The organism is Bacillus nitratireducens (assembly GCF_036320425.1).
GTDB classification, from domain to species: domain Bacteria; phylum Bacillota; class Bacilli; order Bacillales; family Bacillaceae_G; genus Bacillus_A; species Bacillus_A nitratireducens.
The window spans coordinates 1-48732 of record NZ_JAUMJO010000014.1; the positions used below are offsets into that span (position 1 = coordinate 1).

Genomic DNA, 48732 nt, shown 5'->3' on the forward strand with positions numbered 1-48732 from the left:
AATTGAAGCCCGTCAGGGTTTATTTGATATGCCTACTTTTATAAAATCTATAAAAGATAATAAAAAACTATATGGAAAGACCGCATTTTGTATAAAAATATACCTTAAGTTGATGGATGTGTGGTGCTACCCCATTAAGTAGAAACTTGCTATATAGAATAATTTTTTTATATGATAAAGTGGGCTTATGCTTAAATGAAAAAAGGAGAGTGACCCAGATGGCAAACCAAAATGAAGCGAACGCTTTACCGCCAAAAACATGTACGATTGAACGTCTCATCACGATTCAGGAAGACATTGAAAAAGTGCTTGCAGGACAGAAAACGGCTACTCGCCGCAACGGGAGATATGCGGATGTCGGGGAAGTGATGGAACTTCAAGGTCACCGGTATGTTGTGGAGAATGTCTATTCGCAGTCACTTGGCGAATTGACTGATGAGCATGCCCGTCAAGAAGGCTATGTGAATGTGGAGGAATATAAGCAATCTATCCTTTCTCTTCACCCTGGCATGCCGTGGCTGCCAAATATGAGAGTTTGGGTTCATGAGTTCCGTCCCATCAAAGGTTAATGTGATATAAGGATGGACATGTTGTATCGACTGCTTCTGTATGTACATATTTTCAGTGTAATCTTATCCATCGGCCCGTTTTTTGTATTGCTCCCGCTCATCAAAAAATTGCGGGCTTCAGAGGTCCGAACACAGCAGGCTTATCTGGATGTATTTCGATTTTCGGTCAGGCTGGCCAAGCATGCCGGGCATGTGCTGGTTGCATCCGGGGTTCTGCTTGTACTGGCGGGTCCTTGGACTTGGAAGACCCCTTGGATAGTGATGACCCTTATTCTCATGGCGAGTTCATTATTTTTCCTGGCCCGCGCTTTTTCGCCGACCATTCGGAAATTCAGCGAAACGGGCCAAGACAAGGACACCTTGATTCAATTGTTACGGCGTTCTGTTTGGATTTACATTGTTCTTTTAATGGCGATGTTATGGTTCATGGTGACAAAGCCTGCGTTGTGGCAGGGGTGATAGATCTAGGGTGAATAGCGGCTTTGTGTGATTGCCGTTTGAATTCGCCAGGCGGCATGGAACAAGGTGTAGGTGTTAAAAAAATTTGATCAAAACCTTGTGTGAAGTATTGTTTTTTCAGCAAAAAACAAGAGCTAAATTTTGAAAAAAGTCTAATCAAAATTTAGCTTTTTGGCATTTTACCCACATTCATTTTTTTTAAAAGGTTTGATCAATTTATTTAATATATCTTTTTTGTCCCGTAGATAAATCAGTTATACTGAAGTATCCATTTCTTATATCTACTTTGCCTTCTAGGTCTAATTAATCTTTTATAAAAAGAATCGTTTCCGTACCCCTACCAAGGTACAGAGAGCTTAATGCCATAACATTGCTATACAATTGTAAGTCAATGTAGTTGCTAGAGTATTATACAGTGGAAATTCACATGGAAATGATAGAGCTACAATCACAGACTAAATAAGAAAAAAAGCTTCCTTATGAAGACTGTTTCATAATACCCCTTCTTATTAAATATGGGTGATATTTTTTTAATTATATATGCTTTTGTTTTCTCGGCTTTGTTTGTATTAATATACAAAGTTCCAACGTTTATCACATATAAATATCTATTTTTTTTAATAAGGTTCGATTAGAAATAGAGGATAAACCCTTGTTAATTAAGGGTTTATAAAAAACTTCAAACTTTTTATCAAACTTCATTAAAAGCTACACTTATTTCAGCTTTTCAGCTCTTCTTCAATATAGTGGCCCAGTACATAACGATAACGATCGATCACAATGCTTGCTACAGAATTGCGCCCTTTAATTGAATAACTAAAATATGATCTCAATCCTAAAATCACTTAATTCTTCTTCAACTAACGCTACCCGTTACTTTAAGTACAATATTTTACAATCTGGATTGATTGAGCTATGATGGCTCAATATTATTTTTCTAAGTTTACTATTTTACTTCCTTCTCAATGGTCTGCTTTATTACTTGAGATGCTCGATCAATGCGAATTCTCATTTCAGGTTCTGTATGATTTGGTAGAAAATCAGTGATCCAGACGAGAATACTTTCGTTCTCATCCTTTGCAAAAACTTGAAAAGAAGCATGATGATGAATTAAGGGTGGATTACTTCCTTCGACGACTGCATAAGAGAACCGATATGTTTCGGCATCAATCGAAACAATCCGTTCACGTACTACTCCTCCATGTGGAAAATATAGAATTCTATCATTACCGTCTAACTGGGTATCCAAAGTATACCCTGGTACAAACCGTTGATGTACAGCACCGATATCACTCACTGCGTCCCATACTTGATCAGCATTTGCTTCAATTACGATTTCTTTACGAATAGTAGCCATTTCTTTCTCCTCCTTCCTCATTATTATATTTTTGATTAATATGTAAGTGTTTTTTATTTAAGTTATTGTTTTGTAATAAAGTTTGATCAAAATGCTTGGGTTATTTGTTGCTAGTGAATAATTTTTTATAAAAAAGTTTAATCATTTTTCTACCTGTGTTTGCTCAACAATCGCGCCCGATTGCGGAATAATGATTTAACCTAGTTTTCATCATATTAATTCCTGAAAATCCACTGTTTATTGAATGATCAAAATCTCTTATTGCGATATTAGATATTTTTCTTTGAAGATGGGACTTAATTCACTCCAAACATCAAATTTATTACCATCTAAATCACAAAAAACAAAGTTCTTTCCAGTGTGTCCTCTGTTCTCGATTTCTCCAACTTTTATTTCTTTTTTAATAAAATCACTATGGATTGATTCAAGTGCATTTAAACCATTAACTTCAAATGTTAAAGAGAAGCGCTCTTCATCACAAAAATCGTAAAAATTTAAGCTTTGATTTGCTTGGGATTTAACCAGAAAAAAACTTTGGTTTGCAAAGTTAAGAATAGCCTTGTCTTCATCTTTATAGCTTAACTCTGCACCTAATTTGTTTACATACCATTTTGAAGAAAGTTCTACATTGGTAACAGGAATATAAATAGTTCCAATCCTCAATAATTTATCTTTCATCCTACTCTCTCCTTTCAGTAATTCAAATAGCATTAATAAATATGTTCTCTTTTTATGTACCTAGTGCCTTTGAAAATTCCACAATTTTCTTTATGATGTTTCTTTAGTTTCACAAACTCGCTCCATTAAATGGCCCTTTAACAGAATAACTTTATTTCACTCAATAGTTCCTTAATCCACCTTTTATTCAGATGTTCTTTTTCTTTTCGTCATAAAAATTGAAGTTTTACACCGATACTTTGTCCACTATCCCCTCGACCTTGGTATGTAGACGCAAATTTATCCGGAATCTGAAAATGTTTAGAATCCAATAAAAGAATGCACTGAAAATAGTTTGTATACAAAGTTTGAGTCTTGCTAGAAGAATAAAATTGCTGCTGCAGTAAATAGTGGAATAAATCCTTTTAAAATATACACAATAAAAATATTGAAAAGTCTTTTCGAGAGGAGTCCATGTTGTGTTTCCTATTTTTAAATTTTTAAAACAAGGACGTTATTCTATAAATGATCAAGGCAATAGAACTCCAAATATACAGAAAGAAAAAGTAGTAAATCAAAACATCAACTGTGACTTATTCCAAAACATTAATAATCTTCAAATACTTTTTCAACAAGCTCCTGATCTGGTAATTCGTCAATTTCAACTAGTAAATGAATCAGAAGCTGCTTTAATATACTTATCAGGATTAACAGATAAGCAATCTATTCATAATAATATACTCCCCCCTTTGATGCATAAACCGTTTGATGTTAGTAATGGTCTACCTGTAACAATAGGAGAAATTGAAGTGATTAATACTTGGAATCAAGTCGAAAATGCTATTTTTCAAGGAGATAGTATTTTATTAATTCACGGTCAAAGCATGGGGTATCAACTAAATACAAAAGGATGGCCACAAAGAGATATAACAGAACCGAGAAATGAAATATCTCTAAAAGGGACTCATCAAGGGTTTGTAGAAACATCTAGTCAGAATATAGCTTTAATACGAAGATATATTCCTAATAGAGAATTAGTATTAAAAGAGGTTTTAATTGGAAGTAGAGGGAAAACCAAAGTATCTATTTTATATTTAAGAGATGTAGCTTCTCAAGATGTACTTAAGGAATTGGAAACTAGAATTCAAACTATTAAGGTGGACTCGATTATTAATACTGGTGAAATAATTGAATTTATTGAAGATAATCCATATTCACCCTTTCCACAGTTTATCTTGACCGAAAGGCCAGATTCAACTGTATCTCACATCCTTCAGGGAAGATTCGCCATTGTTGTGGATCGAAGTCCCAGTGTTTTAATTGCCCCTATAAATTTTATTTCCTTCTTTCAAGGGGTAGATGACTACAATACCCGTTGGTTAGTATCTTCCTCTGTTCGATTATTACGTTTTATGAGTTTTTTTATTGCCTTATTGCTACCAGCAACTTATGTGGCGTTTATTTCATTTAATTTTGAAGTTATCCCTGTACAGCTCTACTTATCAATCGCAGAATCAAGAGAACGTGTTCCGTTTCTTCCGGTGATAGAAGCTTTACTTATGGAGATTACCTTAGAAATGATGAGAGAGGCTGCTCTTCGTTTACCCACTCCCATTAGCCAGACCGTAGGGATTGTTGGAGGGATTGTGATTGGACAAGCTGCTGTTCAAGCTGGGATTGTGAGTAATATCATGATTATTATTGTTGCTGTTACAACTATAGCTTCTTCTATTATTCCTAATTTTGAAATGGGTTTGGCAATAAGATTATTGCGTTTTCCTATGATGTTATTAGCTGCTTTATTTGGAATTGTAGGAATTATTATTGGCTGGATGACTATAATTGCACATCTTATAAGTTTAGAGTCTTTAGGTACTCCTTATGGTAGTCCTTTGTCACCTTTTCGAATATCAGGTATGAAGGATACGTTAGTTCGCTTTCCTTTATGGTCAATGAAGAAAAAATCTAAAAATATTACGAAGAATCAAAAAGAAAATAATCCTGATTAAGGGTGAAAATATGAAGAAATATGCATTTAATGACATCACTGTCATGCAATATATTTTTATAATTAATGCCTCACAAATAGAAACTGGAATTTTATCCCTTCCTAGGGTACTTGCAGAAAAAGCTGGAACGGATAGCTGGATAGCACTATTTATTGGTTGGTTTTTCTCCATGACCGCCAGTATTTTTCTTATTCAAACAGCCAAACACTATCCAAATGATACCTTATATGAAATTCTTATTCGATTATTTGGGAAAATTATTGGTTCCATGTTAATTATTCTTTACATGATTTATTTTGCTTTTTACGCATGGGCAGTTTTAATTAATGGCATGCTTTATATTAAGGGCTGGCTTCTTCCCAAAACACCAGATTATATTATTTTGTTTCTGTTCTCTATTCCAACCTTTTTAGTTGCACGTAATGGTGTTCGTATAATAGGTCGATACTGCGAATTATGTTTTTATATGACAATGTGGATTCCAATTTTTTTCTTGATCCCCTTAAAAGAGAGCAATTGGTTACACTTTCTTCCAATACTTAAAGCGGGTTGGAAACCTATTTTTTCGGCTGTTCCAACTACTATCTTTTCCTTTATAGGATTTGAAATTGCATTTTTTCTTTATCCATTTTTGCAAAAAAAACAATATGCAACGCAAGGCATTATTATAGCAAACACCTTAACATTTGTATTTTATTTATTCACTGTAGTTGTTTGCTTTTTATACTTCAGTCCAGATGCAATTTTAGAGTTTAATCAACCCGTACTAAACCTGCTTAAAGTTATTGAATTTCGTTTTTTGGAACGGTTTGATATGATTTTATTGGCTATTTACTTAATTGTCGTTTCTACTGCATGGATTCCTTGTGTATACGGTGCTGCATTTTGTTCTAGTCAACTAATGGGGAAACAAGATCATACTTTTCATGTAGCTATTTTTTTATTGGCAGTAATTATAGTAACGTTTTGGATCCATCCCTCATGGAATGAATCTGAACTATTTCAAAACCTTACATCGAAAGCTGGACTTGTATTAGCTTTCTTATTCCCTGTATTTTTATGGATATATAACTTAATCCACAATAAATACTTTCGGAGGGAAGCACATTGAAGCAGAAAATATTATGCAGTGTTTTAATTCCGCTACTATTGCTCACTGGGTGTTTAGACCAAATGAATGTAGAAGATGTTACACTCACGCTTATACTGGGTTTAGATTTGGACGATAATGATAATTTGAAAGTATACTTATCTAGTCCTGTTTTCAATAAAGAAGCCAAGATTAAAGAGGAACAATATGGTGTGAAATCTGTTACAGTACGAGACTCTCGTGAAAAATTTGATACTATGGTTATGGCTTTGACATCGGGAAGTAAGACACAACTTATTTTGATTGGTAAGCGACTTTTAAAAGAAAAGAAGTGGGTGGACTATTTAGATCCTTTTTATCGAGATCCCAAAAACACGGTTACTACAAGAATTGTTGCTGTGGATGGACCTGTTTCAGACATAATTTATTATGCTCCCAAGAATAAACCACGTCTCCCTATATATTTGACAAAATTAATTGAGACTGGACATAGAAGAAATATTACTGTAAAAACGACTCTTCAAGATTTTCATAACCAAACAAAAGAAAAAGGAATGACAGCGAGTGTAAGCGCACTTAAAAAGAATAACAATATTAAGTTGACAGGTTCAGCATTACTTGATGAAAAAAATAGATATAAGTTAACTATTACACCAAAAGAAAATTTATTATTAAGCATCTTACAGAATAACATAAAGGGAGAATATCCATTTACTATTGCCGTTCCGCTACAATCTGAAAGCAAAGAAAAAAATTGGCTAAGCTTTAGTGCTCAAGGTACCAAAGTAAAAACAAGTGTACAATACAAAAATCATTTTATTTTTAATACAAATGTACATATGAGAATTTTAATTTCAGAACGACTGTTTCCTTTTAATGTTAGAAAGAATGGGGAAAGATTAGAAAAAAGCATTGAAAAGCAGTTGAAAAGTGATTTAGAACGTTTAATAAAGAAAATACAAAAAGCAGAAATTGACCCTATAGGATTGGGTGTGTATGCACGAGCTTATACATATCAGGATTGGAAAAGAGTACAAAATCAATGGGGGAAATCATTAGCAAAGGCCGATGTTAACGTTAAAGTACATGTTAAAATTGGTGGAATGGGAACAATCAAGTAGCAAGGGCCCCGAGTAATAATTTTTTTGAGACATTTCCTATAAGGAGAGCATCACATCGCTATTAAGTTAAGAAATACATTCTTCCACAAGATAAAAAAGTCGATTCCTTAACGTAATTTTGTTGAAGGTGGTTTAGCGTATAAGCTCATCGTCGCTGGGTATAAGAAACGCAAACGTTCTATGTTGGGTTTCAAATGGTATAAAAAAGAGCGTCAGACTGAACAAACAAAAAGTGAACTCATCTCAAATGTATCGCATGACTTACGAATACCATTAACATCTATAGTGGCTATGTTGATCTTATTCATCATGATAAGGTAAACAAATACCTAAAAACGCGAAAATTGATATCTTCAAATTGAAAATATATAAAATTCTTGTTTTGGAGTTTTATATATTTTTTAAGTTGATGGGCATTTGTTGTGACCCCTATTATACGGTTATAGTACTACCCGTAAAAATTTATTTAGCGCTAACCCTAGTTGACAAATAACTCAAAAAAGAACCCCTATGTATTAAATATATATAAGAACAATTAATTACCTAAATATAAAACCTGTATCAATGATTACCGAGTAATCATTGATACAGGTTTTTTTTACTCCTTTTTTTAACTAACGCACCCTTTAGTTGAAGTTTCAATTCACTGTTAAGATCATAAACAACTAAAAACCCACAGTCTCTTTGATGGCTGACCATTGTATTTCAGATTTAGATTCATTGTTAGTCATCATCGCTCCAACAAAAATGTCATCACTATTTTTATTATTCAAATAGTGTTCAATAGTTAAATTGATAATTTTTGAGGTATACAAATCTAATATTTCATTCTTAGGAACCCAAAATAATTCTCCTTCGTCAGATGGAATAAAGTTCATATGCTTAGTTTCTCCGATGTAAACATATTGTTGACGTATTTCTCCACTATTTTTTTCAAGCAGAATATATTTAAGCCTAAAGTTTTTGATTTCGTCTTTTTTAAATCCCGTCTCTTCTTCAATCTCCCTGTAACTAGCCACCATTGGTGAATTAATTTCATTGGATTCCATATGACCTCCAATTCCACCCCAAAATTCAAAATTAAAGATTTTACTTTTTTCCTTTTTCATCATTAATACACTTCCTTGATGAATTAGGAATGCAGTTGCCATTTGTCGGACTTCCAATAATACCATCCTCTCTATTACACAATGAAATACCATAAGCTGTAGCAATATATTCTTATCATATTAGGAGATAATTCTCGTTCGCCTCTAACTTGTATCGTATCGAGATATTCTTTTACCAATGGTATAAAATACAAGTTTTCATCCATAAGATAATATATTGTCCCATTATCTGTTTGTCATTCTCTAATGGATACAACCTAACGTCATTTGTCCTTTATTACTTTTTCCTTATGGGATATTGTCATTTAGGTACTAACTCCTTTAAATACACTTAAAGTCAAGGTCCTCGTACTGAGGCTACATCCTCCTCCAACATCATAAAGAATATACATTTTAAAAATATCGTAAATTATCCATTATCACCATATACTTTAAATTTATACTTGAAGATAAAAAAAGATAGTAGGAACTTTCTATCCTTACTATCTTTACTCCTAATATTTAAATATCTTTAAAATTAATAGGTTCTTTTTTATAATTTATAAAATATAAGAGATGTTTTATACTTGATGCTTCCGCCTAATTATGTAAGTACAAACTATACAATATGTAACTTCTAACCATTCTTACTTAATCTTCTTCTCTCTTTTTCTAACCGTCTAAAAATCACACATATAACACCGCCCGCCACTGTAAACAGAATGCCAGGCACCAATAATAAAAGTCCCCCTCCACTCATCCAAATTAACGCTATTCCTAAAATCAAACATATAATTCCAATTATCATCTGACCTCTTTACCACCCTTTACATAAAATTTCACCATGTTTATAAAAACATTCCAATAAATTTATACCTCTTTACTTATAGCAAGCTCAATACTACTAAACTATCTGCTTCTCTCCCTTACCTTCAAGGAATAAAACCCTACGATTCCATTTTTCTCCATCATACTATATATTATTATAATAACATATAGTATGATGGAGAAAAAACGAGAGGAGATTATTATGGTAACGATTGGAATTGACCTAGGAACAACGAATAGTTTAGTAGCCTATTGGACGGATCATGGTGCAGCCCTTATCCCAAATGCATTTGGCGAATATCTTACACCATCTGTCATCAGCGTTGATGAGAGCGGTGAAGTTTTAGTCGGACGCATCGCCAAAGAACGGATGATTACCCATCCGCACGTTACAGCATCAACGTTTAAGCGATTTATAGGAACAGAGAAAAAATACGAGTTAGGCATGTATACATTTTCTTCAGAAGAACTTTCATCTTTTATCATTCAATCTTTAAAACAAGATGCAGAAGCTTATTTAAACGAAGCGGTTACTGGTGCTGTCATTAGCGTACCTGCTTATTTCAACGATGCTCAGCGCAAAGCGACAAAACGAGCTGCTGAAATTGCTGGATTAAAAGTTGAACGTCTCATTAGTGAGCCAACGGCAGCTGCTATCGCTTACGGACTGTATCAGGAAGCGGCAGAGACAAAATTTCTTGTATTTGATTTAGGCGGCGGAACATTTGACGTGTCCATTTTGGAATTATTTGAAGGAGTGATGGATGTTAAATCGATCGCCGGCGATAATTATCTTGGAGGCGAAGACTTCACAAACAGTCTCATGGCCTTTTTCTTAGAGTCACACCAACTCGATTCCGATTCCCTTGACTCAAAAACACTATCTTTAATTTATGCACAAGCAGAACGTTGCAAACTTACATTATGTAATGAGCCTGCCGCGATTATGAAAGTCGTTATTCATAATGAGACGTATGAAACTCGTATTAACAGAAGTGAATTTGAAAAATTAGTAACCCCGCTCCTCTTACGGCTTCGCTATCCAATTGAACGCGCGCTTCGTGATGCGTCGTTAAACCCTAAGGATTTAGATGCTGTCATTCTAATTGGCGGGGCGACAAGGATGCCGCTTATCAAATCCGTCATTTCTAAAATGTTTGGACGCATGCCTCATGCGAATATTAATCCTGATGAAACGGTTGCTTTAGGTGCTGCGATTCAAGTTGCTTTAAAAGAACGAAACAAAGCACTAGAAGAAGTTATCTTAACCGATGTTTGTCCATATACGTTAGGAACTAGTGTTGTTCAAGCGTTAGGAAACGGACAACAAGAATCCGGATACTTCTTCCCGATTATTGAACGAAATACACCGATTCCCGTAAGTCGAGTGGAACGACTTTATACTGTCAATAATAGACAACACTCCATACTTGTCGATGTTTATCAAGGAGAAAACCGCTTGGTTAAAAATAACTTAAAACTTGGCGAACTTAAAATTAAAGTCCCTCCTGCTCCTGCTGGACAAGAGGCGATTGACATTCGTTATACATATGACATAAATGGCATTCTCGAAGTCGAGGTAATAAGTACAACGACTGGAGAGAAAAAAAGAGCAATTATCCAACAAAATGCCGGAAATCTTACAGAAAAAGAAATTGAAGCTAGACTACTAGAATTGAAGGAAATTAAAATTCATCCACGAGACCGGTCCGAAAACCGATTGCTGCTCGCAAAAGGCGAACGGCTCTATGAAGAATTACTCGGTGACGAACGCCAGAAAGTTGCTATCTTGTTACAGCAATTTGAAAATGCGCTCACAACGCAAAACGATAAAAAAGTGAAAGAAGCTGCTCATATATTAAAAGAGCATTTAGAGAATATTGAAAGGTGGGTCAGTCATTCATGAGCATTTGGGAAACGTTAGAAATTGAGCCTACCGATAATATTGCAGCTATTAAAAAGGCTTATGCAAAACTTCTAAAGATCTATCATCCCGAAGACGATCCTGAAGGATATCAGAGGCTGAGAGAAGCATTTGATAAAGCGATAAAAAGCGCAAAACAAATGAAGACCGTACCTCCCTCTCAACTAGAAAAAACAGATGAAAACGAAGGATATTCCTATATCTATCCTGTATCTCCTACATGGATGGACCGTGATGCTGAACTTACCGCTACTCTCGTTTCAGAACATCCCGTTCACGCATTTACGGAAAAAATCGAGACGCTGTATAACGATTTCTTTGCACGAATCGAACCGAAAAATTGGGAAGACTTATTAAGTTCCGATGTGATATGGGACGTAGAACATGCAGCAGTGATTCAAGATAGATTAATAGAATTTTTACAATATCATTACCATTTCCCCCGCTCGATTTGGGAACTTCTCGACAAAGTATTTCGCTTTAGTGAGCAAAAAAAGGAGTTAGAGTTTGAATACGGTGAAGAAACGGTACAATTTTTGCTAGAGAGAATGAGTGGCGAGAAGGAAATGCGTTATGATATTTTCAAGAAAAGTGATGATTTAGATTTTGAAGCGTATTTTCATTTACGTGAAGAAGTCCAGCTCACACTTATGAATAATAACTTAGAAGCGGCAAAAAGTGCACTCGATTTTGCATACGAGCTTTATCAAGAAGATCCGGAACTTTTACGCATGCAGGGCATTTATTATTTGCGCATAGAAAGTAAAGAACGTGCGTTACAATCATTCAATGACATACTTGTCATTTGCCCGGATGACCCAGACGGTTTACTTTATCGGGCCCAGGTTTACTATGACCGCGGGCAATTTGCAGATGCTATCAAGGACTGTGAGCATCTACTTTCGATTGAGCCGGAGCATATGGACGCACAGTTCTTAATAGTGAAGTATTCGTTCGAATCAGGTGATATAGAAACTGCAACCACTAGGGTGTTGGATGTGGTAAAACCTTATCCAGAGCGTGCAGAATTTTTTTCATACAGTGTTCGAATTCACACTGAAACTCCAGAGAAGAGACATAAACAAGAAATAAATACGAAGTTTATTATTGGCTATGCGCTATACCTTTTATTTCTATTTATTAGCCGCACCTGGGTTTATTTGATCTTTATGATTCTTATTGTTTTGACCCCACTACCATCTAAATATGCATTACTTCTCCTACTCCCACTTATTTGGGAAGCATGGAAATTCGTTAGGCTTAAAACATTAGCATAAGGAGGAGACAGAATGCCTGTTTTATATAAAAGAAAACGAGAGAAACAGCTCGAACTATATTTCCGCTGTCTGTCTTCCGTTTCTTTGAATTGTTTTTATCTTACAAACTACTTTACCCGATATGAATTCACCCTTATCAGAGACCGCTTTATTGGGAAACGTTTTTTGAAGAACGTGTTATGGACATGGAAGATTGAAAATTCAAAGGAGTTAAAAGAGAAAATCATTTGGTTTTTAGAAGAAGGAACACGGCAGGAATTTAATCGTATACGCCATCAATTGACCCCTCTTTCCGAGGCAGCACGAAAGCAATTATCGAAAGACCATCCTGACTATGAAAAACTTTATATTGCTAATTACGGATTACATATTTTGACGGATTCCGGAATTGCAGCGTTTGATTATGCATGGTGTATCTGTTTATGTCGGGTCGGTAGAAGACTCGGTTATTTATCAAAACAGGAAGCAAAGAACTTTATGATACAGGCTGCACGACTTTCACAACATTCTTATTCAGATTGGCACGAGTATTTTAACGCCTTTCGTATCGGCAGCCACTTTAACGCAAATGATATAGAATTCATAAATAAAGATAAGTATAATATTAATTACGTATCGCACTTGTTTGATTATAAAAAAACTCTATTGAGTGTTGTTCCATGGGAAAATAATCTACTTAAAGATTTAAGTTAAATCATGCTATGCTTCTTAACCAAATTGATAACAAATCCTAGGAACTATGATTTCCTGGGATTTTATTTACATATAAGGTATTTGTTGAACTACCCCCACTTTCACTTCGTTTAGAAGAGGGGGATTCCTAAGTAAAGGGTTCTATCGAACTCTAATTTATTAGGCTAACCCCGCAGTCCTTGCGGTTAGAGGCCTTATCGCTTCATTCTTTAGAGTGATACTTGCGTTAATATCCCTATCATGGTGTGTACGACAAGAAGGACAGTCCCATTTACGTAGGTTTAGATTTTTAACGTCTTTGTTTTGATATCCACAACAAGAACATAATTGGCTTGAAGCAAATGTTTTCGATACGACAATGACTTGTTTGCCGTACCATTTTGCCTTATATTCCAACATATTTCGAAACTGTGACCATGATACCTCACTAATTGCTTTTGCTAACTTATGATTCTGTAACATATTAGATACTTGCAAATCCTCTATACCAATAACATCGTGGTTTTTGATGATTTCAGTTGAGACTTTGTCCAAGTAATCTTTTCTAGCATTCGTCATGTATTCATGAATTCTAGCTACTTTTACTCGTTGTTTATTCCAGCGAGAAGATCCTTTCATTCTTCTAGAAAGAACACGTTGTACTTTTGCCAACTTCTCTTCTAATGATCGAAAAAACTTCGGATTTTTATAGGTTGTTCCATCTGACAAAATGGCGAAATCTTTTAGCCCCACATCCATTCCAATGTAAGAATTTGTTTTCGGAAGTTCTTGCACTTCTGTTTCAACTAACAATGACACAAAGTATCTGCCAGAAGGGTTCCGTCTAACTGTAGCATTTAAAATACGTCCCTTTACTTCACGACTTTTGGCAAATCGAACAAGACCTAGTTTAGGCAATTTCATTTTATTTCCTATAACGGCAATGTTTTCATTTGTTTGTTTTGTGGTATAAGATTGTACGTTGTTCTTCTTAGATTTGAAACGCGGGGCATTGTTTTGTTTTTTGAAAAGGCGTGTATAAGCATCCGCAAGGTTGCGAACAGACGACTGAATCGCAATACTATCCACTTCTTTTAGCCAAACAAACTCTTTCTTCATGGCAGGAAGTTTGGCAGAGCATGTACCATATGTCAAACCTTTTCCTGTTTCTTTGTATGCATGATCCCATAGAGATAGGAATTGATTGAATACAAAACGAGAACAGCCAATCGTTTTATTGATTAGGATCGCTTGTGCTTTATTTGGATAGATACGAAATTTATATGCTTTATTGATCATCATTCGTTTCACCTCCATTTCGATATGTGTCTATTATACAACAAACATACATTCGATAGGTAGTGAAGTAACAGTTTATGTATGTCGAACAATTAAGATGGCTTCCTGCCATCCCTTGTCCGAAGCCAATTCATCTCCCACCTACTCACTTCGCGTTCCTTGAGGAAGGAGTCTTCTTGGCTAAAATGATAAAAAACTGATTCTTGCAGGAAGAAGAGATTACATTGATTAAAAGAACAAGGGGTTCTGTTGCAAAGTTTCCTACATGAAGCTACACTCTAGAAAATAGGATATAGGAGAATCAGACATGAGGTACTTTAAAGGAAAACAATTCAAGAGAGATATCATTTTAGTAGCTGTCGGCTACTACTGCCGTTTTTCTTTAAGTTATCGCGATGTATCTGAAATCCTGAAAGAACGTGGTATTTCAGTTCATCCAACAACCATCATGCGATGGGCTCATGAATATGGAAATCTCATCTATCAAATTTGGAAAGTAAAAAATAAATCTGCACGCTTATCTTGGCATTTGGATGAGACGTATATCAAAGTTAAGGGAGAATGGCATTATCTCTATCGTGCAATTGATAAAGATGGAAACACGTTAGATATTCAACTTCTTAAAAAACGGGATCATCAGGCTGCCTATGCCTTTATGAAAAGATTAGTAAAACATTTTGGAGAACCAACAGTTCTCACTACAGACAAAGCTCCGGCCTTGCTTTATGCGTTTAAAAAACTGAAGAAGAACAGCTTTTATGTACGTACAAAACATTGTACCTTTAAATATCTCAATAACCTGATTGAACAGGATCATAGGCATGTAAAGAGACGTTTTGCCAAATCCGCAGGATTTCGAAATCTTCGTCATGCTTCACGAACCATAAAAGGGATTGAAACGATTCAAGCCATATATAAACAAAGACGAAGTCTTGAATCAGACTCCGTCTTTTCAGTGTACAAAGAGCTACAGCAATTAGTAGCGATTGCTTAAAGTCTATTTCCAATCTGTAGACCTCTCTATATTTTTTCTAACTTTACAACAGAACCAATTTATCTTAGGTTAATAGAGATGTGTTTGAACAACCTACTCCTGACAAAAACATGACTGGAACAGCTAAAGCTAACAGTTTACGTTTCAGACTCACCTACCCCTTTGTTTGTTTATCTGTTACTTAATCTTTTTCATTTCCTTATGCCCTTCATCTATTAACTTAGAAGCGGTTTTTAGTTCATCAACTGCTATTTCTACGCTTACTTTGTCTCCCATAGATAAAGCAGTTTGCATATGGTCTACCCCTGCTTTTACGTATGTCATTGCTTCATCTACCTTATTGCGTACAGGAAAATATTTTTGGTCGTACTCTAATTTTTTTACCTTGTCTACTGTATCTAGGAAAGGTTCAGAAAGCTCTCTAAACTCAGTTGCTTTCTTATACTGTGATTTCTTGCTATTGATAAGGTTATCAATATCTCTAGCTTGGTCTGTAAAATCTTTCATTAGATATTCTAGGTTTTTAGGGTAGTCTTCTGGTTTATTTTGCTCTATTGAAACTTTAATTTCTTCTTTTTCTTTCTGATTGTTTACACAACCTACCGCTGATAATAACATGACTGGAACTATTAAAGCTAAAATTTTACGTTTCATTATGTATACTCCTTCTTAACAGTGTTGTAATTGACTAACATATGGAACTGTAACATAAAATAAATAAACAAATATAAGCTCATTTTTTGTCCTTAAAGGAAATTCCTCCTTTTTTTTCGTATTTTCATTTAATGAAAAGTAATTCTCCAAATAAAATAAAAGAACTTGTAGCAGGCCCCGCTACAAGTTCTTTTAGCTAAATATTTTAGCTCATCAAAACAAAATATACATTTTACACAATCGGGGTAATTCCTAAAATATGGTTTGTTAACATCATTATATAACATAATTATGAATTTTTGTTAAAAATTCATAATTCTTAGATAAAACGCACTCCACTTTCTTACTTGTTTTTATTTACATGTAGTTTAACCATTTGAAAGTAATAAAGTGGTAGATGGATTTATTCATGTTGAACATATAATCGTTGTCAATATTGATACACAAAAAGCAACCGTTTATTATACGGATGCTTTTTGATTGCAAATATTATTAAAATTAAATGAATTCCTTAATTTATATCCTTTTCAGATTCAGCCCAGCTAAACGCTATTTTATCGAAAGTAAACTTTTACATATTAGTTTACTTTCAGTGATAGAAGTAGAACCAAATGCCCATCAACCCAATATTTTGAAGTACCTCCAAAAAAATTCATCTCAGATACAACAAAAGAGCCTTACCTCTGCAGGCAAGACTCCACTAGTCTAGTTATCTAGTATTTACATAGCAAATAAGAAACATAAAACATATAATACCATGTAGCAGAACCCTAAGATTCCGCCTATAGCTAGTACCTGTTTAACCCAGCTCTTGAATTTCTGATTACTTTTAATAATCGCTTGCACTCTTTCCATATCCGTTTCCTCCTATTAAGGAGAACCCTTAAAGACTCTCACCTCGCTATGATACCATTAAGGAATGACTAATAGAGGTCTAATTTTTGTCTAAACATATAAATATGCAATATTGCATATAGAAATGTATCGTTATAAAAGTAAGCGTTTACTATAATGAAAGCATAAAGATAAATTACATCTTAACATCAACAAAAGAGGAGGAAATAATATGACAATCGCAATGGCAGTTTTAAAATTTGTAGGTGCAGCACTTCCATTAGTTCAAGAACTTTTAAAAGCATTTATGTAAGTTCATTATTTAGCAATTATTTATAAAAATTATCATACAAATGATCTGTATATCAAAGATGAATTGATGTGCAGATCATTTGTGTGAGAAAAGTCCCTTTAAGCATTATGAAGGGACCTTTTTAAATTTCTACATACTTAAGGTTCCGTCACATCAACATCAAGTTAAAGCACTTTTAAAACATTAAAAGGTGCTTTTTTTTTATAAATTCGAAAGTGAACTTTTAAATATTAGTTTATATTCATTTTCCCATAATTATTAACCTTATCTCGAATCCCTTAATATTCTAAAAATCAGCAACAAAAGTATACATTCAGGATGTTGATTTATCTCTTTTCTTTAAAGACGATAATACAAAGAAATATAAAACAGCTGGTATTATTCCAAAAAGAGCATTCCATACTAAGCCAGGTACCATAAAAACAAATGAAAACAATATACCTAATGAAATTACGCCAAATATCGCATAAATAAATAGTTGAACTAAATGAATTTTTTTAGGAGAATTCAGTTTACTTAAGACCTTTTTTGTAAACCAATCAATCAATAATGAAACTGGAATTCCAAATAATATAAATATAGGACTAATGTAGATTATGGCTATCATAAATATATCTAGAAATGAAAATTGATACGGATTAGCGAAAACAAAATCAAGTATTTCGAATGACGTAGACATAATTAATGCTGACAATATAGCTGCTATCAACCTTCTTAATAAATACACTGTTTTATCTCCTTTCATAAAAATTCAAAGTAAATACACTTGTAATATTTAGTTACCATAACTTCCGTTATTGGTAGCAAGATTAAGGGGGAACTCTACACTCACAAGGGAACCTCCTTTTTTTCGCTCTATGGACCTATGCATTTTTAAATGACTGATTAACTGAAAAAGCCAATTCCAATGGAATCAGCTTTTTTCTCGCTTTGTTGCTATTTTATTATTTCGATTTTCCCATTATTTGAATTTAGTTTAACTAAATTTTCACCTTTACCAATAACAACATTTCCTTTATATTTATTGAGAATATCGATTCCCCCATTATTACTATGAACATCAAAGGTTGTATTGGTTGGCTCCTTATCTGTTTTAATCATAATCTTCCCATTGCGACTTTTCAATTGAATATTCCGATCCAAGTCTTTTGTGACAAGGGAGATTTTTCCGTTGTTCGAGTCCCCTATCAGATTTCCCTCTACATTATTAAGTTCTACTCTTCCATTAGCAGAATTCACTTCAACCTTTTCAGATATGATATCTTTTAAGTCAATTTGGCCATTTTGTGATTCCACGTTCAGACTCTTTATGTCCAATTCAGCCATTTCTACTTTTCCATTAGCACTTTTAACGACAAACGACTTATAAGATTTCTTGGGCACATACACTTTTAAATGTAACGATTGATTATGAAAAAAAATGTTAAAGGAGCGTTGTTCTTTTAATGTAACCGTAAGTTTCTTTTCTTCCACATTTGCAGAAAGATTCAGCTTAGAAGCTTTCACTTCTTTTGATTCTAACTCTATATTAGTATCCGTACCTGTCGTTGGGATGATTTCAACAGTTGCATTTTGAGCGATGACATCTACATCCGTTACCTCATCTGAAATCGATTTTTTCTCTATATTCGTTTCCTTATTCATCACTTGAGAAAATGTAAACAGGCCCCCTACTATACCGATTAATAACAGGGATAGTGCAATAATAGATAATTTTTTAATATTAATCATTTTTCAAACCACCTTTCACAAGAGAAATGTTAAAATTCAAATAATGAATAAACCCCTTAGTTAAAGCACTTGTAGCGATATACATCCCCATTGCAATAAAAAATCCAATTCCGCAAAGACCTAATGCGACGAACAAATCAAATAATAGAAAGTTGCCCAAAACCAGATAAATAAGTACGACAAACGGGGAAAGAATGAAGGCTATCGCTGATGCCCATCCTGCAATAACAACCCCTACCAACGCAATAAAAGGTCCTAATACAATTACTAAGTTAAAAAATCCTAAACCAATAACTGCCCAAGTAGCTCGCATTACATTTACAGCAGAAGTTGTTTGCTCGACTTGATCAAGACGGTAAGATGCCGTTAGTTCCTTGGAAATTTGTTTCGGATTTCCAAGGGATGCTGAAATTTCCTGCTCCGTTTTTCCTTTTTCCATCCCAATCGCGAAATACTCTTCGTAATCTTGTAAAATATCCTGCCGTTCCTCTTGCGAAAGCTTTACTAATGAGGTATTTAATTGTTTCAAAAATTGTTCTTTATTCATTTGCCCGCTCCTTCCTTGATTAAGTGATTGACTCCATTAGAAAACTCGTTCCATTCTGTCAGCAATTCGTGAAGGTATTCCCTACCTTTCTCAGTTAACTTATAATACTTACGCGGCGGCCCTTCTGTTGATTCTTGCAAATATGTCGTAAAATACTCTTCCTTGGTTAATCGTCGTAACAGTGGATAAATCGAACCTTCCGATATCTCGATTTGATCTGAAATCTCCTGAACAAGTTCATAACCATAACGGTCTTGCTTATCCAACAACACAAGAACACACAGTTCCAAGACACCTTTTTTAAATTGTACATTCAATAAACAATCACTCCTTTCTTGAGTGTTTAGGTACTATTCATTGAACAGTACCTAGCAGTAAATAATACATCTTTTGTAATAATTTACCACACCCTATTATTTATTGCAAGGTACCATAAAATTTATTTAAACACACCCTTTTTCGGGAGATGGGCAAAAACACCCTAACAAGAATGTGTTCATTTTTGGAAAGCGAGTTTTACATAACTTTATTTGCTTTTATTTAGGTATAGACCGCAAAATGGCTCAAACCTGCTAAAGATGTTTGAGCCATTTTAACGCTAATTTAAATTGTGTTGTATCAAAATGTTCTTAACAGGACAAAACTCAAGGAATTTTATGTTGAAATTTGCTTAACGTGGTTTACTTCCAAAATGCTGGCGGTACCCCATGTCCATCAAGCTAACCAAGTAACTTACTAGATATGAAACGATCCTTGGTTCAAAATTAGTAAGTGATAGAAAAGTAGGCATGCTAAAGAAGCCTATTAAAACGTGATTTTTTCGCTAGGCATCTTGTCTATGCTTCACCGTCGTTTTATACACAATCCCTAGAATATCAAAGACGGTCATCTTCTTATACCGATGACATTTACGACCGTTCTTTTTGAGTAGCAGATAAAGACGATGCAGAATTTTTAAAAGTTCTTCTGTGCCAACGGCTATCGCTTGAAACAGTAACGGAAAGTAATCTTTAATCATATAAATCGCTTTGTATTCACTCAGCTCATGCTTTGTCTTTTCAAGCAGAAACCGTCGCATTTGAAACATTGTAGAAGAACAGAGGAGAATGCCAATGAGTTGTCCATATAAATGGCACTCTAGGCGTTCTCTTTTAATATTTTTACATTCATCAATTTCAAAAAATGACTTCCACGTTTTAAACAAAATTTCAATCTGCCAACGAAGTGAATACAATGAGTGCACGTTATTCGTTGGTACTCCTTCTAGAGACGTGTTCGTGATGTATACATTCATACCCATTAAACGTTTACTTTTATCCTTCATGACAATGCCTTTTTTCTTTTCACGTATCGCTTGATTTTTCAGGCGTGTTTGCGTTTGATCATCGGTTAAACGATGGATAATGACACGTGCTGGAAGCTTCTGATTTTGGCCAATGTATACCTCGGGGATTTCTATCGTTTCACCTGGGATTAGACCCGACATCATTTTTGTCATATCAAGCTGGATGTATTCTGTTTGCTTTTTTAACGTGCCGTTGTTGAAGTATTCTGGCTCAGGGTTCTTGATATAAATGCGTGTATTCAGCTTCAACCGCGAGATATAGTAAGCCTCTTTATCATGAATAGTTTGTAAGTCTCCTAAATCGAAGTAACCAAGATCACGTAAACACAAATCGCCCGCCTCTACGGTTTCAAGGCAGATGGTACCGTATGTTTTATCATTATTCTTTCCTGGTCCAAGCTGCACGTTAAGAAATTGACCACTAAGTAAATCATATTCCAATTGGATTTTCACGCCTGCCGTATTACTACTCCCGCCTGAACCTTGATAGTTAGTGGCGAAAGGATCAGGCAGTTGAAACACTGTCGCATCTAAAATACGGATACGATTGAAAGTAGAGATCATTTGTGCAGAAAGCGAGTGATTTGAACAGAGTTTTTGTGTGAGAAGAGAAGTAAAGACTTCCCGAAGAAATGCGACAGCTGCTGGGTTAAAGCGTTGATTCAATCCTTCTGAGCTCATCAGTACCCCAGTTGAAGCTTCTAACTGACTGCACAATTGTGTAAGTGATGTGCTAGCGATTTCTTGACTGAGCCATACGCAAAGGGCAATGAGTTCGTTTGCTTGATACTTACTAGATCGCTGTACAAAACCAACTTGTTTGGCGATATCTTGTAGGACTATTGGAGATAAAAAGTATTGTAGCTCTTGTGCGAAAAGATTCAGTTCATTTGAAATGATAGGATTCATCAAAAACGCCATCCTTTCTGGATATTTCTACAAAAAGAATAGCGTTTTCTTCTAAGATAAAAAAGTAAAAATATAGTATATTTAATTTATATTTGGTAGATAGTTATTGACAGCCTAATAAATACAAAGGGGTAAGTATATGAAATATGTACTAGAAACAGCTGATTTAATAAAAATTTACGAATCAAAAACCGTAGTCGATTCCATATCATTGCATATAAAAATAGGTGAAGTTTATGGTTTATTAGGTGAGAATGGTGCTGGAAAAACAACAACAATTAGAATGATTATGGGTCTATTAAAACCAACAAGTGGAGACATATATATATTTGGAAATAAGCTAGATATTAATAATCGTTCCTTTTTGGGGAATATCGGATCGATTATAGAATATCCAGGTTTTTATGGGAATTTAAGTGCTAATGATAATTTGAAAATCAGTAGTAATTACATGGGAGTTAAAGATTCTAAGGCCATCGACCGTGTTTTAAATATAGTTAATTTGCAAAACGTCCAGCATCAAAAAGTAAAGAATTTCTCTTTAGGAATGAAACAGCGATTAGGGATTGCTCGTTCGTTATTACATAATCCTGATTTATTATTATTAGATGAACCAACTAATGGCCTAGATCCAGCTGGAATTAAAGAAATAAGAGAACTACTCATTGAATTAGCTAAAGAGCATCAAAAAACAATTTTAGTATCTAGTCATATACTTAGTGAAGTACAACAATTAGCAGATAAAATTGGGATTATACACGAGGGGAAACTCTTAGAAGAAAGTTCTATGGATAAATTGGAGGATAAATTTGAAAAATATATAAGGATTAAGGTTAACAATATTAATAAATGTATTGGAATTTTAAAAGAAAATATAAAAGATTTAGATTATCGATTTTCTAATACAGATATTCTGATAAATCATTTTGAAGGAAATACTGCAGAATTAAATAAATTATTAAATTTTGCAGAAATCGATGTTTATGAAATTGTAACCGTAAAACAAACATTAGAGGATTATTTCATGCAAATAACAGGAGGGATTAATCAGTGCAATCGATAATAAAATCTGAACTTATTAAATTCAAAGGTTCTAAATTAATATATATTACTACCGCGTTGCAATTGATTCCTATATTACTTGTATTTTTTATTTACGCCGTTAATCCTAAATATTCTATTACTGAAACAGGTTGGGGCGAATATTATAAGACAATTTATATGTTTTTTAACATTATGACAGGTACTGCTATTTTTTATATTTTTGCAGGATATATATTTGCTAGAGAATATCAAGAAGGGACAAATATTATTTTATTTACAAGTCCTATTCCTAAATTAAAATTTTATTGTGGTAAATTGCTAATTGTATTTAGCTTTATTGTTTTTACAATGGTTATACTGCTCTTTCTTCCTTTCTTTTTAGGTATGTTAATTACTGATCTTCCTTTTACATATGGTTTATTTATTCAACAGCTTAAAATAGTTTCATTAATGGCGATTATGCATTTCTGTTTAATACCTATAGCGTCATTTTTTGCGATTAAGTGGAAAAGCTTTCTCTCAGTAGTCTTGTTGATGTGTATAGTTTTATTTTTGAATTTAATTTTAGTTAATGTACCTGGGAATGTATTGTATCCTTGGGTAGTACCATTAATATTCAGTCCTCATGAAGGAATCGGAAGAACTTTTATTAATTATCCTATTGGTATTTGTAGTATTTCCTTTATTTTTGTAGTAGGTTTAATATTATCAATTTATGAATATAGAAAAGTCAGATAAAGCATCCGAACAAATGGGGGGCCCGCTACATCGCCATTAACTTAAGAAATGAATTGTTCCCGAAAACGAAAAAAACGAGTTGAATTCACATAAATAACTGTAGAAAAATTAAAAATTTTGTTTAGGGGGTACTTCAAGACCTTAGCTTGATGGGCATGTGGCGGTACCCCTACATGTGAAATTAACATAACACAACTTATCGGTGGTATCCAAAAAAGCTTAGAGTTCTCATATGACTCTAAGCTTTACCTTTGTAAAAGATTATTTCCAAAACTCGTACCATTTCTTATCTTTACTTGCGGCAATCATCTTCTTAACTTCCTGGACTTCTCTTATTGTTTGCATAAGCATTTCATCACGCCCTTGGTTCTTCGCCACACCCTCGCTAGAATTTGTCGCTATAAGTCTGGGATTCCTGTATCGTTTGTATAGCGCTCAATAATTCTGATTCTCTTTGTGCAAATCGCTGGTCTTGTTCAATTAAACGTTTGCTTAATTCTTGTAATAATTCATTTTGCTTTTCAATGACCTCGTTTTGATCTTGAAGCATCGTCTGTAGCGTTGTAGCGTTGAAATCCGGTTCTTCATAGCGCTCAACTTCATGCCGCTCTAATGGCAACACTTCAACACCTTGATGCCATGATACTATTTGCTTTGTGGCGTTTTCTAATGTCATGTCTGTGTCGTTTTTCAGGTTTATGACCTTACGGAATACCATTACATCGCTTTCTCTATATTTCCTATGCCCACGTTCATTTTTAATGAAGGTATAACCCTCCTTTTCGAGTACATCAGCATACTTACGTAATGTGCTAGATTGGATATTTAATTGCTCTGCCACTTCGCCAGGACTATATAGCGTCTCACCTCAAAAATATATTCGCTATAGCAATGATATACCCTTTTTCCTAATAATTCACGTATCACTTGTTTCAAATTCTTTTTTCTATATGCAAGATTTTATGCAAAAAAAGAATAGCAAGGATCCTCTAGATCCCCGCTATATCAACGATGTATAAAATCTTGTATAAGAGATAGGCATAGAGACAAAAACCCTAGTAAAAACAAGGATTCTATGAAACGATTTGCTACCGATAATGAGACGTTATGTTAATTTTCTATGAATATCATATTTAACCAAAATTACCCTTATTGATGGTACAATTAAAGTCTTGGAGGGATATTATGGGATTTATTATGGATATTATGGGAATTATTTTATATTTTGCATTTTATTTTGGAATACTGTTTCTTATAATTGGTACTGCATTAGTTTTATTTATTATGGCTGCATTACCAAAAATCTGGAGTAAAAATCTATCATTCGTAATGATCGGTTTAGGGATAAATATACTTGCTATTCCATTGTCTTATTTTATAGGTGGGATGGCAACAGATTCTCCTGATAGTACTAGGTTAGATTTTTGGAAAGGATTTTTCTTTATTCAAAAAATACCGCTCTTTTTACTGATTTTTTTATTATTTTTAACTGTAGTGTTGTGGTTTATTCGTAAGAACAAGAAAAAAGTAAACATGTAGAATTTTAAAACGACTTCTGATAACGAAAATTATGTAAATACGAAACCCCTTCAGCAAATAAACTGAAGGGGTTTTTTCTAGATACATTGAATACAGATAAGTGGGGTTATGTAAACTTTTAATATGGTTTTTAATCTTTGGACAAGATTAAAATTGTTAAATAAAAATTATTTATACAAACTAATCCCTTATCTATAATAGATAAGGGATTAGTTTAATTTTGTTGTATGGTATAAACAAAACTGAGTGTCATGATATATGGTAACATGAATATTTATGTTTTTTTAAATTTTATTTATTCTAAATAAACAAAAAGAACTATAATAATACTAGTTCTTTTTGTTTGTAGATCCATATTTAAGTAGTAGGGTACTACATATAAATCAATACAATATTAGAAGTAAAAGGATACCAACCTTTGTACAAATTAATTATAGCATAAATTTTCAGAAAAAATATATTTATTAGTTGGTTATTTATTCCTTGTTTTATCGTTTTTTGAATGTATACTTTTGTCAGTGGTTTTGGGGAAAATGAGTAAGTTGTAATGAAGTTAATAAAACCAAAGATTTGAATGTAAACTAATATTGAAAAGTTTACATTAGAAAATAGATAAAAAAAATTTTATTCATATCATTCGCAAACATAAATATCCAATAAATACACTTAATTGCAATTATAATTATTTGAATTATAATTATATTTAGATAATAGAATAGAAAGGTCTTGATAACATGTTGGGTATTGATGTTATAAAAACAACAGAGGAACTAATTATTAAATGGCAATTAGCAAAAGTTAATATTCCATTAAATGAAATTATTGAGGTTACTGAAGATGATACTTATGCTGGTGTTGAAAAAGCTGATGCAATTCGAATTGGGACACCTTATGGTACAACTGATCGCATCTTAATTAAAACTAGAAAACAAGATTATGTACTATTTACTACTAATAAGATTTCAATTTTAAATAAAATAAATGCTTAATTATTTTATTGATTTTGTATAGATTTTTTAGATTAAAAGACGACTAATGTAAAGTCGTTTTTTGTTTTCCTCATAATAAAATGAAAGTAAACTAATATCTAAAAGTTTACTTTCGATAATAACAAAAAAGTCCCTTAATAATGCTAAAGGGACTTCGCTCACACAAATGATCTGCACATCAATTCACTTTTGATATACAGATCATTTGTATGATAATTTTTATAAATAATTGCGGAATAATGAACTTACATTACTGCTTTTAAAAGTTCTTGTACAAATGGAATGATTCCACCTACAAATTTTAAAATTGCCATTGCGATTGTCATATTATTTCCTCCTCTTTTGTTGTATTAAGGTATGATAATTTTATAAATAATTGCTAAATAATGAACTTACATTACTGCTTTTAAAAGTTCTTGTACAAATGGAATGATTCCACCTACAAATTTTAAAACTGCCATTGCGATTGTCATATTATTTCCTCCTCTTTTGTTGTATTAAGGTATGATAATTTTATAAATAATTGCTAAATAATGAACTTACATAAATGCTTTTAAAAGTTCTTGTACAAATGGAATGATTCCACCTACAAATTTTAAAACTGCCATTGCGATTGTCATATTATTCCCTCCTCTTTTGTTGTATTAAGGTATGATAATTTTATAAATAATTGCTAAATAATGAACTTACATAAATGCTTTTAAAAGTTCTTGAACTAATGGAAGTGCTGCACCTACAAATTTTAAAACTGCCATTGCGATTGCCATATTATTTCCTCCTCTTTTGTTGATGCTAAGATGTGATTTATCTTTATGTTTTCATTATAGTAAGCGCTTACATTTATAGCAATACATTTCTATATGCAATATTACATATTTATGCGTTTAGACAAAAATTAGACCTCTATTAGTCATTCCTTAATGGTATCATAGCGAGGTGAGAGTCTTTAAGGGTTCTCCTTAATAGGAGGAAACGGATATGGAAAGAGTGCAAGCGATTATTGACAGTAATCTGAAATTCAAGAGCTGGGTTAAACAGGTACTAGCTATAGGCGGAATATTAGGGTTCTGCTACTTGGTATTATATGTTTTATGTTTCTTATTTGTTATGTAAATACTATATAACTACACTAGTGGAGTCTTGCCTACAGAGGTAAGGCTCTTTTGTTTGTGGATTTGAAATAAAGTTTAATCGTTTTGAAAAAAGATTAACTGTTTATAAGTTACTATTCTCCTTTTTTTATACGTTTTATTAATCAGAGAATCACATAGTAAGGTTAACATGTGTAATTTTAATCAAACATTTTTATAAAAACCAATCTTAAATCTACTGGAAAAGAATCTATTTTGATTAATCTTTTTTCAAAATAGATTCTTCTCATTTATCGTAAAATAAGGGTTTGTAAGGTATTTTTACTCAAACTTTATTTCAAAGCTACATTAGTTTATATGGTTCTGGTGCAAAGTTTTCATTTATTCGAAAGAGGTATATAGATTCCTAATGGAATCTATTCTTATGCAGCCATTCCGAATAGTTGATGAATAAACTTTATTTCATTTTGGACAGACTTGTCCCGTAAAATAAGTGAGCCTTTTTTAATGATATGCATCGCTTCTATTCCTGAAAGAATGGATGTAGCTGTACGAAAAGACTTCAATCCTAACATTGAACGAACTCTCTTTTTAATAAAGCGATGATCTTGCTCTACAATGTTATTCAGGTATTTTACCTGCCTTATTTGGATGTCTACAGGCATTTTTTTCTCTTTCTTCAACTCTTCAATCGCTATAGGATAGGCCGATTTTTTGTCTACTGTTATCACACGGGGCTTTGAAACATGAAAAGACTGCAAAGCTTTCTTGAAAAAATGCTTTGCAGCCCTATGATCTCTTGTTTTGCTTAAATAAATATCAATTGTATTTCCTTTTGAATCAACAGCACGATATAGGTACATCCATTGACCTTTGACTTTCACATACGTCTCATCGGCTTGCCAAGAATCATTGGTTGATTTAAGATGATGTCGTACGCGCTTATCTAATTCGGGACCATTTTGATGAACCCATCGCATGATAGTTGTATGAGCAAGGGATAGCCCACGTTCTTCCATCATTTCGACTAAATCACGAAAACTGAGGTTGTACCGTAGGTACCATCTCACGGTTAATAAAATAATATCCGGTTAATAATGTTTCCACTTGAATAGATTTTGCTTTTCCATACCAATCACATCCTTTTTTAGAGTACTAGTATCAATATATCCAAGTTTAGGAGGTTACTTACAAGCGTTTTGGAGTGTTTGCACCAGAACCCATTTGTTTGACAAAATAAAAAGGAAAAACTAATTGAATAGTTTCCCCTTTTATTTTGTATTGCAGAGAATGTTATACCCTCATGCCCATCAAACTAAGCTCATGTAACGTCAATGATAAGCAAGATTGTTTCTTTTTTTCGAAAGTCTATATGTAGATGCTTTAAAGATTTTAGTTTTTTATCATCTGTTATAGTTGATATAACTAGAGTCATAATAAACCCACTGACCTGTTCCAATTCTTAACCAACCGTTCTTTTCTTCATATACTGTAACTTTTTCGCCTTTACTTGCCTTTCTAACAATAGAGTAGTTTGAACCTGCTCCGCTTCGAATATTTACTCCAATACCATTGATTTGAGCCGTTCCAATTACATTTTGAACACTACCAGTTTCAATTACTAGAAGCATGTTTAAAATGAACGATGCTGTTTCACCACGGATTGTTGTTCCTTTAGGATCGTATTGATTGCCTTCTTTACCTTTTACAATACCTAAGCCATACAATCTTTGTACGTCTTCTTTATAGTTAATTTGGTCCTTATCTAAGAATGGTAAGTTTGCAACTGGCCCCCATAGACCTTTATACTGTAAAGCCTTGTTTACAATGATTGCTGATTCTTCTCTTGTAATAGGTTTGTTTGGGTCAAAAGAACCGTCCCCTCTACCTGCAATGATACCTGCACTTGCAGTTCGTTTAATACCATCTCGTAGAGTTGGGTTTGCATCGTTTAAGTCTTTAAATGAAGCATCTCCGGCTGGCAAGTTTAGAGACTTAGAGATTAATTGAGCAAATTCGGCTCTTGTTACTGCTCTGTTAGGTGCGAAAATTCCGTTTCCTTCCCCTACCATAATACCCCTTCTATTTAATTCTCGAATAGCTGACTCATACCACCCCCCTGTAATATCGTCTGTTGGTTGAGAAAGGTTATTATAATTCCCCTTCACACCATTTACGAATGAATCCCATTGTCCATTGTTAATCATGTTAGCAGGACAGTTTTTACCACTCCATCTTTGGTGTTTTACGATATTATTTAACGGTACACCAGTTTCTTTCATTAAATAAGCTACAAGTTTCTTAGCATTATCTACTGCTTTACTATAGTTACCGTCTCTGTTAACTGCGATTTCAATTGCAATAGATTGTCTATTACCTGGACCATCACCGTCTCCTGCGTGCCACCCGTTTTCGTTTAATGGTAAGTGTTGATAAATCTCTTTATCGTCTACTGTAAAATGCCATGATGCAACTCGGTTTGTGTTCCCTACTGCTTGGTTATATAGGTATTGAGCATGGTTTTTAGCACCTGCTCCTACACTTGTATTATCAGTCTCATGAATTGTAATGTACTTTGGACTCATGTAGTTTTGAGGACGAATATTATCGTTACCTGCTGGAACAATCCATTCAGTGAATGGAACACCGTTTATTGTACTAGAGATGCTAGGTGATGCAGAAGATAGACTACGTTTTGTTCTGTTTGAATTGCTTGGAACAGTTAATGTACCCGTTTCTTCATGAATACCTTCTGAACGTTGAAGACTGTCTGCTTTCTTATTATCGATAGTACCTCCACCACGTCCGTCTACCCCTTCAAAACTAGCTTCAATACTTTTTAAAGCCTGTTCATCTGATGCTTGAAGTTGGCCTGTTTTATCTTGTTCCTGAACGCTTGTAGGTTGCTTATTGTTTACTAATTGTTGTTCCTCTGCAAACGATACCAATGGTGAAGATAATACCGTTAATCCTGCCGTGAATGCTACTAATTTTTTGTTAAATTTAATATTCATTTATAATTTGGTATATCTCACTATTTTAATAGATATACCTTCCTCCTTGTACTTCTTTTAGTGTGAATAATAGTTTAAATAATGGTAGTTTGAATCCCAAAAATAACGACTTGGTTTTTCATTTCATATAATTAACTGAAATCTATAGGTCCGCCTAGATATGTCAATATTTCAGGGTTATAACACAACACTAGGGTTCCCACATAACTAAGACCAATGAAAAGAGAATCCAACACAGGTCTCTCTTCATAATTGTTTAAATTGATATTGGGGAGTGTTTCAAACAAATATCGAAGAGAATGATAAGGACTTTAATTGTTCTCTTTTGCAGTTTCAACCACACTATACATGATGACACTCCCTCTAGTACCTTCGTAAAAATATAGTTTAAATAACATAAATAACCTTTAATATACAAAACTATAACATTTACTTTATATCCCGTTTGATTTCTATGAAATTCACAAATCTTTCAAAAGTCCTGATTACAAATAAAAAGGGACTTCAAAACACAGAAGCCATTTTTTGTGTTGGTTTGGAATAAAGCTTGATCAAAACTCAGGAGTTTTACCGTGACAGCTTTATCTAATGACGCAAAACGGTGCAACTTTTTTTGCAAACAGTTAAATTTTATTCAAAATAGTACGACCTTATTTCACAGCAACAACCATGTCATGTATCTTAGTACTTTGGAACTTCTAATATACTCTTTTTCTTCCCATCATATACTATAGCTGTTTTTGCTTTTATATTCTCATTGCCATATATGAAATCTTGGTTTGAGAAATTCACAATCACTTTCATGTCATTTCCAAATGTCGTACTTTGAACTTGCCGATCTTCAGACAATACTTCAAAATTAGTCATTGGTTTTGTTACGGCTTTCTCATGAAATGGAGACCATACTTTCAAATAAGAGGTAATGATGGATTTACTTTTCCCCCATTCATTTTTATCAATATGATATAAAGGTGGTACATTATACAACATTTCAGATAACATTCTATTTCCTATCTCATCCTTAATTCTAAAACTTCCCCATGCCCATTGGTGAGTCGTAATAATTGAATCATTATATACAAGTTTATATAACGGAATTGAATATACAGGATTATTATAAATATTTTTATAAATAGGTTTGATTGGTATGGTTTTAGCATTCGTTTCTGGAATAGCACCATCTGGTGAAGTGGATTTATATCCGCCTACATAATATGGGCTCTGTTTATCTTTCATATCAGAGTCGGGCCAAATCCCAGGCGTTTCTATTCCATGTGCAAAGGCAATTATATTACTAGCAAAGTCATTTCCACCTTCTGATCCAACTACCATATGTTTTTCTTCGCTAATATATTTCATTCTTTGTAGTCTTGCTTTTAGATCTTGTTCCTGAGTTGTAATGTGATTTGGAGAATAATCATCATAAATTTCGCCTGTAGCATCACAATCGACAAACCAAGAATTAAACGGTATATTATTTTGTAAAATATCACCTACACGCTCTTGCACACTAGGTAAGGATAAAGTTGGATTTAACTTTCTTCCTTTTCCTAAGAATCCTCCTACTTTTTCTCCTTTTTCATTCGATATTGTAGCATTTTCATATAAAGTTTTATCTTTAAAAGAAGCTGTATTCCACTCTCTACTTCCCACTTCATGAATCGAGTGGTATGAATCATAAGGAGCGATTAAATACCCCATTCTATTTGCTTCTTCTACCATTTTGGGATTCATTAATCCATTAGCCCAATTAGGTAAACCTATCCATGCTTTTTTAACATTCGATTTCTTCATATCAACTAAAACATCTGTTGTTTCTTTCTGTTCCCATCTACTTACTTCATCCAATGCCTCTGTTAACTTACTCTTAATTAATCCTTTGTTCAGTGTATAGAGTTCTTGTTCACTTAAGTTTCGGATACCTTTTTTTAACAATTTGTTTATTCCGATATCTAGATTATAAAAAATACCTTTATTATAAAGTTGTTCTAATTTTAATACCTGATTTATCGCATTAACTATTACTTTTTGCTGGCTTTTATCGATAGCTTTTTGATTCTTTATATCTTGCATAACAGTTTCAAAATCTTTTGAGCCATCTTCCGTATTTTCTTGTAACAACTGTGCAATCCAATTTGTAAATGTCTCATCCATTTTTTGTGAAAATTTATCCCACTTGATATTTTCTACTGCAATCCCACTGTGGTCCCAAAAATAAATATGAGGAGCACCATATAATTTTTTAATGTTCGGATTTGTTTTTGCTTTTTCTTCTAGTGTCTTAAATTCTCCCTGTTCTTTTATATAATTTTTATAAATATTGGCCATCGAGACAGGGTTTTTATCAGTTAGATACAATCTGAATCCATATTCTTTATTCTTATTAATAGAAGGATATTGATGTGTAAAACTAAACTTTATATCGGAATCAGCAGTGAAATGAATATTATCGTTATACATTTTTTCAGCTATATACATAATGGAATAATTAGATTTATTCAATGCAAAGAATCTCATAGAAAAACTTTCTATGAATGACATCTCTTGATCTTTTAAATATTCTTTCCAGTTTGGATCATTGCTAGGTATATTTTTTCCTTCCCATAATGGTAACGTATAGCTGTCCGCACTTACTTTAGGCCATGTAAATTCATTAGCTCCTTCAGACTTAGTAGATTTTAACTTAATATTTAAATAAGACTCTTTCTTTTCAATCTTCACATCTATTTGGTCATCTGGATAACTCCATGATATACAATCATCTTTTTTTATTAGATTTGTTATTTTTTTCTTCGATAGTGGTAAGGAAGCACTTTCTCTTACACCATCTTTTTCCACAAAAATTTCACCAGTTTCAGGATTCACATCAAAGGTGAAATTTTTGTATTGAGAAACCACGTTTTGTCCCTTTGTTGTAAAATCCTTTTGTTGCGCATAACTCAGGGATGGTAATGTAAGACACATTGAACTCATCAAAATTGGAATGACCAGCTTGTTCATTTTTTTATTCATACTTATAAACCTCCTTTTTTGTAATTCTATCCTACAAATACATTGTGACAGGAATGTGACAAAATGGTGAGTGGCCAAAAAAAAACGAATTCTTGCCGTGCCTCTATTTGAAATTGTCACATTTCTGTAACAACAGTGATTTATTTTATAATAGGAAACTATCATGGAAAGAAGGGGAATTTATGAAAAAAATGGTTCTGGTGCAAAAACTTCGGGAAAATTGCAATAAATCTATAAATCTTGGACATACTGATACTATTACTCTAGAAAAGGTGCGTGATCAGTATGGAAAAGGAGAATTTGTTTAAATGGAAGCATTATCAGCCCGAACTAATCTTATTAACAGTAAGGTGGTACCTGCGGTACAATTTGAGCTTCCGTAACCTGATGGAAATGATGGAGGAAAGAGGATTATCAATTGCTCACACAACGATTATGCGCTGCGTTCATCAATATGGACCCCAATTAGAAGAGAAAGTACGACATCATCTTAAATCAACAAATGACTCGTGGAGAGTCGATGAAACCTATATTAAAGTAAAAGGTCAATGGATGTACTTATATCGTGCGGTTGATTCAGAGGGCAATACAATTGATTTTTATCTAAGTAAATCAAGAGATAAACAAGCAGCCAAGCGCTTTTTCAAGAAAGCCTTGGCTTTTTCGTATGTTTCTAAGCCTCGCGTGATAACAGTAGATAAGAACCCTGCCTATCCTGTAGCGATTCAAGAGTTGAAAGAAGAGAAACATATGCCTGAAGGCATACAACTAAGGCAAGCTAAATATCTCAATAATATAGTGGAACAAGATCATCGTTTTATTAAGAAACGTGTGCGTTCTATGTTGGGATTCAAATCATTTAAAACAGCAACCTCTATATTGAGTGGTGTTGAAGCCATACATATGATAAAAAAGGGACAGATTAATTTACCGAATCAGTCTGTCCAAAATCAAAAAGAGTTCATTCATCAAGTGTTTGGACTTATAGCATAAAATACGATTCCGTTAGGAATCTACTATTATTCGTGTCCTTCTTCAAATATTTGCACCAGAACCCATCCAGTATGTATTACATAGCAATTGTAGAAATGGCTTGTTTATAGACTAGTTGTTACTTACTATAAATTGTGTCTAAACGTACAATTTTCTTTTTTGATATGGTGCCCCTATATAATTTCAAAAGGATTATTTTGTTAAAAAAATTCATTTTAATTTATAACCACTGTCTTTTTCTTATATTTTCCATTAAAATTTAATAGAAATATTTCGATAACAAAGGAGCAACCTATGAAGCATAATATAAATCTATGGTCCTTTATTTTTTCATTCGTTTGCATTGCTTTTTTTTTATATCTTGAAGTATGCACACCTGAAATGAATGCATCTTTTATAAACGTCGTTTATTTTCACCCTTTATTTTTTGTACTCATTTTTTCAATAGGAACTTTTTTTGCTGGTATGAAAGGATTCTCTAAAGTAGATAATTGGATTTCAATGCTTAGAAGCATAGTAACAGTTCTACTAACACTTTTATTATCAGTGTTTTTAACACTAACTTTGATTGTGGGCTATGCATTAAGTTAAACGTATTTCTTCACGATTGAACTACCCCCACTTTCACTTCGTTTAGAAGAGGGGGATTCCTAAGTAAAGAGTTCTATTGAACTCTAATTTATTAGGCTATCTCCACAGTCCTTGCGGTTAGAAGCCTTATTGCTTCATTCTTTAGATTGATACTTGCGTTAATATCCCTATCATGGTGTGTACGACAAGAAGGGCAGTCCCATTTACGTAGGTTTAGATTTTTAACGTCTTTGTTTTGATATCCACAACAAGAACATAATTGGCTTGAAGCAAATGTTTTCGATACGACAATGATTTGTTTGCCGTACCATTTCGCTTTATATTCCAACATGGTTCGAAACTGTGACCATGATACCTCACTAATTGCTTTTGCTAACTTATGATTCTTTAACATATTAGATACTTGCAAATCTTCTATACCAATAACATCGTGGTTTTTGATGATTTCAGTTGAGATTTTGTCCAAGTAATCTTTTCTAGCATTTGCCATGTATTCATGAATTCTAGCTACCTTTATTCGTTGTTTATTCCAGCGAGAAGATCCTTTCATTCTTCTAGAAAGAACACGCTGTGCTTTTACCAACTTCTCTTCTAACGATCGAAAAAACTTCGGATTTTTATAGATTGTTCCATCTGACAAAATGGCGAAATCTTTTAGTCCCACATCCATTCCAATGTAAGAATTTGTTTTCGGAAGTTCTTGCACTTCTGTTTCAACTAACAATGACACAAAGTATCTGCCAGAAGTGTTTCGTCTAACTGTAGCATTTAAAATACGTCCCTTTACTTCACGACTTTTGGCAAATCGAACAAGACCTAGTTTAGGCAATTTCATTTTATTTCCTATAACGGCAATGTTTTCATTTGTTTGTTTTGTGGTATAAGATTGTACGTTGTTCTTCTTAGATTTGAAACGCGGGGCATTGTTTTGTTTTTTGAAAAGGCGTGTATAAGCATCCGCAAGGTTGCGAACAGACGACTGAATCGCAATACTATCCACTTCTTTTAGCCAAACAAACCCTTTCTTCATGGCAGGAAGTTTGGCAGAGCATGTACCATATGTCAAACCTTTTCCTGTTTCTTTGTATGCATGATCCCATAGAGATAGGAATTGATTGAATACAAAACGAGAACAGCCAATCGTTTTATTGATTAGGATCGCTTGTGCTTTATTTGGATAGATACGAAATTTATATGCTTTATTGATCATCATTCGTTTCACCTCTATTTCGATATGTGTCTATTATATAACAAACATACATTCGATAGGTAGTGAAGTAACAGTTTATGTATGTCGAACAATTAAGATGGCTTCCTGCCATCCCTTGTCCGAAGACAATTCATCTCCCACCTACCCACTTCGCGTTCCTTGAGGAAGGAGTCTTCTTGGCTAACATGATAAAACTCGATATTCCGTCAATACTGTAGATAGCCTAGTTGGAACAAGACCTCCATTAGGTGAGCAGTTAGTTTTTGCTAGCTGCTCTTGTTTTCTGCAATTGGTTACATTTACCTGATGTTTTTAACTTAATATTACGTTACAATATAAAAGAATAAAATATATTGAGCTGTTATACCATTCATTACCCTAGGAAACTAGGGTTTTTTTTTCTACCAAATGAAATTTTTATTAAAACGATAATTCTTTATTTCTCAATATAAAGACTCTATAATTTCCACTAACAATCATGTAATATATAAGCAAAGAGTAAGGTAAGAGTTACTCTTTGCCATTTTAGGAGAGGATTTGCTATACATAGCAGGTCCTCTTTTGTATAAAATGATAATAAAATTATTTAATTTTAAAAACTCAAACAAGCATAACCCCGTTCTAAAGTTAGGACGGGATTGGGGTACAGCCGAGATACGTGTAATTTTGAGTCATATGCTTACTTTTATTTCTAAATATAATCAAAACAGGGGTTTTTCTATGATTTTTAAACCTATTATCATACACCCTAATCACGCAATTAAAACGAAGTATTTTCAATAGCTAACTAATGGATGATTAGGGTTAATCCATAATAGACAAATTACTTAATAAAAATAGACGAAACAATATTTATAAGCTCTACAAGTATTATCTAGGGGTATCGTCACATTGCTATCAAGCTAAAAATTTATAGTACCCCCAGAACGAAATTTTGTGCTAACTTATAACAAAAAAGCTCATTTTTTCGTATTGGTGGTGCTTCAAAATAATAGTTTAGTGACAATGCATTAGAAAAGGTGTTTTAAAGATATAAATCTTCAAAACACCTTTTTATTATTTCAACATTGAAAGCATTATATTTTCCAGTTCCGCTTTGTTTACATTCCTATCAAACACTGCTTTTCCTGGATTGTCTAAACTCTGATTAATAATAACAATTTGGTACGCACTATTTTTCCCTTTTGCAGGAACAATCATCTTCATACCTTGTAAATTACTATCCGAATGATGAGTAGAGTAAAATATTTGATTCCCTTCTAATTCGTACTGTTCTATATTTTCAGGCAAAATAAATTGGTGGCTAAATGGGTCTTTGCTTTCCCCAAAAACTTGCGATTGATAAATTGTATAATTTCCTTTTCCGTTCGTATATTCTAATTCAATATCTAATTCTGGCTTTATCTTAAGATAATAACTCACCTTTTCGTCTTTTTGGGTATATCCTTTAATTGTATAAGTTGGCCTCTTAATTTGGAAATCAACATGTTGCTGCGCTTCTTCAACTGTATATGTTAAATACTTCCCTACCTTATCCTCATAAGGAGTAGATTTATTATGAATTTCTTTTAATTTTTCACGATCTTCTGTACTTAAGCGCTCTTCTTTCACTTCTTTTATATCCCCTTGAAAATTTTCGGGTAAGTTTAATTTTAGGGGTATTTTGTTTTGTTAGCTTGATAGCGATGGGGTAGCGCCACACATCCATCAACTTAAGGATTTAGACTATTTTTGAAGTTAAAAGCACGTTACTATTTTCTTATGTTAATGAGAAAGAGTGACGTGCTTTTTATGAATATGCACCAAAAACAAGAGTTATCTTTATTTGCCGAAGAGCTATATCGATATATGTCTCCCGCTACACTTAATCAAGTAGCTATAGAAGCAGGCGGAATGAAACGAAAACGCAAGTGCCACGGGCACCATTTCTTATCTTTGTGTGTATGGTTAAATCAACAAATCGCTACTACCTCTCTTACTCAACTTTGTAGTCAATTAGAAACTTCAACAGGAATTTTATTAAGTCCGGAGGGACTTAATCGACGATTTAATTCGGATTCTGTAGCCTTCTTTCGCACTGTATTTACTACACTTCTACAAGCTAAAATTGGAGGAGTATCTAAGAGGTTCTGTTGCAAAGTTTTCTAAATGAAGCTACACTCTAGAAAAAAAGAATGAGGAGAATCACAAGTGCGATATTTTAAAGGGAAACAGTTCAAGAAAGATATTATTTTAGTAGCCGTTGGCTATTACTGTCGTTTTTCTTTAAGCTATCGCGGTGTATCTGAGATCCTACAAGAACGAGGGGTTTCCGTTCACCCTACAACAATCATGCGTTGGGTGCATGAATATGGCAATCTAATTTATCAAATTTGGAAAAAGAAAAACAAAACTGCACACCATGCTTGGCATTTAGATGAAACGTACATCAAAGTTAAAGGGGCTTGGTGCTATCTTTATCGTGCAATTGATGGAGATGGGTATACCTTGGATCTCCAACTTCGTAGAACACGCGATCATCAAGCGGCTTGCATATTTATGAAGCGATTAGTCAAAACTTTTGGAGAACCAACGGTTCTCACAACAGACAAGAATCCGACCTTGCTTTGTGCATTCAAAAAATTGAAAAAGAACGGCTTTTATGTGCGTACAAAACATTGTACCGTCAAGCATCTCAATAACTTAATTGAACAGGATCATCGACATGTCAAGCGGCGCTTTGCCAAATCTTTTGGATTCCAAAAGATTCGTCATGCTTCACGTACCATAAAAGGCATCGAAACTATTCATGCCCCATATAAACAAAAACTTTGCAACAGAGCTGCCCGCAATATTCTCCATCTTTTTATGTCTTCGGAAACTTTGCAAAAGAACCGATAAGAGTATAAGCAACCTCAATGTTCTTTATGTAAAAAAATAAAAAACAGATAGAATTCAATATGTTCTTTGAATTCTATCTGTTTTTTGAATGGCCCCAAAAAGAAATAATCGTTGCCGTGCCCCTTTTACCTAATGACTAATATTAGCACTTGGGTATAATGTCGTTCCTCCAATTGAAACTTTTATTTCATTTGTCAATGGAACATTTTGTTCATTAATAATTGTTCTCCACCATTCCCATGCAAGACCTGTACATTCTCTCGCTACGACTTTTACATTTTTTGAATTCGGTGGAAGGGGTATAACTGTAGAGTAATGAGCCGTTTTGTCTTGGCCGTTCCCTTCCCAAGTTTTATGGGTTAGTACTTCTTTTCCATTTTGATCATATGAGAATTCATCCCAAGATACATCAAATTGAGCAACATATGCACCGTAATGATCAAGCGTCATTTTAGCACTTGAATATTCTGTAGTTGTAGTCTCAATATAGTCTGTATTGTTATGAACAGCAGCCGTTGCGTTATCTTTTAAGAAAGTGCTTGTATATGAAATTGGGTATGCCGGATTTTTAGAACTTAATTCTGCATTATCTTTAATGACATTTCGGATTTCATTAAAATCTTTTGAAACAACCTTGTTATGCTCTTTTGCATCTCCGCCTAATACTACAGCGGTAAAGGTACTGTCTTCAAAAATATCTTTGTACTGTCCACTCGCTTCAACGCCTTGCCCCTTAATTAAGGCTTTAAAGGCAGCTTGTACATCTTTGCTCTTAGATGATGTTTCTAATTTCACATAAACTGTTCTACCATAAGCTACATTTGACACCATAACAGGCGGAGCCGCATTACTTACCCCTTTACGAGTTAGCTCATCAAAAGTAACGCTATTATCAAAAAGATCTGATGGATTGTTAGGTAGTTCTGCACTTACGGTATAAAAGATTTGCTTATATGCCGCAACCATCACTTTTTTCTCTCCATCTGCAATCGCTTTAAAATCAATGTTCAGTGAATTGTCAAGATATTTAGCGTTAACATTAAGAGCACTTGCTATTTGAGATTTACTATACACCATAGATTCTGTATACTGCATTCTTGCAGGTAACGTATGTGTTTTTGAATATTTTTCATTCCAAGTAGATACTAATTCATCTACTGCTCCAGACACATTACCATATGTAGGATTTTGAACAGTAATTGTATTGTCTTTTCTCATGCCAGGTAAGTCTATACTAATATTCAAAGGTTTTCTCTTAGCTACTAACAAACTAGGTTGATTATCTGCAAAAGCTTTATTTGCAAGTTGTATTGCTCCTGGATAAGTACGATTAGCCACAGAATCAATAATTGAAATATCCACCGGCGAAGTTGTAAGTGATTTTTTCTCGCGTTCCACTACTACAAATTTACCATTTGAATTTGTACTTTCTTTCGGAACAAAACTCTCTACTTTATCACCATTTACTGCTAAAACCTCTTGATTATTATACTTAAGATTTCCTATGCCAGTATCAATGCCACTAGCATTTTTTGTTGCATCAGCTGAATTACTTGTTTTTGTTTCAGCGAAGGAAATAGATGAATAATTAATAGTGCATAAGCCAATTGATAAACATGCTAATAATTTGATTCCTTTAACACTTTTTATAATTTTCAAAAAATTCAACCCCTTCCTTTTTTCGTATTAAGGTATGATAATTATTTATACATAATTGCTAAATAGGGAACTTATATAAACGCTTTTAAAAGTTCTTGAACTAATGGAAGTGCTCCACCTATAAATTTTAAAATTGCCATTGCGATTGTCATATTATTTCCTCCTCTTTTGTCGTTGCTAAGATGTGATTTATCTTTATGCTTTCATTATAGTAAGTATTTATATATGTATCAATACATTCTGATATGCAATATTACATCTTAAAACCATGTTTTATGCTGTTATAATAGAATAGGTAAATTCTACAGCATTTTTCGATGAACTAAACAGCTAATGAACATGAAATTTCTCGTAAATAAAAAAGGAAGAGAATTATAAAAATTCTCTTCCTTTTTTATGTTTTGTGATGTGTTCATAAACATAATGCATCTATATTTATAGAAAATACATAACAGCTATAGAAAAATTCAAATTCTATCTATTTACACACGTACTGCTGTACCGCTTACCGCAACCATTAACATTCCGTCACGAACCACTTCGTAGTCTACATCGATACCAACAATTGCATTTGCTCCTTTTTGCGTTGCAAGTTGTTTCATTTCTTCCATCGCAATGTCACGAGCTTCTTTTAATTTACTTTCATAAGCACCAGAACGGCCACCTACAACGTCACGAACAGAAGCGAAGATGTCGCGTACGATATTTGCACCCATAATTGCTTCACCGTTTACGATGTCCGCATACTCAATAATTTCTTTACCCTGAATAGTATTAGTTGTTGTTACGATCATTGCTGACACACTCCTATAATCTCTAAAAATTTATTTTCGTTTTTTATAATCTTATTATTCATTTATACTTGAATCGTCTTTTTTGTATGTGAAATTTTCCCTTAACGTACAATATTTTTTTGTCGTTTCGAGCTAAATATAGCATACATACAACAAGGGAATGCAGTACATATCAGCATACAAGCATTCCCTTTTTATTTTTATGTTTTTACTTTACATTTTATGTCCCCACTGGTCAAAGTGATAATCTTTACCGTCGATTTTAAACCAACCGTCTGAATAAAGTGAACCATCTTCTCTAGCACAATACCAAAGGTATCCGTATGCAAGAGGCCAAGGTCTATATCCCCCACCAACTTGGAACCATCCTGTTTTAGCTGCCCCATTCTCATCGAAGTAATAATATTTATTATCGATAGTTTGCCAGCCCGTTTGTGCTACACCGTTATTGTCAAAGTGGTATAGCTTACCATCGATTTTTTCAAACCCTGCTCGGTTAACTGATCCGTCTTCATGGAAATAATATCTTTTTCCGTCAATGTTTTCATGAGCATTGAACGTATAATTGCGACCATTTGTGAAGTAGTATCTTTTACCATCTATCATTTTCCAACCGGTATAGAAAGGTCCATCTTCTAAACTATAATATTCCACTATTTTCTCTCTTTTGTTGATACCTGTTTTAAAAATTGAACCGTCGTTATTAAATGTTAATGTTTTGTTGTCAAACGGAACATTAACAACGCTGTTTATAACTTCTCCCTTTAGATTAGAAACTCTCTCAAGCACACCTTTATCGGAAAAGTGAAGGATGACATCTCGATCTTCTATACGTATTTCCTGTTTATTTATATTGTAATTTTGAAAATAATAAATTTTACCATCTATATCTTTCAAGCCTTCTTTAACGAATACTCCATCAGCATCGGAATAGTTCTCTCCTCTCCAGGTTGATCGTTGTAAAACACCGTCATCATTAAAGTGGTAGTACTTATCCTCAATCTGTGAATCACTTCCACTTCCAGTAACCATGTAGCCATAAGGCGATGAGAAATAATAAGTCTTCCCCTTAATTTCTTGCCAACCTGTCATGAGAACTCCATCAGCATCTGCAAAAGAATACGCATTATCTCGATTTACCCAACTGTTCTTTATCACGTTTCCAGAGGAATCCTTTGCACGATATTTAGTAGGGTCCTTTTCATCAGTTATAATCTCTATTGTGTCATACTTCTGTCTCTCATTTTCTTTACCCGGATACCACTCTATTAACCAATTGTTAATTTCATTGTTACTTTTTGCAAAACGAAGTTCAGAACTGAAACTCCAATCAGAACCGAATTGTTGGATGTAAGAATTCCCAGACAAACGTACGCCATTTTTATTTATTAAATGGAACTGGAATTGACCTTGGTGATTATTTCCTGTCTGAACGAGTTCAAATACTTCATCGTCACCAAGTGAATCGGAATATCGAAGATCTTTTTCTTCTTTTCCTGAAAGGTATTTTGAACCTGTTTTTACGATTACTTTATTCGTTCCTTTTTTATAAGGGATAATTTGATAGGGTTTACCATGATTTAGGTTAGTGAATTCTATATCAATAGATGTTTCTAGGACGTTAGTACGCTCCGCCAATACATCAGATAATCGATCATAAAAATCTACACGAGCTTTAGGCTCATTATTAACATAGTTGTCAAGGACATCTTTAGATACTGGCTTTGAAGTCAATGTTATCAATCGTTTTTGCTCATCTGATAATTTATTTGCTATCTGATCAAATAGGTAATCTGAATTTCTAGCAATCACCGTCCAATCGCCAAAGGAGTCACCGGAATATTTTTTGTAAAGTGGACCAAGAAATCTTGGGTTTTTACCAGATGCTTTTTCTACAAATGCATGTTGGCCTTGATTTATCACAACTCCGGTCTTTCCTTCGTCTAATTGTGCTTGTGTAATGTAAAGAAGATCGTGTTCTGAGACATTTGCTCCATTAGGGTTTAAATCTATAATTGCACCTGCTTCAGTAATTTTAAGCTGCTGCCCAGATCTTAGTTGATGAATTTCAATTCTTCCATTTGGATAGCGTACTTTAACTGGTTTAAGAAAATTCAAATCACCTTTTGTATGATACATGGAAATATTAAATTCCCCAGATGTAAAACTAGGAGCCTGGTAAGTTTCGTTTTCTGCATATACATCAATGTGAGTGCCTGGGTCTGGACTCTCTGGGGTTATTCCAAGTGCTTCATAAGTGTTTGCTACAGCACCTAATACAGTAATAGTTATATCTACTACCGCACCTATCCCTGCGCTAGCCTTATTTTCTGCAATAGGAGCGACAGAAAAAAGAATACCTAATGCCGCTGCAGTAGGAATTACTTTCTTTCCAATTCCAATTGTTTTAAATTTTTTCTTCATTTTTGTTGTCCTCTCTTAGTAAGATTTAGCCTAGATTGCTTACATTTAATACTGTTAAAAACAAACATATAAATACCGTCGTATATTGATTTAAAATATAAAATCAATATTTATAAATTCATCTTAGTTTAAAAACCTTTCAAATTTCTTTCAAAAATGTTACAAAAGTCTTTCATTAATATCGTATAAAATTCTGAACTTTTCACGATAGTCTGTATGGTTCTGTTGCAAAGTTTGAAAAAAGCATAAACAGGTTGGTAAATGAGGAACAAGGTTTAGGAAGTAGCTAGTAATTGTTGAAGTTCATTGTACGTTGAAAAGGCAGAGTCTCTTTGCAGACTTCGCCTTTGTTTATATAGGGCATGAATGGTCTCGATACCTTTTATAGTACGTGAAGCATGACGAAGGTTTTGGAATCCAGAAGATTTGACAAAGTGCAGTTTTACATGTCGATGATCCTGTTCAATCAGGTTATTGAGATGCTTGATGGTACAATATTTTGTACTCGCATAAAAGCCGTTCTTTTTCAGTTTTTTGAACGCACAAAGCAAGGCTCGAGCCTTGTCTGTAGTAAGAACCGTTGGTTCACCAAAAGCTTTGACAAGTCGCTTCATGAACATATAGGCTGCTTGATGATCACGTGTTTTTCGAAGTTGGAAATCAAGCGTATGTCCATCGCTATCAATGGCACGATATAGATAGCACCACTCACCTTTCACCTTGATGTATGTCTCATCTAAATGCCAAGCATGGTGGGGAGTTGTGTTTTTCTCTTTCCAGACTTGATAGATCAGACTTCCATATTCATGAACCCAATGCATGATTGTCGTAGGGTGAACGGAAATTCCTCGTTCTTGTAGAATCTCAGATATATCGCGATAGCTTAAAGAAAAACGACAGTTGTAGCCCACAGCTACCAAAATAATATCTTTCTTAAACTTTTTCCCTTTAAAATATCGTATTTGTGATTCCCCTTACTCTTTTTTTCTAGACTTTAGTCTCATTTAGAAAACTTTGCAACAGAACCGTTTACACACTTTTGGAATGCGATAATAGTTAGAAAACATTGATAATATTGAGTTTTATCCTCTGTTCATAAATATATTTTTTATGAAAAAATGTCTCTTAACGTACAAAAGATGATCAAAATGTATCCGAATTATGTCTAAACGTACAATTTTCTTTTTTGATATGGTGAGGCCTACTAGTATCAGTACAGTACGTCCAAGTTTTGGAGTGTTTGCACTAGAACCCTATTCTTCTTCTAAAATAGCGTAATAATACTCATCCCACCATTCATTTCCATGTGGTATACACTTCCTGAAATAGCCTTCTCTTCTCATTCCAATCTTCTCCATCACTCGATATGATGGGGTATTTTGTGGCTGACATGTAGCTATAATTCTATGTAATTTCATTTCCTTAAACCCATATTTCAATATAGCTTGTGCTGCTTCAGAAGCATATCCTTTATTGAAATATTTAGGATTGAACACCCAACCAATCTCATAAGTATGTTCACCAAAATATTCATGAAAAACAATATGACCAATCAGGATATTTTCATCTATTAATACCACAGGAAAGTTCTTAGCATTTTTACCAATGTTTTCATTCACAAAGTTCCTTGTATCTTCTTCAGTAAAAACCCCTTCGGGTATGTATTTCATGACATTGATATCTGATGTATACTCATGGACAGATTGCCAATCTTTGAACTCAAATTTTCGTATTAATAATCTTTCTGCTTTTACAAACATTTACTTTTCCCCCTCAAAAAATCGTAACTTTATTTCAAATCAACATTTAACCGGAAAAACAAAAAGAACTTGTAGGATGTAGGCATCTCTACAGGTTCTTTTTAGATTAAGGTGAAAAGACATATATTTATAAACAATAGTAATTTATATAAAAAAATTGAATGTCTAGTTATGTTCACCTATAAACTATAAAAACAGGTATTTGTTAATTATTTCTATTTTTGTTTATTTTGTTACCCTTTATAATAAATAAGACGCTAAACCAATCACAACAGCGACTAATACAGTAATTCCTATATACATGTTATAACCTTATCAAATGTCCTTTTTGTCAATTAATGTGTAATTTCTATATAATAAAGAAAAACCACCCGTTTTGGATGCTTTTAAATCTTTTCTATAATATAAACTAATGTCTTTTTTGATGGTGCATGATAAGAGTAACTTTGATTATTATGAACATATATTTCGTATTTACCCATCACTTTAAATCTTTCAGTTTCAGATTCACCGAACTTTGTTACAGAGTCGCATAAAATAGTTAAATCTTTTCTATTATTGCATAACAAATTAGAAATTTGTTTTTCGGTATATATTCCCCCTACCGCTAATTCTTTCAACATCTCTTCATATTGCATAATTTCTCCACCTTCCCAATCTATTCATTCAACAGAAAACATAATTACCCTTTTATTCAAATGAACAAAAAGCCATCGCCGAAGTGACGGCTCTAAAGAGGATGGGAGAAACAAAGAATCTTCCTAGTCCCTTTTCTAATCGTTCTAACGCATCAACACACTCATTAGCTACGGTAGCTAATTCCTTAATGTTTTCGTTAGCTTCTTTTTTATTTATATCAACTTTCACTGAAACTACATTCCATTTCTTTTTAATACATATGCGAGTAGCAATTTCCTAGCGAAGTCATTTGATTGGCGGGACCCCAAATTGACTAAAGTTCTTTTTTATTTTGTAATTAAATCCCAGAGTGGCCCCTCATACCCAGAATTGTTTCCGTACCCCCATTAGAAAAAAGGAGCATATGCTAAAACATGCTCTTACACTCTTATACAAATGATTTATTTTATTAACTTATATCATGCTTTCACACCAAACAACAAACGTAAAAAGTGCTTTAGATTTATTCTTTAGGAGATTGTTATTTTATAAGTTCTTCGATGTTATTACTTTTTTTGATTGTTTCTGATGATAGCCAGAGTGAATAACTTGTTCCATCCTTGTTCCTTAAAAATATGTTAAATTCCTTATTATATAGTTCTTCTTTAAGAATAGTGACTACCTTTCTCAAATCCTCTATTACATATGAATCATTTCTATATTTTATCTCACTGTCATTGAAAACTAAAGTCAATTTATACTCTAGACAATTGCCGTCTTTCGGGTGTGAACAAGTAATATCTTCAATTCCAAAACGATCATTTTGAATTTCATTTAACCTTTCGCCTACTTTTGTTTCAGTTTGAATCAAATATGTCCAATAACCCCATACGGTGTTTTTCATTGTTAAGAGCAGTTCTTCTTTCGTTATAACTTTTTGCACATTATTGAAAGGTAAACCTATAGATTCTCCATTATGATCATTAATATCAAGTTCTGTTATCTTTCTATTACTCTTCTGAATGAGTTGAAATAGAGCATATAAACGATCTAATTCTGTTGATTCAAATTGACTATAATCAATCTTGTTACTCGATTTTAAAGTTAATAACAACTTATCAGTGGGTTTTCCTCCTGTATTATCATCATCCAAAATATATTGAAGAACATTTTCATTTTCAGATTCCTCGTAACCTAACTTTTTAATTTCTTCTAGAATTGGTTTGAATTTCTTATATTCCTCATATGTGTTTTTTCCATATTGGTATTCGTCACCTTTTATTTTTGAATATAAGAAACCATCTACCTCTACTCTAAATTGAATATTTTTGTTGTTTTTTACTTGAACAGTATGGTATGTATGTCCCATATTCCCTTCATGCATAGCGCCCCAATCTGTTACAACAACATCCATTCCATGTTTTTCTTTTATATATTTTTTAACCTGATCTTCATTAGTATTAACACAGCCACTCAAAAATAAGAAACACAACACTAACAACATTACATTTTTCATTCTTTTCATATAGCCCTTTATACCCCTTCCTTACGTAAGAAACGTTCCCTGGTTGAATACTGTATAAAAAATTTAAAGATAAAGCAATCTTTTGAATAGTGTGCTTCATTAGTATGGTATTCTTATTTCGTTATATCTTTGTAAAACCATTTTGAAAAAAGATTAATCAAAATGGTTTCTTTTTGTTTGGTTGAACACTTCATTTTGTAAAAAAAGTTTGATTAAAAATTATATAGAAGTCTCATTTTTATATACACAAAATATTTTATACTTTACGCTCTTTAAAAAAGTTAGACGCAATGAAACAAGCTATTCCAGCAATAAGAACACTATATGATAATACTTTATTTGTATTTTCAAACTGTATAATATCTGTAATCACATTAAGCATAATTAGTCCCCAAACAAATAAGACCGGACCGAAAAAAAGTAATACTTTTCCTAATAATGAACGTTTTCTCATAATCTCCCACCTTTCCCATATATATAAATTCTATCATAATTTTAATTGTTAATTCCTAGTTTTGGGGATAATTTTCCAAGTGATGATTAGATTATTTCAGTTCATCTTTTTTATAAACGGTTAAACTTTCTTCAAAACGGTATGACTTTTTTATAAACATTACAACTTTGTTTTAAATTGATAGTCACAACTGATGCTTTGTAATAAAGCTTGATTAAAAGCATCTTAAAACACGTATTTTATAGCAAATTAAAATGATTCATCTTGAATAAAGTTTAATCAAAATGAATCATTTTCTTTTTTGATAAATTTTCAGTTTTATAAAGAAGTTTGATCAAAACGCATTTAGAATTCTTTAATTGAAGAGATAAAGCATCGCATCTTTCTTAGAAACGTCGCAACTTTATTCAAAACTTCGCGTCTTTCTTACAAACATCGTAACTTTATTTCAAATCTACAATAAGAACGAATTTTTTTATAGCGACCGTGTTTATAAAAGAAGATCTTTTTAAACTACTATTATATAGATTAGTATATTGGGTTCTGGTGCAAAAATAAAACAAAAGAGAATAAAGCATATATATTCCTAACGGAATCGCATCTTATGTTGCAAGTCCAAACAATTGATGGATGAATTCTTTTTGATTTTGGACAGACTGGTTCCGTAAAGCAATCTGTTCTTTTTTAATCATATGCATGGCTTCTACTCCAGAAAGAATG

General features: G+C 33.4%; 42 protein-coding genes and 6 pseudogenes. 20 read left to right on the forward strand and 28 right to left on the reverse strand.

Annotated features, from left to right (window positions below):
• Positions 1 to 218: 218 nt before the first annotated feature.
• Both Q3V31_RS28510 and Q3V31_RS28515 read left to right on the forward strand, forming a co-directional pair.
• Positions 219 to 569, forward strand: coding sequence for an ASCH domain-containing protein (locus Q3V31_RS28510; RefSeq protein WP_000013333.1), 351 nt, complete (start codon positions 219 to 221; stop codon positions 567 to 569).
• 18 nt (positions 570 to 587) lie between these two features.
• Positions 588 to 1028, forward strand: coding sequence for a DUF2269 family protein (locus Q3V31_RS28515; RefSeq protein ID WP_002094774.1), 441 nt, complete (start codon positions 588 to 590; stop codon positions 1026 to 1028).
• Positions 1029 to 1974: 946 nt separating this feature from the next.
• Here Q3V31_RS28515 and Q3V31_RS28520 read toward each other — a convergent pair.
• From Q3V31_RS28520 to Q3V31_RS28530, 3 genes and pseudogenes are all read right to left on the reverse strand, one after another.
• Positions 1975 to 2385, reverse strand: coding sequence for an SRPBCC family protein (locus Q3V31_RS28520; protein ID WP_000201380.1), 411 nt, complete (start codon positions 2383 to 2385; stop codon positions 1975 to 1977).
• 258 nt (positions 2386 to 2643) lie between these two features.
• Positions 2644 to 3063 carry a VOC family protein gene (locus Q3V31_RS28525; RefSeq protein WP_097872453.1) on the reverse strand — a complete coding sequence of 140 codons (420 nt, stop codon included), beginning with the start codon at positions 3061 to 3063 and terminating at the stop codon, positions 2644 to 2646.
• A 218-nt stretch (positions 3064 to 3281) separates the two neighbouring features.
• Positions 3282 to 3455, reverse strand: a pseudogene (locus Q3V31_RS28530) (IS4 family transposase); the annotation flags it as partial.
• Positions 3456 to 3521: 66 nt separating this feature from the next.
• On the opposite strand from Q3V31_RS28530, the gene Q3V31_RS28535 reads away from it, so the two are divergent.
• From Q3V31_RS28535 to Q3V31_RS28550, 4 genes and pseudogenes are all read left to right on the forward strand, one after another.
• Positions 3522 to 5051, forward strand: coding sequence for a spore germination protein (locus Q3V31_RS28535; protein ID WP_000483929.1), 1530 nt, complete (start codon positions 3522 to 3524; stop codon positions 5049 to 5051).
• 10 nt (positions 5052 to 5061) lie between these two features.
• A complete protein-coding gene (locus Q3V31_RS28540; RefSeq protein ID WP_329767567.1) occupies positions 5062 to 6162 on the forward strand; it encodes a GerAB/ArcD/ProY family transporter in 1101 nt (366 codons plus the stop codon).
• On the forward strand, positions 6159 to 7262 hold the full coding sequence (locus Q3V31_RS28545; RefSeq protein WP_329767568.1) for a Ger(x)C family spore germination protein: 1104 nt from the start codon (positions 6159 to 6161) through the stop codon (positions 7260 to 7262). The genes Q3V31_RS28540 and Q3V31_RS28545 overlap by 4 nt, the downstream gene beginning before the upstream one ends.
• Before the next feature lie 204 nt (positions 7263 to 7466).
• A pseudogene (locus Q3V31_RS28550) lies at positions 7467 to 7565 on the forward strand (histidine kinase dimerization/phospho-acceptor domain-containing protein); the annotation flags it as partial.
• A gap of 362 nt (positions 7566 to 7927) precedes the next feature.
• On the opposite strand, the gene Q3V31_RS28555 reads toward Q3V31_RS28550, so the two are convergent.
• A complete protein-coding gene (locus Q3V31_RS28555; protein WP_000179441.1) occupies positions 7928 to 8413 on the reverse strand; it encodes an NUDIX domain-containing protein in 486 nt (161 codons plus the stop codon).
• Positions 8414 to 9380: 967 nt separating this feature from the next.
• Here Q3V31_RS28555 and Q3V31_RS28560 point away from each other — a divergent pair.
• The 3 genes from Q3V31_RS28560 to Q3V31_RS28570 are packed head-to-tail and all read left to right on the forward strand — an operon-like array spanning position 9381 to position 13072.
• Complete coding sequence (locus Q3V31_RS28560) at positions 9381 to 11084, forward strand: molecular chaperone HscC (protein WP_097872454.1); 1704 nt, start codon at positions 9381 to 9383, stop codon at positions 11082 to 11084.
• Positions 11081 to 12379 (forward strand): tetratricopeptide repeat protein, encoded by a 1299-nt coding sequence (locus Q3V31_RS28565; protein WP_097872455.1) that lies wholly within the window; start codon positions 11081 to 11083, stop codon positions 12377 to 12379. Before Q3V31_RS28560 ends, Q3V31_RS28565 begins: the two co-directional genes overlap by 4 nt.
• Before the next feature lie 12 nt (positions 12380 to 12391).
• Positions 12392 to 13072: a DUF1266 domain-containing protein gene (locus Q3V31_RS28570; RefSeq protein WP_001144787.1), complete on the forward strand. Its 681-nt coding sequence runs from the start codon at positions 12392 to 12394 to the stop codon at positions 13070 to 13072.
• 159 nt (positions 13073 to 13231) lie between these two features.
• Here the strand turns inward: Q3V31_RS28570 and tnpB (Q3V31_RS28575) are convergent, their stop codons facing one another.
• Positions 13232 to 14353 (reverse strand): IS200/IS605 family element RNA-guided endonuclease TnpB, encoded by a 1122-nt coding sequence (tnpB, locus tag Q3V31_RS28575; RefSeq protein WP_329767569.1) that lies wholly within the window; start codon positions 14351 to 14353, stop codon positions 13232 to 13234.
• Between the two features lie 304 nt (positions 14354 to 14657).
• Here tnpB (Q3V31_RS28575) and Q3V31_RS28580 point away from each other — a divergent pair, with 304 nt between their 5' ends.
• Positions 14658 to 15344: an IS6 family transposase gene (locus Q3V31_RS28580; protein WP_329767570.1), complete on the forward strand. Its 687-nt coding sequence runs from the start codon at positions 14658 to 14660 to the stop codon at positions 15342 to 15344.
• Between the two features lie 177 nt (positions 15345 to 15521).
• On the opposite strand, the gene Q3V31_RS28585 is transcribed toward Q3V31_RS28580, so the two are convergent.
• The 7 genes from Q3V31_RS28585 to Q3V31_RS28615 all read right to left on the reverse strand — a co-directional run bounded on the left by Q3V31_RS28585 (position 15522) and on the right by Q3V31_RS28615 (position 21677).
• Positions 15522 to 15998, reverse strand: a complete 477-nt coding sequence (locus Q3V31_RS28585; protein ID WP_090814426.1) for a hypothetical protein — start codon at positions 15996 to 15998, stop codon at positions 15522 to 15524.
• 720 nt (positions 15999 to 16718) lie between these two features.
• A complete protein-coding gene (locus tag Q3V31_RS28590) occupies positions 16719 to 16853 on the reverse strand; it encodes a hypothetical protein (protein WP_000442759.1) in 135 nt (44 codons plus the stop codon).
• A 605-nt stretch (positions 16854 to 17458) separates the two neighbouring features.
• Entirely contained in the window at positions 17459 to 17872 is a 414-nt protein-coding gene (locus Q3V31_RS28595) for a hypothetical protein (RefSeq protein ID WP_016130733.1), read from the reverse strand.
• Positions 17873 to 18081: 209 nt separating this feature from the next.
• Complete coding sequence (locus Q3V31_RS28600) at positions 18082 to 18876, reverse strand: DUF4097 family beta strand repeat-containing protein (protein ID WP_000608212.1); 795 nt, start codon at positions 18874 to 18876, stop codon at positions 18082 to 18084.
• A complete protein-coding gene (locus tag Q3V31_RS28605; RefSeq protein ID WP_097872517.1) occupies positions 18869 to 19423 on the reverse strand; it encodes an HAAS signaling domain-containing protein in 555 nt (184 codons plus the stop codon). Before Q3V31_RS28605 ends, Q3V31_RS28600 begins: the two co-directional genes overlap by 8 nt.
• The gene (locus Q3V31_RS28610; RefSeq protein WP_001102635.1) at positions 19420 to 19740 is read right to left on the reverse strand and encodes a PadR family transcriptional regulator; all 321 of its coding nucleotides are present in this window, start codon (positions 19738 to 19740) and stop codon (positions 19420 to 19422) included. The genes Q3V31_RS28605 and Q3V31_RS28610 overlap by 4 nt, the downstream gene beginning before the upstream one ends.
• Before the next feature lie 506 nt (positions 19741 to 20246).
• Entirely contained in the window at positions 20247 to 21677 is a 1431-nt protein-coding gene (locus Q3V31_RS28615) for an IS4 family transposase (protein WP_097872518.1), read from the reverse strand.
• Between the two features lie 139 nt (positions 21678 to 21816).
• On the opposite strand from Q3V31_RS28615, the gene Q3V31_RS28620 reads away from it, so the two are divergent.
• Both Q3V31_RS28620 and Q3V31_RS28625 read left to right on the forward strand, forming a co-directional pair.
• Positions 21817 to 22740 carry an ATP-binding cassette domain-containing protein gene (locus Q3V31_RS28620; protein ID WP_329767571.1) on the forward strand — a complete coding sequence of 308 codons (924 nt, stop codon included), beginning with the start codon at positions 21817 to 21819 and terminating at the stop codon, positions 22738 to 22740.
• Positions 22728 to 23459, forward strand: coding sequence for an ABC transporter permease (locus tag Q3V31_RS28625; protein WP_097872520.1), 732 nt, complete (start codon positions 22728 to 22730; stop codon positions 23457 to 23459). The genes Q3V31_RS28620 and Q3V31_RS28625 overlap by 13 nt, the downstream gene beginning before the upstream one ends.
• A 261-nt stretch (positions 23460 to 23720) precedes the next feature.
• On the opposite strand, the pseudogene Q3V31_RS28630 reads toward Q3V31_RS28625, so the two are convergent.
• A pseudogene (locus tag Q3V31_RS28630) lies at positions 23721 to 24300 on the reverse strand (DUF3967 domain-containing protein).
• A 365-nt stretch (positions 24301 to 24665) separates the two neighbouring features.
• On the opposite strand from Q3V31_RS28630, the gene Q3V31_RS28635 reads away from it, so the two are divergent.
• The 3 genes from Q3V31_RS28635 to Q3V31_RS28645 all read left to right on the forward strand — a co-directional run bounded on the left by Q3V31_RS28635 (position 24666) and on the right by Q3V31_RS28645 (position 27100).
• Positions 24666 to 24998, forward strand: a complete 333-nt coding sequence (locus Q3V31_RS28635; RefSeq protein WP_139266020.1) for a hypothetical protein — start codon at positions 24666 to 24668, stop codon at positions 24996 to 24998.
• Between the two features lie 734 nt (positions 24999 to 25732).
• Entirely contained in the window at positions 25733 to 25987 is a 255-nt protein-coding gene (locus Q3V31_RS28640; RefSeq protein ID WP_000900579.1) for a SunI/YnzG family protein, read from the forward strand.
• A gap of 978 nt (positions 25988 to 26965) precedes the next feature.
• Positions 26966 to 27100 carry a hypothetical protein gene (locus tag Q3V31_RS28645; RefSeq protein ID WP_000442758.1) on the forward strand — a complete coding sequence of 45 codons (135 nt, stop codon included), beginning with the start codon at positions 26966 to 26968 and terminating at the stop codon, positions 27098 to 27100.
• Positions 27101 to 27500: 400 nt separating this feature from the next.
• On the opposite strand, the gene Q3V31_RS28650 is transcribed toward Q3V31_RS28645, so the two are convergent.
• From Q3V31_RS28650 to Q3V31_RS28660, 3 genes are all read right to left on the reverse strand, one after another.
• Positions 27501 to 28163, reverse strand: coding sequence for an IS6 family transposase (locus tag Q3V31_RS28650; RefSeq protein ID WP_240514184.1), 663 nt, complete (start codon positions 28161 to 28163; stop codon positions 27501 to 27503).
• 318 nt (positions 28164 to 28481) lie between these two features.
• Positions 28482 to 30092, reverse strand: a complete 1611-nt coding sequence (locus Q3V31_RS28655; protein ID WP_097872642.1) for an S-layer homology domain-containing protein — start codon at positions 30090 to 30092, stop codon at positions 28482 to 28484.
• A gap of 681 nt (positions 30093 to 30773) precedes the next feature.
• On the reverse strand, positions 30774 to 33104 hold the full coding sequence (locus tag Q3V31_RS28660; RefSeq protein WP_097872643.1) for a glycoside hydrolase: 2331 nt from the start codon (positions 33102 to 33104) through the stop codon (positions 30774 to 30776).
• Between the two features lie 182 nt (positions 33105 to 33286).
• On the opposite strand from Q3V31_RS28660, the gene Q3V31_RS28665 reads away from it, so the two are divergent.
• From Q3V31_RS28665 to Q3V31_RS28675, 3 genes are all read left to right on the forward strand, one after another.
• A complete protein-coding gene (locus tag Q3V31_RS28665) occupies positions 33287 to 33412 on the forward strand; it encodes a hypothetical protein (RefSeq protein WP_255290673.1) in 126 nt (41 codons plus the stop codon).
• Complete coding sequence (locus tag Q3V31_RS28670) at positions 33390 to 34097, forward strand: IS6 family transposase (RefSeq protein ID WP_329767572.1); 708 nt, start codon at positions 33390 to 33392, stop codon at positions 34095 to 34097. The genes Q3V31_RS28665 and Q3V31_RS28670 overlap by 23 nt, the downstream gene beginning before the upstream one ends.
• A gap of 294 nt (positions 34098 to 34391) precedes the next feature.
• Positions 34392 to 34688 (forward strand): hypothetical protein, encoded by a 297-nt coding sequence (locus Q3V31_RS28675; protein ID WP_000682211.1) that lies wholly within the window; start codon positions 34392 to 34394, stop codon positions 34686 to 34688.
• 91 nt (positions 34689 to 34779) lie between these two features.
• On the opposite strand, the gene tnpB (Q3V31_RS28680) is transcribed toward Q3V31_RS28675, so the two are convergent.
• Together tnpB (Q3V31_RS28680) and Q3V31_RS28685 are read right to left on the reverse strand one after the other, a co-directional pair.
• The gene (tnpB, locus tag Q3V31_RS28680) at positions 34780 to 35901 is read right to left on the reverse strand and encodes an IS200/IS605 family element RNA-guided endonuclease TnpB (RefSeq protein WP_329767573.1); all 1122 of its coding nucleotides are present in this window, start codon (positions 35899 to 35901) and stop codon (positions 34780 to 34782) included.
• A 1053-nt stretch (positions 35902 to 36954) separates the two neighbouring features.
• Positions 36955 to 37554 (reverse strand): annotated as a pseudogene (locus Q3V31_RS28685) (M56 family metallopeptidase); the annotation flags it as partial.
• 135 nt (positions 37555 to 37689) lie between these two features.
• Between Q3V31_RS28685 and Q3V31_RS28690 the strand changes: the two are divergent.
• Positions 37690 to 38019, forward strand: a pseudogene (locus tag Q3V31_RS28690) (IS4 family transposase); the annotation flags it as partial.
• A 69-nt stretch (positions 38020 to 38088) separates the two neighbouring features.
• A complete protein-coding gene (locus Q3V31_RS28695; RefSeq protein ID WP_329767574.1) occupies positions 38089 to 38778 on the forward strand; it encodes an IS6 family transposase in 690 nt (229 codons plus the stop codon).
• A 129-nt stretch (positions 38779 to 38907) separates the two neighbouring features.
• Here the strand turns inward: Q3V31_RS28695 and Q3V31_RS28700 are convergent, their stop codons facing one another.
• From Q3V31_RS28700 to Q3V31_RS28745, 10 genes and pseudogenes are all read right to left on the reverse strand, one after another.
• On the reverse strand, positions 38908 to 40446 hold the full coding sequence (locus Q3V31_RS28700) for a thiol-activated cytolysin family protein (RefSeq protein ID WP_097872523.1): 1539 nt from the start codon (positions 40444 to 40446) through the stop codon (positions 38908 to 38910).
• Positions 40447 to 40919: 473 nt separating this feature from the next.
• Positions 40920 to 41231 carry a heavy metal-binding domain-containing protein gene (locus Q3V31_RS28705; protein WP_097872522.1) on the reverse strand — a complete coding sequence of 104 codons (312 nt, stop codon included), beginning with the start codon at positions 41229 to 41231 and terminating at the stop codon, positions 40920 to 40922.
• A 213-nt stretch (positions 41232 to 41444) separates the two neighbouring features.
• Positions 41445 to 43655 (reverse strand): N-acetylmuramoyl-L-alanine amidase family protein, encoded by a 2211-nt coding sequence (locus tag Q3V31_RS28710; protein WP_098426091.1) that lies wholly within the window; start codon positions 43653 to 43655, stop codon positions 41445 to 41447.
• Between the two features lie 275 nt (positions 43656 to 43930).
• Positions 43931 to 44617 (reverse strand): IS6 family transposase, encoded by a 687-nt coding sequence (locus Q3V31_RS28715; protein WP_097872037.1) that lies wholly within the window; start codon positions 44615 to 44617, stop codon positions 43931 to 43933.
• 291 nt (positions 44618 to 44908) lie between these two features.
• Positions 44909 to 45415: a GNAT family N-acetyltransferase gene (locus Q3V31_RS28720; RefSeq protein WP_097810585.1), complete on the reverse strand. Its 507-nt coding sequence runs from the start codon at positions 45413 to 45415 to the stop codon at positions 44909 to 44911.
• 386 nt (positions 45416 to 45801) lie between these two features.
• Positions 45802 to 46053, reverse strand: coding sequence for a hypothetical protein (locus Q3V31_RS28725; RefSeq protein WP_097872039.1), 252 nt, complete (start codon positions 46051 to 46053; stop codon positions 45802 to 45804).
• Positions 46054 to 46105: 52 nt separating this feature from the next.
• Positions 46106 to 46282 (reverse strand): hypothetical protein, encoded by a 177-nt coding sequence (locus Q3V31_RS28730; RefSeq protein WP_170959287.1) that lies wholly within the window; start codon positions 46280 to 46282, stop codon positions 46106 to 46108.
• Positions 46283 to 46574: 292 nt separating this feature from the next.
• Positions 46575 to 47558, reverse strand: a complete 984-nt coding sequence (locus Q3V31_RS28735) for a hypothetical protein (RefSeq protein ID WP_097872041.1) — start codon at positions 47556 to 47558, stop codon at positions 46575 to 46577.
• Between the two features lie 256 nt (positions 47559 to 47814).
• Complete coding sequence (locus Q3V31_RS28740; protein ID WP_097810582.1) at positions 47815 to 48012, reverse strand: hypothetical protein; 198 nt, start codon at positions 48010 to 48012, stop codon at positions 47815 to 47817.
• Between the two features lie 602 nt (positions 48013 to 48614).
• Positions 48615 to 48732: pseudogene (locus Q3V31_RS28745) on the reverse strand (IS6 family transposase); the annotation flags it as partial.

Coding starts and splice junctions, on each gene's coding strand:
- tnpB (WP_329767569.1), bottom strand. CDS start 14,353: ATGATGATCAATAAAGCATATAAATTTCGTATCTATCCAAATAAAGCA.
- Q3V31_RS28635 (WP_139266020.1), top strand. CDS start 24,666: ATGGGAATTATTTTATATTTTGCATTTTATTTTGGAATACTGTTTCTT.
- Q3V31_RS28555 (WP_000179441.1), bottom strand. CDS start 8,413: ATGGCAACTGCATTCCTAATTCATCAAGGAAGTGTATTAATGATGAAA.
- Q3V31_RS28525 (WP_097872453.1), bottom strand. CDS start 3,063: ATGAAAGATAAATTATTGAGGATTGGAACTATTTATATTCCTGTTACC.
- Q3V31_RS28660 (WP_097872643.1), bottom strand. CDS start 33,104: ATGAATAAAAAAATGAACAAGCTGGTCATTCCAATTTTGATGAGTTCA.
- Q3V31_RS28600 (WP_000608212.1), bottom strand. CDS start 18,876: ATGATTAATATTAAAAAATTATCTATTATTGCACTATCCCTGTTATTA.
- Q3V31_RS28670 (WP_329767572.1), top strand. CDS start 33,390: ATGGAAAAGGAGAATTTGTTTAAATGGAAGCATTATCAGCCCGAACTA.
- Q3V31_RS28565 (WP_097872455.1), top strand. CDS start 11,081: ATGAGCATTTGGGAAACGTTAGAAATTGAGCCTACCGATAATATTGCA.
- Q3V31_RS28645 (WP_000442758.1), top strand. CDS start 26,966: ATGGAAAGAGTGCAAGCGATTATTGACAGTAATCTGAAATTCAAGAGC.
- Q3V31_RS28705 (WP_097872522.1), bottom strand. CDS start 41,231: ATGATCGTAACAACAACTAATACTATTCAGGGTAAAGAAATTATTGAG.
- Q3V31_RS28655 (WP_097872642.1), bottom strand. CDS start 30,092: ATGAATATTAAATTTAACAAAAAATTAGTAGCATTCACGGCAGGATTA.
- Q3V31_RS28560 (WP_097872454.1), top strand. CDS start 9,381: ATGGTAACGATTGGAATTGACCTAGGAACAACGAATAGTTTAGTAGCC.
- Q3V31_RS28740 (WP_097810582.1), bottom strand. CDS start 48,012: ATGAGAAAACGTTCATTATTAGGAAAAGTATTACTTTTTTTCGGTCCG.
- Q3V31_RS28665 (WP_255290673.1), top strand. CDS start 33,287: ATGAAAAAAATGGTTCTGGTGCAAAAACTTCGGGAAAATTGCAATAAA.
- Q3V31_RS28510 (WP_000013333.1), top strand. CDS start 219: ATGGCAAACCAAAATGAAGCGAACGCTTTACCGCCAAAAACATGTACG.
- Q3V31_RS28640 (WP_000900579.1), top strand. CDS start 25,733: ATGTTGGGTATTGATGTTATAAAAACAACAGAGGAACTAATTATTAAA.
- tnpB (WP_329767573.1), bottom strand. CDS start 35,901: ATGATGATCAATAAAGCATATAAATTTCGTATCTATCCAAATAAAGCA.
- Q3V31_RS28540 (WP_329767567.1), top strand. CDS start 5,062: ATGAAGAAATATGCATTTAATGACATCACTGTCATGCAATATATTTTT.
- Q3V31_RS28725 (WP_097872039.1), bottom strand. CDS start 46,053: ATGCAATATGAAGAGATGTTGAAAGAATTAGCGGTAGGGGGAATATAT.
- Q3V31_RS28515 (WP_002094774.1), top strand. CDS start 588: ATGTTGTATCGACTGCTTCTGTATGTACATATTTTCAGTGTAATCTTA.
- Q3V31_RS28615 (WP_097872518.1), bottom strand. CDS start 21,677: ATGAATCCTATCATTTCAAATGAACTGAATCTTTTCGCACAAGAGCTA.
- Q3V31_RS28675 (WP_000682211.1), top strand. CDS start 34,392: ATGAAGCATAATATAAATCTATGGTCCTTTATTTTTTCATTCGTTTGC.
- Q3V31_RS28735 (WP_097872041.1), bottom strand. CDS start 47,558: ATGAAAAGAATGAAAAATGTAATGTTGTTAGTGTTGTGTTTCTTATTT.
- Q3V31_RS28620 (WP_329767571.1), top strand. CDS start 21,817: ATGAAATATGTACTAGAAACAGCTGATTTAATAAAAATTTACGAATCA.
- Q3V31_RS28720 (WP_097810585.1), bottom strand. CDS start 45,415: ATGTTTGTAAAAGCAGAAAGATTATTAATACGAAAATTTGAGTTCAAA.
- Q3V31_RS28580 (WP_329767570.1), top strand. CDS start 14,658: ATGAGGTACTTTAAAGGAAAACAATTCAAGAGAGATATCATTTTAGTA.
- Q3V31_RS28590 (WP_000442759.1), bottom strand. CDS start 16,853: ATGGAAAGAGTGCAAGCGATTATTAAAAGTAATCAGAAATTCAAGAGC.
- Q3V31_RS28605 (WP_097872517.1), bottom strand. CDS start 19,423: ATGAATAAAGAACAATTTTTGAAACAATTAAATACCTCATTAGTAAAG.
- Q3V31_RS28570 (WP_001144787.1), top strand. CDS start 12,392: ATGCCTGTTTTATATAAAAGAAAACGAGAGAAACAGCTCGAACTATAT.
- Q3V31_RS28520 (WP_000201380.1), bottom strand. CDS start 2,385: ATGGCTACTATTCGTAAAGAAATCGTAATTGAAGCAAATGCTGATCAA.
- Q3V31_RS28585 (WP_090814426.1), bottom strand. CDS start 15,998: ATGAAACGTAAAATTTTAGCTTTAATAGTTCCAGTCATGTTATTATCA.
- Q3V31_RS28710 (WP_098426091.1), bottom strand. CDS start 43,655: ATGAAGAAAAAATTTAAAACAATTGGAATTGGAAAGAAAGTAATTCCT.